Raw genomic sequence first — 57238 nt, forward strand, 5'->3', positions numbered from 1 at the left:
GCCATGGCCCGCCGCCGACGACACCACCGGCGCCGCCATGCCCGTCGTACCGCCGAACGGCGCCGCCGCCGTACCTCCCACCCCGGCAGCCCCGCAGAACCCGCAGGCCCCACAGAACCCGCAACCCCCGCAGCCCCACCCCGGCACCCCCCTCCCCCCGGAGGCCAACGGGAGCAACGCGGCCCTCGTGGCCAACGGACCCACCACTGCCACCGCAGCCCACCACCGTGCCGCCCAACCGCTCCCCGCCGAGGCCGCCTCCGCGCCCGTGGACCCGAACTCCACGCAGGGGCGGGCGATCAGTGTGCGGACGTTGGGGCAGGGTGTGCCGTTCAATCGGCAGGCGGTGCAGGTGCAGCAGGGCTCGGCGGTCGGGCCGCTGCCGTCGGCCACGCCGCCCCCGAACCAGCCGGGCGGTTCCGGCCGGCGCCGCAAGCTCGGTACCCGGCTCGACCCCGCCGCCGCGACGGCGCCCGAGCAGACGGCCCGTCCGCACCCGTCGGCCGAGCAGCCCGCCGTACCGCCGCAACCCCAGTCCCAGCCCTCGCTCGCCGGGCAGTCCCGGCTCGTAGGGGCGACCGAGGGCAACGGGCGGTCGTACGCCATAGGGGCGCCCGACGAGAACGCCGCCGAGGGGCCCGAGCCGCTGGACGGTCCCGGTGGGGCCGTCGAGATCGCGGACACCCCGCGGCCGCAGCCGATGGACGACGAGTTGCCGCCGGAGCCGCTGGACAACCCGCGGCGGCTGCTGGTGTGGCCCGCGCCCGACGTCACGACCCAGCAGGCGCTGAGCGACCGTGGGTACCGGCCGGTCATCGTGCACTCGCGCGAGGAGGTCGACGCGCAGATCGCGGCGTTCCCCGCCGCGCTGTTCGTCGACCCGCTGACCGGGCCGATCACCCGGACCGCGCTGCAGTCGCTGCGGCAGGCCGCCGTTGCCGCGGAGGTGCCGGTCCTGGTGACGGCCGGGCTCGGGCAGGCCTCGCGGGAGGCGGCGTACGGCGCCGATCCCGCCGTACTGCTCAAGGCGCTCGCGCCGCGTGACACCGAACAGCATCCGCCGCGCGTGCTGCTGATCGAGGAGCACGCGGAGATCGCGCTCGCGTTGACCGCGACGCTGGAGCGGCGCGGGATGCAGGTGGCGCGGGCCGCGAGCGACGCGGACGCGGTGACGCTGGCCGGACAGCTCAGGCCGAATCTCGTGGTGATGGACCTGATGCAGGTGCATCCGCGGCGGGCCGGAATCGTGGACTGGCTGCGCGCGAACGGGCAGCTCAACCGCACTCCGCTCGTCGTCTACACGGCCGCCGTCGACCAGGCGGACCTGCCGCGGCTGGCGTCGGGGGAGACGGTGCTCTTCCTTGCCGAGCGGTCCACCAGCAGCGAGGTGCAGGCGCGGATCGTGGATCTGCTGGCCCGGATCGGGACCAACTAGCAGCCCTCCCCGAAGACCCGCGTCACGCGTCACGCGTCACGCGTCACGCGTCGCTAGGGCGCGATCAGCCTGCGTGCCGCCTCCTTGATCGAGGCGCGCAGGCGGGCGCGGTCCGCGTCCTGCGGGCCCGTGAGGATGCGGCGCATCTGCGGGACGGCGGCGGACCAGTTGGCCAGGGCTGTCAGCAGGAAGAGCAGGTCGCGGGGCGGGAAGGCGTCGGTGATGACGCCCCGGGCCTGGCCGTCCTCGATGGCGGCGACCTTGCGGGTGTAGTGGTCCTGGCGCTCGGTCTCGTCGGGCAGTTCGGCGGTGCCGTACTCGATGCCCTCCCAGAAGAGGAGGCGCAGCAGTTCGGGGTGGGCGGCGTGGTAGTCGAGCAGTCGGTCGATCCAGCCCTCGATGTCGTCCGGGTCGACGGGGACGGCGGCGGCGAGGTCGACCATGCGCGTGCTGAGGACCTGCGTGAACAGTTCCGCCTTGTTGCCGAAGTAGGCGTAGATGAGCTGCTTGTTCGCCTTGGCCGCGGCGGCGATGCGGTCGATGCGGGCGCCCGCGATGCCGTGGTGGGCGAACTCGGCGACCGCCGCCTCGTAGATCCGGGCCTTGGTGGCTGCGGGGTCTCTGACTGCCATGGGGGCAGGGTACCGCCGGACACGACCCTTGCAACCAACTGGTTGGTTGACAGGGAATTCGGGTGCGGTCCACACTGTTGGACGTTCCAACCAACCAGTTAGTTGCTAGAGCTGGCTCCAAGAACTCCAAGTGCCAAGGACTCCAAGGAGTACGTCCCCGCCATGCCGACAGCAGTCACCGCCCAGCAGGCCCGCACCCCGACCCGGGAGCCCGGTGTCGCCGCCCGCTTCCTCCTCCCCCTGATCGCCCTCGCCACCGCCGTCACCGCCGCGAACATCTACCTCGCGGCCCCGCTGCTCCCCCTCATCGCCCGCGACTTCGGCTCGACCCCCTCCGCCGTGGCCTGGGTCGCCTCCGTCGCGCAGTTCGGCTACGCCGCCGGCCTCCTCGTCTTCGCCCCCCTCGGCGACAGCGTGAACCGGCGCCGCCTCGTCGCCGTCCTGTCCCTGGTCACCGCCGCGGCGCTGGTCACCGGCGCGACGGCCGCCGGGACCACCGCTCTCGCCGCCGCGGTCCTCGTCGCCTCCGCCGCGACCGTCGTCCCGCAACTCCTCGTCCCGCTGGTCGCCCAGCGCGCCCCCGCCGACCGGCGCGCCCGCCATGTCGCGGCCGTCATCGCGGGCCTGTTCACCGGCGTCGTCGCGGCCCGCGTCCTCGGCGGCCTCGCCGGGCAGGCCTTCGGCTGGCGGACGGTGTTCGTGGGCGCTGCGGTACTGACGGCCGCGCTGGGCCTGCTGACGGCCTACGCCCTGCCCGTCGAGCACCGCGCCCCGCGCACCGGCCCCCTGTTCTCGGGACTCGCCGCCCTGCCGTCCGTCGTCCGCCGCTCTCCCGACCTGTGGCGCGCGTGCGTCCGCCAAGCCGGGATGTACGGCGCCTGGAGCGCCCTGTGGACCTCGCTGGCACTCCTGCTGACGAGCGAGGACGCGGCGGGCTACGGCCTCTCGACCGCGACAGCCGGCCTCTTCGGCCTCTTCGGCCTGTCGGCGAGCGTGGTCGCGCCCCTGGCCGGCGGCCTCGTCGACCGCTTCGGTGCCACCAAGGTCGTGCGGTCCGCGTATCTCCTCGCCGCCGCGTCCGTACCGCTGTTCTGGCTGGGCGGGCACGTGATGGTGTCGTTGTTCGTGGCCGCGATCGCCGTTCACGCGGCCCTGGTGGCCTCCCACGTCGCCAACCAGACCCTCGCCCTCACCACCACCTCCACCCCGGCCACCGCCAACACCGCCTACGTCGTGGCCGGCTTCGCCGGCGGCGCCATCGCCTCGGCCCTGGCCGGCTCGGCGTTCACCCACTTCGGGTGGGGCGGGGTGTGCGCGGTGGCGGGTGTGTGGCTGGCGCTGGGATGGGCCACTACGGCCGCACGACGGTGATGAGGTCGGTGTCGACTCACGGCGGGCAGGCACCCTTGGGCAGCCTGCCCGCCGCATGACGGACCGGTACTGCGCCGGGGCTAGAGCTTGGTGACGTCCAGCTCGCCCTCCGCGTACTGCCTGCGCAGCACCTTCTTGTCGAACTTGCCGACGCTCGTCTTCGGCACCGTCTCGACGATCGACCAGCGTTCCGGAAGCTGCCACTTGGCGATGTGGCCCTCGTCGGCGAGGAAGGCGCGCAGCGTCTCGAAGTCGGCGGTGGAACCCTCCTTGAGGACGACCGTGGCCAGCGGGCGCTCGCCCCACTTGTCGTCGGGGACGGCGACGACGGCCGCCTCGGCGACGTCCGGGTGGGACATCAGCGCGTTCTCCAGCTCCACCGACGAGATCCACTCGCCGCCGGACTTGATGACGTCCTTGGCGCGGTCGGTGAGGGTGAGGAACCCGTCCGCGCTGATGGTGCCGACGTCACCGGTCTTGAGCCAGCCGTCCTCGCTGAACTTGTCGGCGGGGCGCAGCGGTTCGGCGTCGGAGCCGTTGTAGTAGGCGCCGGCGATCCAGGCCCCGCGCACCTCCAGCTCGCCGGCCGACTCGCCGTCCCAGGGCAGGCGTTCGCCACCGGGGCCGGTGAGGCGGGCCTCGACACCTGCCGGGAAACGGCCCTGGGTCAGGCGGTACGCGAACTCCTGCTCGGTGCCCACCACATGGGCCGGCGGGCGGGCGATCGTGCCGAGCGGGGACGTCTCCGTCATGCCCCAGGCGTGGCAGACCCGCATGCCCAGCTTGTCGAACGCCTCCATCAGCGAGGGCGGGCACGCGGAGCCGCCGATGGTGACCTGGGTGAGGGAGGAGACGTCACGCGGCTTGGCGGTCAGCTCGGCGAGCAGGCCCTGCCAGATGGTGGGCACGGCGGCCGCGTGCGTCGGCTTCTCGGACTCGATCATGTCGGCGAGCGGGGCCGGCTGGAGGAACCGGTCCGGCATCAGCATGTTCACGCCGGTCATGAAGGTCGCGTGCGGCAGCCCCCAGGCGTTGACGTGGAACTGCGGGACCACGACGAGCGAGGTGTCCTGGTCCGTCAGGCCCATCGACTGGGCCATGTTGACCTGCATGGAGTGCAGGTAGATCGAACGGTGGCTGTACACCACGCCCTTGGGGTCACCCGTCGTGCCGGAGGTGTAACACATCGCGGCAGCCTGGCGTTCGTCCAGCTCCGGCCAGTCGTACGTGGTCGGCTTCCCGGCGATGAGCTCCTCGTACTCGTGCACCTGGACGGCGTCGGCGCCCGCGAGCAGCGAACGGTCGCCCGGACCCGACACCACCACGTGCTCCACCGTCTTGAGGTGCGGAAGCAGCGGGGCGAGCAGCGGCAGCAGCGAACCGTTGGCGATCACGACCCGGTCGGCCGCGTGGTTCACGATCCACACCAGCTGCTCGGCGGGGAGACGGAGGTTGAGGGTGTGCAGGATTGCGCCCATGGAGGGGATCGCGAAGTAGGCCTCGACGTGCTCGGCGTTGTTCCAGGCAAGCGTCGCCACCCGCTCGTCGCCCGCGACTCCGAGGTCTTCCCGCAGTGCGTGTGCCAGCTGGGCCGCGCGGTCGCCGATCTCGGCGAAGGAGCGCCGGTGCGGCTCACCCTCACCGGTCCATGTGATCACCTGTGATGTGCCGTGGATCGTCGACCCGTGGGCCAGGATCCTCGAGATCAGCAGCGGTACGTCCTGCATCGTGCTCAGCACGGTGTCCTCCCGGGGCGACATTGCCTAGGCGGTGGTAAGGGCTGCGCAAAGTCTGCGCGCATACCGCGCGGTATGTCACTAGGAAAGCGTGATCGATCAGGTCACGTTGCGGTCGACGTGTGAAGACGGTACTGGTCCGGCACTACCGGGCCAGCACCAGCTCGGGGTCCTCGCGCAGCTTGCCCAGCGCCCGGGACACCGCCGACTTCACCGTACCCACGGACACCCCGAGCACCTCGGCCGTCTGCACCTCGCTGAGGTCCTCGTAGTACCTGAGGACGACCATCGCCCGCTGCCGGGCGGGCAGCTTCATGATCGCCCGCCACATCGCGTCGTGCAGCGCCTGGTGCTCGGCCGGGTCGTCACCGGCGGGCGCCGCCTCCGGCTCGGGCAGTTCCTCGCACGCGAACTCGTCGACCTTGCGCTTGCGCCACTGCGACGTCCGCGTGTTCAGCAGCGCCCGGCGCACATAGCCGTCCACGGCACGGTGGTCCTCGATCCGCTCCCAGGCGACATACGTCTTGGTCAGAGCGGTCTGCAGCAGATCCTCCGCGTCGCTCGGGTTCGCGGTCAGCGACCGGGCGGTACGCAGTAGCACCGGCTGGCGGGCCTTCACGTACGACGAGAACGAGGGGTACGGAAGGGTCTGCGTCGCCGGCGTGGCGGCCTTCGAAGCGCTGGTGCAGACGGGTGTGGTCATGGCTCCACGCTATGAGCGAGGGCGCCTTGCGCTCATCGGCCGCAGGTCCCGAAGACGAGTCCGCCTCAGGTTGTAGGGGTGGTGCTGGCTCCACCTCCTGAAGGTGGACGAGCGGGCTCGGCCTACTGCGGGTTTACCCCTGGGGGTGGGTGCACACCTCCCCGTGCCGGTTCATCCGTCGGCGGTAAGCACCAGACCCGACGTCGGCACCCCCGTCCCCGCCGTCACCAGGATCCGCTCGGCGCCCGGTATCTGGTTCACCGCCGTGCCCCGCAGCTGCCGCACTCCCTCCGCTATGCCGTTCATACCGTGCAGATACGCCTCCCCGAGCTGTCCGCCGTGGGTGTTGAGGGGCAACTCGGCCCGTCGCACGAAGTCCGCCGCTTCCCCCTTCGTACAGAACCCGAACTCCTCCAACTGCATCAGCACGAACGGTGTGAAGTGGTCGTACAGGATCCCCACGTCGATGTCGGCGGGGCCGCATCCGGAGGTCCGCCAGAGCTGGCGGGCCACCACACTCATCTCCGGCAGGCCGGTCAGGTCGTCGCGGTAGAAGCTGGTCATCTGTTCCTGCGCCCGGCCCGCGCCCTGGGCGGCCGCCGCGACGACGGCGGGCGGATGGGGCAGGTCGCGGGCCCGCTCCGCCGAGGTGACGACGAGCGCCTGGCCGCCGTCGGTCTCCTGGCAGCAGTCAAGCAGCCGCAGCGGTTCGACGATCCAGCGGGAGGCCGCGTGGTCGGCGAGGGTGATGGGCCGGCCGTGGAAGTACGCCGCCGGGTTGGTCGCCGCGTGCCCCCGGTCCACCACGGCCACGTGTCCGAAGGCCTCCGGGGTCAAGCCGTATGTGTGCAGATACCGCTGTGCCGCCATCGCCACCCATGACGCCGGGGTGAGCAGCCCGAAGGGAAGGGACCAGCCGAGCGCCACCCCCTCGGCCGACGGCTCCCGGTGCTGCACGCCCGAGCCGAATCTCCGCCCCGACCGCTCGTTGAAGGCGCGGTAGCAGACCACCACCTCGGCCACGCCCGCGGCGATGGCCAGTGCCGCCTGCTGGACGGTCGCGCAGGCGGCGCCGCCGCCGTAGTGGACGCGGGAGAAGAAGGACAGCTCGCCCATCCCGCAGGCCTGGGCCACGGTGATCTCCGGGCTGGTGTCCATCGTGAACGTGACCATCCCGTCCACGTCGGCCGGCCGCAGCCCGGCGTCGTCGAGTGCCGCCCGCACCGCCTCCGCCGCGAGGCGCAGTTCGCTGCGGCCCGAGTCCTTGGAGAACTCCGTCGCCCCGATGCCGACGATCGCCGCCCGTCCGCCGAGGGTGTCGCGGGTGCGTACGCTCATCCCGCCTCCCCCACCGGTACGGTGACCGTCACGCTGCCGGTCACGTGTCTGCCGATGGCGTTGGTCCCGACAACGCGGACGATCGCGGTGTCTTCGGTCACGTCCTCGATCGTGCCCGTCAACACCATCGTGTCACCCGGGTAGTTGGGGGCACCGAGTCTGATGGCCACCCTGCGGAGTGTGGCCCCTGGGCCGAAGTGGTCCGTGATGTACCTCCCCACCAGGCCGTTCGTCGTCAGGATGTTCATGAAGATGTCGGGCGAGCCCTTCTGCCGGGCCAGTTCGGCGTCGTGGTGGACGTCCTGGTAGTCGCGCGAGGCGATGGCTCCGGCGACGACGAGGGTGCGGGTGATCGGGATTCGAAGCGGCGGGAGTTCGTCACCGCGTTTCATGGATTCCATGAGTGCCATGGAATCCATGGGTGTCACGGGCTTCATGGGTGTCATCGGTGTCACGGGCTTCATGGGTGTCATCGGTGTCACGGGTTTCATGAAATCTCCTCCCGGACGCGGAAGACTGGCAGCACCAACTCCTCGTCGCACTGCTGGAATTCGAGCCGGACCGGCTGGCCGATCCGCACGTCGTCGTGCGGCACCCCGACCACGTTGCTGATCATTCGGACGCCCTCCGCCAGCTCTATGAGGGCGACCGCATACGGAGGATCGAAGGCGGGGAAGGGCGGGTGATGCAGGACGACGAACGAATAGACCGTCCCCTCGCCGCTCGCTTCGAGCGTGTCCCACTCCGGGCAGCCGCAACTGTTGCAGCCGGGCAGCCAGGGGTGGCGCAGGGTGCCACAGCCGGTGCAGCGCTGGATCAGCAGCCGGTGCCGCCGGACGCCCTCCCAGAAGCCGGAGTTGTCGCGGTTCACGACGGGACGAGGGCGCGGTGGTTTCTCCCGTCGGCTTGCCGGGGCGTACTTGAGGATGCGGAAGCGGTGGGTGCCGACGAGGTCCTCGCCCACTGTGACGTCCATACGGGTCGTCACGAAGTACCCGGTGCCGAGCTTGGTCGTCTTGCGCTCCGACACCGACTCGATCACCGCGTCGAAGGTGACCTCGTCGCCGGGCCGCAGCGCTCTCACGTACTCCTGCTCGCAGTCGGTGGCGACGACCGAGGTGCAGCCCGCCTCGTCGAGAAGGGCGAGGAGTTCGTCGTACGCCTCCGTCCTGCCGACGTGGCCGCTGTGGCCGGAGAGGCCGCCCATGGTCCACACCTGGAGCATGGTGGGCGGGGCGATGGCGTCCGGGCCCGCATACGCCGGGTTGGTGTCCCCCATCGCCTCGCACCAGTGCCGGATCATGGGCGCGTTGACAGGGTCCTTGCCGAGGCCGGCGACCGCGGAGGGCTTTCCCTCATAGGCCTTCAGCCGTTTCTCCAGGTCACGCGGGTCGCCTGGGTGGCCCGGGTGGTCCAGGTGGCCCACCGCGTGATCGCTCACCCCCTGCTCGCTGTGCACCATCGCCCCCTCGTCATCTCGTGCCGCAATGCGTTGACACTTCTGGTACACCGCAGCCGCCGGGTCGGTTCCCACTGATTTCACGAAGATTTCTGACTGTCCGTCAGGTAGAACTGAGTGTCAAGGGCCGTCGAGGGCCGTCAAGGGCTGTTGGGGCCGTCAAGGGGCGTCAAGGCCGGTGGTCCGCTGGTGAAAACGCCTGCGCGGCGATGCCGTGGCACCGCCGTGCAGACGCTTTTCATCCCCCCACAGAGCACCCCGTGCACGGAGGATCGGAGAGCCGTCGCCGACGCAGCGGCTCCCTCAGATCACCACCACAGCGGGGTGAAGTTGACGGACGTGTTGTTGCCCCCCTGGTTGACGGCGGTGAACGCGGAGGCGTTGACCTGGGCGGTGTTGCTCTGGTTCGAGGCTCCGAAGCCGATCGCCTGCTGCTGTGTGGTGGACGAGTTGCCGTGGTTGTCGAGCCCGGTGCCGCTGCCGTCGACGGTCGCCACGCCCGCGTTCGATCCGTCGTCCGCGAAGGCACCGTTGTCCGCCGTCGCGACGCCGGTGAAGAGCGCGGCAGCGAGCGGGAGGGCGGAGACGGCGGCGATGACGCGGGCGGTACGGATGCTTGCCAAGTTGTTCCTCCAGAACAGTGCACGTACCGGCTGCAGAGCCGGTCCTACGTGAAGTACGGCTTTCGCCAGGGCAGTTGGCCGACCGCCCCGGTGCTGGTGCACGACGTCGCGAGATCAGAGTTGCTCACCGAAACCCCGGCGAATCACCTCGGAAGCCGTGATTCGCCCTCAAGTGTGATGACATGTCAATAAACTCTGCTCGTTACGTTCCGCCCAAATACGGGAGAAGTGCATACACACCACCCAAGCCCGGCAAGAGGGGAAGCGTTCCCACACACTTCCAGCCAATCCGCCCCGCTCGGCTCGCCGAACCCGCACCCCCTTCCCTTTTTCGAACACACGTACGAACATAGACGTATGGCCACCACCGACCGGCAGGCCACGACGCTGGCCCTCGCACACGCCCTGTCAGCCGCCGAACGCGGACTGGCCGTCATCCCCCTGTCCCGGACGAAGCTCCCGGCCCTGCGCTCCCCCCACCGCGACGACCCCACGGTCCCGCTCTGCCACGGCGAGTGCGGCCGCCTCGGCCACGGGGTCTACGACGCCGCCACCGACCCGGCACGCATCCGCGAACTGTTCGCCGCCGCGCCCTGGGCGACCGGCTACGGCATCGCCTGCGGCCTCCCGCCCCACCATCTGATCGGCGTCGACCTCGACATCAAGTCCGACACCGACTCCTCGGCCGCCCTGCGCGAACTGGCCCTTCGCCACCTGTTCACGATCCCCGACACCGTCGTCGTCCTGACCCCCAGCGGCGGCCGCCACCTCTGGCTGAGCGGCCCGCCCGACGTCGTCGTCCCCAACTCGGCCGGCCGGCTCGCTCCCGGCATCGACATCCGGGGCGCCGGCGGCTACCTCGTGGGCCCCGGCTCTCGCACCGACCACGGCGCGTACGCCACCGCCCCCGGCACCGCCCACCTCGCGCCCGCGGCCTGCCCGCCCGCGCTGCTCCGCCTCCTGCTCCCGCCACCCCGCAGCCCTCACCCCACGCCCCCGTCGACCGGCGGGCACGGCCAGGGCCTCGTCCAGTTCGTGCTCGCCGCCCACGAGGGCCAGCGCAACACCCGCCTGTTCTGGGCCGCCTGCCGCGCCTACGAGGACGGCATCGGCCCCGCCCTCGTCGACCCGTTGGTCGACGCGGCCCTGAACACCGGCCTCGGCGAACGCGAGGCCCGCGCGACGATCGCGTCGGCGGCACGGATGACGGGGCACCAGCCGTAACGGACAGGGCGCACGCGTAGCCGGCGAAATCCTCAGGGCCAAGGGGGAACCATTTTCAGAACCGTCTTCAGGACCAAGGGAACCGGAATTCACGGGAGACCGGAATTCACGGAGACCAAAATGCACGGGAGCACGGGAGCACGATGCACGACCGCCCTAGAGTGCCGACCATGTCCCTGACCCGCGTGGTCCTCACCTCCGGCCGCTCCCTCGACCTCTCCGAGCTACAGCTGTCCTCGACGTACGGCGGGATGCTGGAGGGCTACCCGTGCAAACCGCTCAACGAGATGAGGATCAAGGGCCTCCTGCGGGCCGCCGAGCGCACCTTCCCCACCACACCCGTGCACCTCGTCCCGCCCCGCGCGAGTACCCCGACCAGTACGCCGGAGGCTTCGGCCCGGTGGAGGTCCTGCCCTCCGTGGCGTGCGTCGGCTCCTTCCGCTCCGCCGCCCTGCACCCGGACCACGACCCGATCCTGTACCGCTCCGCGCTCACGGTCGTCTGGTTCCAGCCCACCACACAGGTGCCGTCGGGCTGCGACGCGGAGACCACGCTGCGGGACATCGCGTGGGACGAGCTGGCGCGGGACTACGAGCTGTAGCCCCGGAAATCCCGTATCCCGCCGGGCTGCCGGTGTGCCAGTGTCGCCCGGTGACCGTTTCCCCATCCGACCTGCTGCGCCGCCAGTTCGACCTCACCTGGTCGCTGTTCGAATACCATCTCGACCGGCTCGAACCCGAGGACTTCCTGTGGGAACCGGTGCCCCACTGCTGGACGGTACGCAGGACTCCCGACGGCACCTGGCGGCCGGACTGGGCGGACACCGAGCCCGACCCGGTCCCCGTGCCGACCATCGCCTGGCTGAGCTGGCACATCGGCTGGTGGTGGGGCCTCACACTCGACCACGTGGAAGGCCGCCCGCCCCGCGCCCGAACCGACGTCACCTGGCCCGGCGCCGGAAGACCCACGGTCGAATGGCTCCGCGACCTCCGCACCGCCTGGCTGACCGCCCTGGCCCGCCTCACCGACACCGACCTGTCCGCCACAGCCCCCTTCCCCTGGCAGGACGACCCCGAGCACACGATCGCCGACATGCTCGCCTGGGCGAACGCCGAGCTGATGAAGAACGCGGCGGAGATCGGTCAGTTGCGGTTGTTGCGGGCGGCGTCGTAGGCAGCGGGTCACGCGCGAAGGGGCGCCCCGGACAGAAGCCGCGTGACGTGCAGCGACGGAGCAGCGTTGACCAGGAGATTCATCGCCAGCCCAACTCCTCCCAGACCGTCCTGGCCAAAGAATAGTCATTCGGCGGCACTCGGCCTGCCTGCGTGACAGACAGGCCTCACCCCCGTTACTTGATCACCGGACTGGGGTAGAGCCCGGGTACTTGCGACTCGGGGGGGCCGAGGTGGCCGACATCTTCGGTGTGGTTGCGTCGATCGGCGTGGTCGCGTCATTGCTGATCTCGGCATGGCAGACGCGGGAGCTGGCTCGACAATCAGCGATCAACAACGGCATCGCTGGTGCGGCCGCGATTCACCACGGGATGGAACGGCTGCACCACATTGAGAGCTTCATCGCAGCAGACCCCGAGCTGCACACCTATCTCTACGGCCGCGCTGATCTTCCCGCACAGGAGGATGTCCGTGTCCGTGTTCTCACTCTCACGCGCATGCTTGCCGACACGGTGAACTACGGCCTCCTGATCACTGCGCTCAATCCGGAAATGAAGAGCTACGACGGGTGGAAGGGGTTCGCCCTCGAATTGCGTGCTACTTCGCCTGTGCTGGTCCAAGTGGTGAACGAACACCCGGATTGGTGGCCGGGGCTCTCCGGATACTGGGCAGCCAACGCGGATGTCAGCGGCTGACTCATCCGAAGTGACATGGGCGAGGCGGGGTGAGACAGGCTGCAACGTCAGAGGGGGCGCCCCATAACCGGGGGCGCCCCCTCTGACCAGCACCTACGCTGACCTGCTGCGGTGGGTGTGGGATTTGAACCCACGGTGACATCGCTGCCACGACGGTTTTCAAGACCGTTCCCTTAGGCCGCTCGGGCAACCCACCCCGCGCCGCCGCCACCGGCAGCGCGGGACAAGAGTAACGGTTGGTGCGGGGCGGTGTGGGTCAGCTGTCGCCCGTGCGGGAGCCGAGGGTGAGTTCGACCGTGTGGGTCTTGCCGCCTCGTTCGTAGGTGATGGTGACCTTGTCGCCGGGCTGGTGGGTCCAGATCTCGCCGATGAGGGTGGGGCCGGAGTCGATCACTCGGTCGTCGAGCTTGGTGATGACGTCGCCGGCCTTGAGGCCGGCCTTGGCGGCGGGGCCGCCCGACTCGACCGGGTCGGAGCCGCTGGCGCCCTGTTCGGTGATCTGGGCGCCGCCGGTGCCGTCCTCCAGGGAGACGGACGCGCCGATCTTGGCGTAGACGGGCTTGCCGGTCTTGATCAGCTGCTGGGCGACGTACTTGGCCTGGTTGATCGGGATGGCGAAGCCGAGGCCGATCGAGCCGGACTGGCTGGTGCCGCCGAGGCCGCCGCTGCTGCTGGACTGGATCGCGGAGTTGATGCCGATGACGTTGCCCTGCGCGTCGAGGAGCGGGCCTCCGGAGTTGCCGGGGTTGATCGAGGCGTCGGTCTGCAGGGCGCTCATGTAGGACGCGTTGCTGCCGGTGCCGTCGCTGGAGGCGACCGGGCGGTTCTTCGCGCTGATGATGCCCGTCGTGACCGTGTTGGAGAGGCCGAAGGGGGCGCCGATCGCGATCGTCGAGTCGCCGACCGCGACCTTTTCCGAGTCGCCGAGGGTGAGGGGCTTGAGGTCGGAGGGGGCGTTCTTGAGCTTGATGACCGCCACGTCGTAGCCCTGGGCGTGGCCCACGACCTCCGCGTCGTACTTCTTGCCGCTCGGGAAGGTCGCCGTGAGCTTGCCGCCGTCGACCGCGTCGGCCACCACGTGGTTGTTGGTGACGATGTGGCCCTCGGTGTCGAAGACGAATCCGGTGCCGGTGCCGCCCTCGCCGCTGGTGGACTCGGCCTCGATGGTGACGGTGCTGGGCAGCGCCTTGGCGGCGACGCCGGCCACCGTGCCCGGGTCGCGCTTGACGGAGCCGCCGCTGTCGGAGGCGGAGACGGTGGTGGAGGAGCTGTTGTCGTCGTTCTTGGCCAGGGTGTAGCCGAGACCGCCGCCCAGGCCACCCGCGACCAGCGCGGCCACCAGGACGGCGGCGACGAGGCCACCGCGCCCGCTGCGGGGCTTCGGCGCGGGCTGCTGATAGGCGGCGCCCCAGCCTGCTCCCGCGCCGCCGGAGCCGTCGCCTGAGCCGCCGTCCGAGTACCCCGAGTACGGGGAGCCACTGGAACCGGCATCGGCGTACGACTGGGTGGCCGGGGGCGGCGGGGGCGGCCAGGCACCCTGCGGTGCGGGGCCTTCCTGAGGAGTGCCGCCGGGGCCGGTCGCGGCGTAGGCGGGGGCGTGGCCCGCGTGCACCAGCTGCTGCTCCTGGTCGCCGGAGGCGCTCGGCGACGTCGGCGGATGCGGAGTCGTCGGGGCGCCCGTGCCGGGAGCGGCGGGCTCCTGGGGCGCCGAAGCAGCGGGAGCATCCACCGGCACGGGGGGTGCGGACGGGGCGGGGGGTACCGCGGTGCCCTCGTTCTCGGTGCTCACAGCTTCTCTCCTCGGTCCACGGCTGTCGTTGTCGGTCGCACTCGGGTCACGCGCTTCACGCTTCGCGTTGGTCGACGGTCCGGCGCGATGCAGCTGTGCGTGTGTTTTTGTATGCCGTCAGCTTTTCCCACAGGCCGTCAGAGCACCATAAGCGGTGCCTGTGGGTCTGCGGCCATTCCTTATATAGGGCATGTAGGACATATGGGCCGCAATCCCAAGGCCTCCGTTCGCACGCGTACCCCCGTGCGGTGGCACCATGACGCCGTGACCCACGTACGACAGCACCGGATTCAGGTCGTCGCCCACCGCGGAGCCTCGGAGGAGGCCCCCGAGCACACGCTGGCCGCGTACCGGAAGGCGATCGAGGACGGCGCCGACGCCCTCGAATGCGATGTCCGGCTGACCGCGGACGGCCATCTCGTCTGCGTCCACGACCGTCGCGTCAACCGTACGTCCAACGGCCGCGGAGCGGTCTCCGCCCTGGAGCTCGCCGATCTCGCGGCCCTGGACTTCGGCTCCCGCAAGACCCGCGACTTCTGGCGCACGCGCGACGAGGAGCCCGACTGGGAGTTCCGCCCCGAGGACCGCGAGGACACCTCCGTGCTCACCCTGGAGCGGCTGCTGGAGCTCGTCGCCGACGCGGGGCGCCGGGTGGAGCTGGCGATCGAGACCAAACACCCGACGCGGTGGGCGGGGCAGGTCGAGGAGCGGCTGCTGGTGCTGCTGAAGCGGTTCGGCCTGGACGCTCCGGCGTCCGCGGCCGAGTCGCCGGTGCGGGTCATGAGCTTCTCGGCGCGCTCGCTGCACCGGGTGCGGGGCGCCTCGCCGATGCTGCCGACGGTCTACCTGATGCAGTTCGTCTCGCCCCGGCTGCGTGACGGCAGGCTGCCGGTGGGCGTGCGGATCGCGGGCCCGTCGATGCGGATCGTGCGCAATCACCCGGCGTACATCGAGCGTCTGAAGGGAGCCGGTCACCAGGTGCACGTGTGGACGGTGAACGAGCTCGAGGACGTCGACCTCTGTGCCGACCTGGGCGTCGACGCCATCATCACCAACCGTCCGCGCGCGGTGCTGGACCGGCTCGGCCGCTGACGCACACGCGCGTGACTCACGACTCTCGACCCGCGGGACGCATGACCCTCGACACCCGCGGGACGCACGACCTCGACCGCATGTGATGCACGACTCTTGACCCGGCGGCCCCACCGGCCCCATCCTCCGTTCCCGGCCACACCGTCGAAATCCAGCCAGACGGCTACGGGGAGTGCTCCGGCGCGTTCGGTCCGTGTTCGATCGTTGCGAATGCGTCTCCGGACGTGGATTGGCCGGTTTCCGGTACAGGCCAATGGGGCATCCACACCGTGGCGTGGGGCAAAGGAGGTCTCGGGGGTGGCGTTGGTGGTGGCACAGGAGGTGCCCACGTCGTCGAGCATGGCCGTACCCCATGGCCCTGCGGGCGTGGGCAAGGCACGACACCGTATGCGCACCCAGTTGCGCAGGGGCGGTGTGTCGGAAACGGTCATCGACGACGCCGTGCTGATTCTTTCCGAACTCTTGAGCAACGCGTGCAAGCACGGTCGGCCTCTGGGCGACGCCCTGCCCGGCGACGGCGACGTCCGGGCCGCATGGCGGGTGGACACGGGCGGCAGACTCACGGTCGAGGTGACGGACGGCGGCGGGCCCACCCGCCCGGCTCCGGCCACGCCCTCGGTCACCGCGCACGGCGGCCGCGGACTCAACATCATCACGGCGCTGGCCGACGACTGGGGCGTACGGGACGACACCCGCGGCGAGATCACGGTGTGGGTCGTCGTCCACGTCGATGTGCACGATCCGGACGCCGGACACCGACGGGACGACTTCGTCCCGCGTTCCCCCGCTCGCGACTTCGCCCGAGCAGGAGGGGCCGCCGAGCCCTCCAGAGCACCGTCGGTCTCGGCGATACCCGAGATGGCCGAGCTGAACTTCGCGGACGCCTTCGACGACCTGGACTGAAAACGACCTGGACTGAGACGACCTGGACCGAACGGCCGGTCCCGCAGGTCCGGCGCGTTGTCGCACAGGCCGGCGCCAGCCGGGCCGCCACGCCGGATTCGTCCGGCAACCGCACGGGCCGGCGGGTCCCGTTGTCCACAGGCACCGGTCGTTGAGTGCGCAAACGGCTAGGCTCGCGCCAGTACGAGACGAGCCGTAACCGGGAGACACCCACGATGGCCAAGAAGCGACCCCAGACGAAGGCCAAGCGGCCGCAGCTCAGCGACGGTGAGGTCCCGGTCGTCGGTGCCCGCGAGCCCTGCCCCTGTGGCAGCGGTCGCCGTTACAAGGCCTGCCACGGCCGGGCCGCCCAGCATGCCGTGACCGAACTGGTGCAGCGCCCCTTCGAGGGGCTGTCCGGCGAGTGCGACTGGGTGGCGCTGCGCGAGCTGGTGCCGGCCGCCACGGTCGGGCTGACCCTGAGGGGCGGCCTCCCCGAGGGCGTCCCGTCGGTCACGCTGGCCACGGTCCTGCCGATGGCCTGGCCGGCACTGCGCCGCGACGACGGCTCGGTCCTGCTCGGCCTGCAGAACGACACGGCGTCGGGCGACATCAGCCGCGACCTCGCCGACACCCTCCAGCGCGCGCTCACCGCGGCCCCGGGCACTCCGGTCCAGTCCCGCCGCGCCCCGGCGGACGGTCCGCGACTGCAGGAACTCCTCGACCCCGAAGGCGCGTTCGAGCCAGTTGTGCACCCGGGCTTCGAGTTCTGGGTCCCGGACGCGGAGAACGCCACGCCGGAGGTGACCGCCTCCCTGGAGCGGGCCAACGCCGCGGCCATCCCGACCGTGCGGCTGACCGGCGTGGACGCCGCCTACTGGTGCGAGACGCCGGACAAGAACCACCTGCGCTGGGTGATGCCGTACCCGGAGGAGCAGCTTCTGGACGCTCTCGCGCGGCTGCACGCGGCGGGCCGCTCGAGCCTCGGGGAGGGCACCCGTCTCGTGGGGTCCTTCCGTGCTCACGGGCTCACCGTGCCGGTCTGGGACCTGCCGAGCGCGGTCACCGCGGAGGACGTCGAGAAGCCGGCCGCCGAGTTCGCCGAGCGCCTTTCCGGCGCTCTGGCCACGGACGCACCGCTGACCGTGGACGAGCGCCGCGCGCGCGGCGGGCTGACCAACCGGCAGGTCACGCTGAGTTGACGTGGGACGTGGGGCGGGCCNGTCACCGCGGAGGACGTCGAGAAGCCGGCCGCCGAGTTCGCCGAGCGCCTTTCCGGCGCTCTGGCCACGGACGCACCGCTGACCGTGGACGAGCGCCGCGCGCGCGGCGGGCTGACCAACCGGCAGGTCACGCTGAGTTGACGTGGGACGTGCGGCTGACCGGTCGGTCAGCCGCACGGAGCCGCGCCGGAATCGGCGGCTCCGCTCACAACTCCCGTGCCTGACAAGCCAATCGGTGTCCGAATAGCCGAGCAAAAACAGAGATCGAATTTGCGAACAGCCGATCTCTTGTTACCGTTTCATTAGCCCGGTTGCTGGTGCATCCCCCGTCGCCAGCAACCGGGTCTTTTCATGCCCGCGTGCTCTTTACGCACCGGCGTCACGCGTCAACTGCCCGTAGTGGAACCGGAGTTGCTCCCGGACCGCAGCAGCAGTGGCCCGGTTCCAGCCCGCTCCGCGAACTCCGCTACCGCCGTGTAATCGTCCGGCTTACCCCGAGTGCGCTCCCGGGGTGTCTCACAGGTCTTCGGCTCGTCTCCCGCGCCCACCGCGCAGTGCATCCGCACGGTGCGTCCACCGGGCCCCATGAGGCTCAGTACGGAGTCCAGCGCGCCGCCGGTCGCATTGCGGTAGTAGGTCCGCGCCCACGTCTGCTCACCCTGCGTCAGCACACACGTCTGCGCCTCGATGCCGTCGGGGGAGGTGAGTTCGGGACCGCAGCGGGCGGCGGTGTCGAGACCGAGCCCGAGGGGCGGCGGGGAGCCGGCCTGCCGGGCGGAGGGGGCCTTGGCGTCGGCGGGTGGCGCGGAAGGACGTCCCGCGTCGGGTGCGGCAGGACGTACCGCGTCAGGTACGGAAGCGCCACGTACGGGCGAGCGCCCCTCGTCGCCCACCTGTCCCGCGGACGCCATGGCCAGCGGCAGCGCGACCGCGCATGCCACGACGCCCGCGAGGGCGAGCAGACGAAGGTTCATGAACCGGAACATAGCCAGTGGGGCAGGCGTCCGGTTCCGCCCGCGCCCGACACCCCTACAACTCGGGCGCGCTCACACCCGTACGAGTGAGGGCCTCGACCACCGCGTCCACCACGGCCTCCACGTCGGGCACCCACGGGGATGCCGAACCGGGCAGCGGCGCACGCTCCCAGCGGATCTCACCGTCGCCGGTCTCGGAGGGGGGCAGGGCCAGATAGCCACCCTCGCCGTGGAAGCGGAGGGAACCGGGGACGAAGTCCTTGGCGTACAGCAGTTCGCCCAACTGCTCCAGGGAGTAGGGCTTCACGAGCAGCGCCCACCGGGTGGGCGAGGCGACGACCGGGCCGAGGCGCATGCCCGTGCGGTCGAGCACCGCGAGTGCACGGGCGGCCGCGAGCGCCGGCAGGCTGACCGCGCAGGGCGCGTCGCCGCCGGTGGCCAGGACGATCGGCGCGGTGGGCCGGTTGCTCCACCACCAGCGCACCATGCGCTCGTCGGTGGTGGCCGCGAGGAGGCCGGGGTCGAAGGGGTGGGCACCGGGCACCGTGCACTCGGGGTCGGGGCAGCCGCAGCGGGCACGCCCCTGCGGGTCGGCCGCCACGCCCGGGAGTACGGGCCACTGCCATTTGGTCGCGAAGGTCAGGGCCGCGCTGATCAACTCAGGCCTTCCGTCGCTGCGCTGGGACAGGAGCCTGCGTCGCTTTCCGAGGATCTCGCGCATGAGCGCTCGTTCCTTTCCGTTGCACCGCTGGCAACACCGAGGACCACATCACACCATGTGTCGATCACTTCACTGTGCGTACCTGTTGGCGCATCACACCCCTGTCCGAGACAGGGGGAACCCCTATGGGCCGAACGTTGAGCTGCGTCCGCGGCAGCCTCGCCCACACTGCGGTCTATCAGAAGCGCGGGCCTGGCGTGGGGTGGCGAAGTCTGGCGTTTGCTGTCGCGCGTGGTTCTCTTCGCCTCCGCCGCGGGAGGATGGGGCTCGGTCGTCGGTGGCTAAGACGCCCGGGTCCGTCGCCAGGTTCCGGGTGATTCCGAACCACCCCTGGCCTTCTCCGAGTACGTACCCATCACGACCGCTGTGACGCTCTGTGGAGCAGGGCCAGTCGACCGCAATACGCCGTTACCCGAGTCAGTTTTAGGCCAACTTTGCCTTTTGGCAAGTGCTGCACTGATGACCCACGGACACCAGGAATCCCGGCAGGACAATGCTGGACATCCCCTCACGAGTGCGTGTACATGTGGAGACACTGCTAGCGGCGCAGAATCACATGGGGGTTTGCGATGCTTTTGAGCAATACGCACCGGCCGGAAAGCCGGACGCCATGAACGCCCCTCACCCTCCGAAAGTGGCTGGAATCGATTCAACGGTTCCCTCGCCAGCCCACACTGTCGCGCCCGCGCCTGCCGTCTCGGGTACCTCGGCAGTTCTCTCACCAAACGCGCCGGGCGCGCTGCTTCAGGACCGGCTCGCCGGCTGGGTCTCCGACCTCACGACCCTGCACGAACTCACCGAACGGCTGGCCCGCACCGACGCGCTGTCCGACGCCCTGCAGGAACTGCTGCAGGCGGGAGCCGCCCTGGTGGGCGCCCGCCGCGGACTCGTCGTGCTGGAACCGGGCGACGGACTCGGCCCCGACACCACCATCGGCCTGGGCCTCGCCCGCGCCGACCTCGGTCACATCGAGACCGTGCCGCGCAGCTCCCTGTCGTACGGCCGCATCCTCGACGGACTGCCCGGCGGTGACGGCGAGATCGCCCAGCCCGACCTCTTCGCGGAGGACGGACTCGACCCGCGGCACCGCGAAGTCGCCGCCCGCCTCGGTTACGCCGCGAGCTACGCGCTGCCCCTGACCGCGGACGCGTACCACGAGAGGGCCGGCCGGCTCGGCGCCGCCGTGTGGCTCTACGACGAGCCCGCGGAGCCCGCCGAGCGGCAGCGCCACCTGGTCGGCCTGTACGCGCGCTACGCCGGCGAGCACCTGGCCCGGCTCCTGGAGGTCGAGCGCACCCGCGCGTGCATGGCCACGATCGCTGAGGAACTGCTGCCGTCCCGGCTCCCCCGCGTCGCCGGGGTACGGCTCGCCGCCCGGCACCGCACCGGCCCGCACGGCGGCGGCGACTGGTACGACGCGCTGCCGCTGCCGGACGCCGCGCTCGGCCTCGCCGTGGGCTCGGTGACGGGTTCCGGGCCCAGCGCGATCGCCGCGATGGGACGGCTGAGAGCCTCCCTGCGGGCGTACGCCGTGATGGAGGGCGAGGACCCGGTCGCCGTCCTGTCCGACCTGGAGCTGCTGCTCAGGCTCACCGAGCCGGCCCGCTCCGCCACCGCCCTGTTCGCCTACTGCGAGCCCGCGCTGCGCAAGATCACGCTGGCCGGTGCCGGGCACTGCCCGCCGTTGCTGGTCGGCGAGCGGCGCACCGAGTTCGTGGAGACCTCCGTGTCCGCGCCGCTCGGGATGCTCACCTGCTGGGAAGCGCCGAGTGTGGAGCTCGAGGCAGAGGCGGGCGAGACGGTTCTGCTCTACACCGACGGGCTGCTGCACCGCACCGGCGACCCCACCGACCGCTCCTTCGCCCGGCTGCACGCGGCGGCGGCCGGCGTGCCCAGGGCACTGCGCCGCGACCCCGAGGCGATCGTCGACCACGTGCTGCGGACCGTGCTGCCGGACGGGCGGGACGAGGCGGACTCCGAGGAGGACGTGGTCCTGCTCGCCGCTCACTTCGAGTAGCCGGCGGTGAAGCTGTCGGTAACAGGTCCTCCGCCCCTGGGCCCCCTTCCGTACGACCGTACGATGGAGGGGGTCCAGTGCCGTATCGAGGAGGATGACCGTGGCCGACGAGCTCACCCCGGAGACCCCGGAGACCCCGGAGTCCGAAGAGCCGATCAAGCAGCGGAAGAACGGCCTGTACCCGGGCGTCTCCGACGAGCTGGCCGAGAACATGAAGTCCGGCTGGGCCGACACGGAGCTGCGTGACCTGGAGCCGATCGCCCAGGCCGCCGAGACCGCCGCCCGCCGAGCCGCCCTCTCCGCGCGCTTCCCCGGCGACCGCCTGGTGATCCCCGCGGGCAACCTGAAGACCCGCTCCAACGACACCGAGTACGCCTTCCGGGCCTCGGTCGAGTACGCCTACCTCACGGGCAACCAGACGGAGGACGGCGTCCTCGTCATGGAGCCCGTCGCCGGCGGCCACAAGGCGACGATCTACCTCCTGCCGCGCTCCGACCGCGAGAACGGCGAGTTCTGGCTCTCCGGCCACGGCGAGCTGTGGGTCGGCCGCCGCCACTCCCTCACCGAAGCCGAGAAGTTGTACGGCATCCCCGCCGCCGACGTGCGCGAGCTGGCCGACCGGCTGCGCGAGGCCACCGGTCCGGTGCGGGTCGTGCGCGGGTACGACGCCGGTATCGAGGCCGCGCTGACCGACAAGGTCACCGCCGAGCGCGACGCCGAGCTGCGGGTCTTCCTCTCCGAGGCGCGGCTGGTCAAGGACGAGTTCGAGATCGGCGAACTGCAGAAGGCGGTCGACTCGACCGTTCGCGGCTTCGAGGACGTCGTACGCGTTCTGGACAGGGCCGAAGCCACCTCCGAGCGGTACATCGAGGGCACGTTCTTCCTCCGCGCGCGCGTGGAGGGCAACGACATCGGCTACGGCACCATCGCCGCGGCCGGTCCGCACGCCTGCACGCTGCACTGGGTGCGTAACGACGGGCCGGTGCGCTCCGGTGACCTGCTGCTGCTCGACGCGGGCGTCGAGACGCACACGTACTACACCGCCGACGTCACGCGCACGCTGCCCGTCAACGGCCGGTTCAGCGAGATCCAGAAGCAGATCTACGACGCCGTGTACGACGCCCAGGAGGCCGGCATCGCGGCGGTGCAGCCCGGCGGGAAGTACCGGGACTTCCACGACGCGGCGCAGCGGGTGCTGACCGAGCGGCTCGTGGAGTGGGGGCTGGTCGAGGGGCCGGTCGAGCGGGTGCTGGAGCTGGGACTGCAGCGCCGGTGGACGCTGCACGGCACCGGGCACATGCTCGGCATGGACGTCCATGACTGCGCTGCCGCGCGCGTGGAGTCGTACGTCGACGGCACGCTGGAGCCGGGGATGGTGCTCACCGTCGAACCCGGTCTGTACTTCCAGGCCGATGACCTGACGGTACCCGAGGAGTACCGGGGGATCGGTGTGCGGATCGAGGACGACATCCTGGTGACGGAGAACGGCAACCGGAACCTGTCCGCCGGGCTGCCTCGCCGGTCGGATGAGGTCGAGGCGTGGATGGCGGCCCTCAAGGGAGCAGAGAGCTGATTTTCGGCTGCGGGTAGTTCGTGGCCGGTCGCGCAGCCCGCGCCCCTGGCGGCATCGGTGTGGACCTGCATCTGGAAGCCGACGCCACTGAAGGGCGTCGCGCCGGGCTGGAGCGTGCCCTGCGTGATGCCGTGCGGGACGGGCGGCTGGCGCCCGGGGCGCGGTTGCCTGCCACCCGGCGGCTCGCCGGTGAGCTGGGGGTCTCCCGGGGCACCGTGAAGGCGGCGTACGACCAGCTCGTCGCCGAGGGGTACCTGACCGCTCGGCAGGGGTCGGGTACCCGGGTGGCCCCGCTGCCCTCCGTCGACGCCGCACCGCCTCAGGCCGCCGCACGCACGCGTGTGCCGCGTTTCGATCTGCGGCCGGGGAGTCCGGACGTGGGGACGTTTCCGGCGGCGGCCTGGCTGCGGGCGCTGCGGCGCGCCATCGCGACGGCGCCTTCGCGGGCGTACGACTACGGCGATCCGCGCGGGCGGATCGAGCTGCGGACGGCGCTGTCGGGGTACCTGGGGCGGGCGCGCGGGGTGATCGCGCCGCCGGAGCGGATCGTGGTCACCTCGGGGTACGTGCAGGGGCTTTCGCTGCTCACGCGGGTGCTGGAGGGCGTCTCCATCGCCATGGAGGATCCCGGGCTGCCCTTCCACCGGGAGGTCGTGCGGCGGGGCGGCGGGCGGGTGGTGCCGGTGCGGGTGGACGAACGGGGCGTCCTGGTCCAGGACTTGGGAGACGCCTCGGCCGTCGTGGTCACGCCCGCGCACCAGTACCCGACCGGGGTGACCCTGCATCCGCAGCGGCGGCGCGCGCTGACCGACTGGGCACGCGCGCGTGGAGGACTGATCGTCGAGGACGACTACGACGGGGAGTTCCGCTACGACCGGCAGCCCGTCGGCGCGCTCCAGGGGATGGCTCCCGGACACGTGGCGTACCTGGGCACCGCCTCCAAGACGCTCGGGCCGGCGCTGCGGCTCGGGTGGATGGTGCTGCCGCCCGACCTGGTCGACGCGGTCGCCGACGCCAAACTGCACAGCGACCATCACACCGAGTCCATCGGGCAGTTGGCGCTGGCCGAGCTGATCGAGAGCCACGCCTACGACCGTCACGTGCGCGCGTGCCGGTTGCGGTACCGGCGGCGCCGGGACCAGCTCCTGGACCGGCTGGGGGCGCGTCGGCGGGTACGCGGGATCGCGGCCGGGCTGCACGCGCTGGTGGAGGTCGACGACGAGGCGGCGGCTCTGGCGCGCGCGGAGGCGGAGGGGCTCGCCGTGGGGCACCTCGGGGAGCACTGGCACACGCCGGGCGTCGAGGGGCGGACGCAGGGGCTGGTCGTGGGATACGGGACGCCTCGGGAGCGGGTGTATCCGGAGGCGCTCGGCGCGCTGGGGAACGTGCTGGACGCGGACTGAGGAAGTTTCTGGACGCGGACTGAGCCCGCCGCTCGGCAGCCTTTGATTGGGCCACTGAAAGGCCTGCCTATTGGGCCTGCTCAGGGGTCCACCGCGCTTCTAGTGTCGCCTGCATGACGAACTCGCTCGTCCCGCCCGCGGGGCCGCAACGCGTCCTGGCCCTGGCCCAGTTGACCAACTCAGTCGGTGACGGCGCCTACTACGTGACGTCGGCGCTCTACTTCACCCACGTCGTCGATCTCGCCCCCGCGCGCGTGGGGCTCGGGCTGACGGTCGCCTGGGCGGTCGGCTCGCTGGTGGGGGTGCCGCTCGGGCGGCTCGCGGACCGGCGCGGGGCCCGCGGTACGGCCGTGCTGCTGGCGCTGGCGACCGGGCTGGCGGTGGCGTCCTTCCTGGTCGTCCGGGACTTCGTGCCGTTCGTCGTGGCGGCCTGCGCCTACGCCTCCGCCCAGTCGGGACTCGCCGCCGCCCGGCAGGCGCTGCTCGCGGGGCTGGTGCCGGCCGGAGAGCGGACCGGGCTGCTCGCGCACCTCCAGTCGACGCTGAACGCCGGTCTGGCGGTGGGCGCGGGCGTGGGCGGGCTCGCGCTGCACGCCGGGACGCGGGCGGCGTACCTCGGGGTGTTCGCGTTGGACGCGGTGAGCTTCGTGGTGTGTGCGGGGCTGTTGCTGCGGTTGCCTTCGGTGGCGCCGGTCAACCAGGGCGGTGGCCGCCCGAGCGGCCTGGAAGGCGGACGGAAGCGCCGCGATCTCGGAGTGCTGCGTGACCGTCCGTACGCCCTCCTCACGCTCCTCAACACGGTGCTCCTGCTGCGCATGCCGTTGCTCAGCCTCGGGCTGCCGCTGTGGATCGCGGAGCGCACGGACGCTCCCACCTGGCTGGTCTCCGCGCTGTTCGTGCTCAACACCGGGGCGGTGATGGTGTTCCAGGTGCGGATGGCGCGCGGGGTCACCGGCGTCGCGTCGGCCACGCGCGCGGTGCGGCGGTCGGGGTGGGTGATGCTGGCGGCGTGCGCGGTCTTCGCGCTGTCGGCGGGCGCGCCGCCGTGGGTGGCGGTTGCCGCGCTGGTCGTCGGTGCCGTGTTGCAAGTGGGCGCCGAGATGGGGCAGTCGGCCGGTTCCTGGCAGCTGTCCTTCGAGCTGGCCCCGCCCGACCGCGTCGGCGAGTACCAGGGCTTCTTCGGGACCGGCGTGACCGTGGCCCGGACCCTGGGCCCGCTGGTGCTGACCTCGCTGCTGCTCGGGTGGGGGACGGCGGGGTGGCTGCTGCTCGGGGGAGCGACGCTCGTGGCGTCGTACGCGATGGGCCCGGCGACCCGCCGGGCCCATGCCTCCCGGCCGGACGTCAGGCCGTCCGCGCCGGTGAACTGACCCTCACCGGCAGCGAGTCCAGGAACAGCGCCCCCGCCAGCAGTCCCGCACTCCCCCTCGGACTCCACGCGCGCGCGTGCAGGTCGGCGTCGAGGGCGCACAGGGCTTCGCGGCCCGCCTCCGTCGCCGTGCCGCCCGCGTCCAGGACCCCGCGGGCGCCCGCCTGGACGTGCCGCAGGCCCACCGGGCCCGCGGTGTACAGGAGTTCGGTGTCCTGGAGGGTGGACATCACGGTGAGCAGGGCGTCGAGGCGGGCCTCGTCCTCGCCGGCGCCGGCCGAGCGGGCGGCGGCCAGGGCGTCCAACGCCCGCCGAACGTGCGGGAATCCGGCCCGGGCCTCGCCGCGCGCCCCGGCGGCGCCGTACTTCGCCGAGATCGACGAGCCGCGCGAGGGCCGTCGCGGGGCCCGGCGGTCGGGGTGCGCGGCGATCCGCTTGGCGGTCGCGGCCACCTCCTGCGCCCCGGCACGGGGGTCGAGGGCGGCCGCGGCGACCAGCAGGCCGAGCGCCCACAGGGCACCGCGGTGGCCACCGCCGGCGAGGCCCACCGAGTGCTCGGTGCAACGGCCGATCGCACCCAGTTCGGTACGGAGCCGGGGTGTGGGCTCGCCCGTGCGGCGGGCCGCGGCGGCCATCGCCGCGAGGCCGGGCGCGAGCGCCTTGGCGGACCAGCGCAGGGCGCGGTGGTCCACCCGGGTCCTGCGGGCGCCCAGGTCACGGGGGTCGGGCAGGCCGGGCTTGGGGGCGAGCGCCAGCTGCCCGGTCAGCGCGTCCACGGCGGCCTGGGCCAGCGCGTCGTCCTCGCGGCTGTTCACGCGTTACGAGGACGCCGTGGCCGACGGGGAGGCACCGTCGCCGGGCGGGGTGCCCGTCGGGGCGTCGTCCGGAGGCGTACCGCCACCGCCGCCGCCCGCGCCGGTGTTCTCGGCGTCGGGGTCGACACCGAGGGTGAGGGAGCCCTTGTAGCCCTTGGACGGGTCGCTCTTGTGCACGGCCTTGAGGGTGAGCAGGCCGCTGGACGCGCCGCCGCCGTCGTAGACCATGTCGTCGGCGAGCTCGGTGTAGGTGCCGGAGTGCTTCGCGTACGGCTCCAGCGTGAAGATCTCCTCGGCGATCTCGTCGGCGAAGAACAGCTGGCCGGTGTAGTTGACCTTGCCGCCCTCGTAGGTGCCGTCCTCCTTCTGGCCGCCCGTGTGCACCTTGAGGTGGATGTGGCAGGTGCGCGGGGTGTACCAGCCCGGGAAGATCGTCTCGAACTTGACGACCCCGTTGGCGTTGGCGATCTGGTAGCCGCGCAGGTAGGTGTCGTCGTCGGCGGTCGAGCCGTCCTCGCTCTCGGCGGGCGCGGAGCCGCCGGGGTTGGCGGTGGTGTAGCCGGAGTAGTAGCCCCAGGCGTCGCAGTGCCAGATCTCGACGGCCGCGCCGGGCACCGGGGTGCAGCCGTCGGTGGCGTCCACGACGGTGAGGCGCAGGGTCAGCGGGACACCGCTCTTGCCCTCGGTGATGTCCTTCCGCACCAGGGCGCCGTCCAGGTAGTACGGCCCCTCGGTGACGCTGGACATCAGGGTCATGCACGCGCTGCTGGTGGAGGTCGCCGAGGCGGTGGCGGTGGCCTCGGCGGTGCTCGTCGCGTCGTCGGCGAAGGCCGACTGGTACCCGGCCACGGCGAGAGTGCCGGCCGCGACCGTGCCACCGGTCACCACGAGGGCGCGGCGCCGGGTGATGGAGGTGTCTTTGTGGTTTCCCGTCATGTCCATGAACGTAGGAACGACGTCCGTCAGGAACCTGAGCCGACGCTGTGCGCAGGCTGAGAATGCGTGTCGCGCGTCTTCAGGCAGGTCCGGGCGGTTGGGGCCAATGCCCCACCGCGCCACTGCGCGCTAGACCGCCATCAGCGGTGCGTCCTTCTTCCACTTCAGGATCTTGTCGAAGCTCACCACCGCGCCCCGCCGGCCGGGCTTGTTGCCGATGTGGACGTGGTCGGCGAGTTCCTCGATGAGACACAGACCGCGGCCGTTCTCGTCCTCCACCGGCACCGGGCGGGCCGACGGGCGGGGCCGGGTGGCGGAGAAGCCGGGGCCCGAGTCGGCGACCTCGATACGGCACTTCTCGCCGTCGAGGTAGGCGGTGACGCGGTACGCCTGCGAGGGACCCTCGTGCCCGCCGTCCCCGCCGTGTTCCACGGCGTTCGCGCAGGCCTCGCTGAGCGCCAGGGAGAGGTCGTAGGAGATGTCGGGATCGACACCCGCCGTCTCCATGGTGCCGAGCAGCAGCCGCCGGGCGAGCGGAACGCTCGCGGCCTCGCGGCGCAGATGGAGTGACCACCAGATGCTCATGCTCCAGCCTCCAGGCCGCGGCTCGACATACCGTTACGTATTGCCGCGAGTGCACCGGTGTAAGCACACAGTTGACGTGATGCCGCCCATATGGGGGATGTGCCGACGACGGCCATCGGTGTATGTGGGGCGCCTTGTGGCAGAACGTGACCTTCCGGCCGTACACCGCGTACGTCATCTTGTGGACCTGCCGTATGGCGGTCATCAGGCCAGTGCGATGATGAGCCCGCCATGACTGCCCCCCACCCACGTACGGCGCGTGCCGGAGGCGACCTCCGGGTGCTGCGGGCCGCGGTGTTCGCCGCGGTCTGTGTCGTGCTGGCCGCGGCCGGACACGCCCTCGCCTCCTGCGCCACGGTTCCGCTGTGGACACTGGGCGCGGGTTTCCTGGGGGCCGTCCTGGTCGTGGCACCGCTCACCGGACGCGAGCGGTCGCTGCCGGGCATAGCCGCGCTGCTCGCGGTCGGACAGACCGTGCTGCACGTGCTGTTCGGGCTGGGGCAGCACGGGACGACGGCCGCCGCGGCGGCGGGTACGGCCACGACGGCCTCGTCGGTGTCCGACGCCTCCCTGGTCGAGCAGGCCGCACGGCTCGTCTGCGGGACCACCGCGGCGGCGATCAGCCCCGCGCAGGCCCACAAGATCCTCGTCGACGCCCGGCTCTACCCGGGCGCGGGCGCTCCTACGGCTACGACGACGCACCACCCTGCGGACGCCTTGTCCACCGCGGCGGGGTCCACCATGTCGCTGCTGCCGTCGCTGCCGATGCTGCTCGGCCACGTCCTCGCGGGCCTGGCCGCGGGATGGCTGTTGCGCCGGGGGGACATGGCCCTGTCGCGGCTCGTCGAGATGTCCGCACCGTCGGCGCAGTCGGTCGCCGAGGGGGCACTCGTCCGGTCCCTGCGCGGGGCGCTCGCGCTGGTACGCGCCCTGCGTGCCGGACTGCCGGGCGCGCCCGAGGCCGGTCCGCGCATCCCGCCCACCGCCCTGCTCGCGCCGCCCGCCCCCCGCACCACCGCACTCCAGCACACGCTGATCCGGCGGGGCCCTCCGGCCGCCGACGCGCTCTTCCTCGCCGCCTGACGCGACGCGCCCCGTGCTCCGCCTCCTTTTGAGGACCCCTCTTTGAGGGCTCCTTTCCGAGGGCTCCTTTTTGAGGACTCCTCTCCTGAGGACCGTGGGGAGGGCCGCCGTCGTGCGGCACGCGCGTGTACCCGTGCTTGCGAGCGTCCGCCCTTCGACGGGTGATCGCTGACGCACGCGCCCGCGTACCCCTCTTCATCACCGGAAACCCCGGAAAACCTCTCGGAGTGGAGTGCTCCCCATGAAGGCCTCTCGCCTCGCCGCCGTCGGCGCCGTCGCCGCCTCTGCCGTCGTCGTCCTGTCCTCGCCCGCGTTCGCGCACGTCAGCGTGCAGCCCGAGGGCACCGCCGCCAAGGGTGGTTACGCGGTCGTCGACTTCAAGGTCCCCAACGAGCGCGACGACGCCTCGACCACCAAGCTCGAGGTCAACTTCCCGACCGACCACCCGCTCGCCTCCGTGATGCCGGAGCCGATGGCCGGCTGGGACATCAAGGTCACCAGGTCCAAGCTCGACAAGCCCGTCGAACTGCACGGCAAGCAGATCACCGAGGCCGTCACCAAGGTCACGTGGACCGCCGACGGCAAGGGCATCGAGCCCGGCTACTTCGAGAAGTTCCCCGTCTCCGTCGGCGCACTGCCCGAGGACGCCGACGAGCTGGTCTTCAAGGCGATCCAGACGTATTCCAACAAGGAGGTCGTCCGCTGGATCGAGGAGCAGCAGGAGGGGGCGGAGGAGCCCGAGAACCCGGCGCCCGTGCTGGCGCTGTCCGCCGCCGCCGAGGACGGGCACGCGCACGGCTCCGCGGCCACCGACGACGCGACCGAGGAAGCCTCCGACGCCGAGGCCGCCGCCGCGGATACCGCGGCCTCCACCGACAGCAGCGACACGACCGCCCGCGTCCTGGGCGTGGTCGGCATCGTCATCGGCGTGGTCGGCGTGGCGTACGGCGTGCTCGCCGGGCGCCGGCGCACCGACGCCTGAGGTCCACCCGTCCGGCCCGGTACCGGGGTTCGCACGGCTCCTGTGCGACCCCGGTGCCGTCCGGCACCATCACATCTGGGACATTTTTCTATGCGCAAGAAGACGTTCGCCGCGGCCGCACTGCTCGCCGCCGCCAGCCTGACCCTCTCCGCGTGCGGCAGCGGTGACGACAGTGGCTCGCCGGTCTCCGTCGTCTCGGAGGAGGCGGGCGCGGACAAGGCCGCCACCGTCCTCGACCAGCCGTTCGAGAAGCCGGACCTGGTCCTCACCGACACCCGGGGCAAGTCGTACGACCTCCGCAAGGAGACCGCGGGCAGGCCGACCCTCATCTACTTCGGCTACACGCACTGCCCCGACATCTGCCCGCTGACGATGAACAACATCGCCGTCGCCAAGAAGTCACTGCCCAAGTCCGAACAGGACGAGCTGCGCGTCGTGTTCGTCACCACCGACCCGGACCGGGACACCCCCGCCGAGCTCGGCAAGTGGCTCAAGGGCATCGACACCCAGTTCGTCGGCCTGACCGGCGACTTCCCCACCATCCAGGCCGGCGCCCGCACCCTCGGCATCTCCATCGAGCCGACGCACAAGGACAAGAACGGCAAGGCCGTCTCCGTGCACGGCACCCAGGTCGTCGCCTTCTCCCCGAAGACCGACGCCGGATACGTGCTCTACGGCGAGGACGCCACGGTCGACGACTACACCAAGGACCTCCCCAAGCTCGTGAAGGGCGAGAAGCCGTGAGGCCCCTCACCGTGCCCGCCGCGATGCTGACCGGTGCCCTGGTCCTGGCCGGCTGCGGCTCGGACTCCGGCTCCGACACCGGGGGCGACGTCTCCGTGTCCGGCGCCTACATGCCGCAGCCGGTCTCCGCCGACATGGCGGCCGGCTATCTGACGATCGTCAACGACAGCGGTACGAAGGCCGAGCTGACCTCGGTGACCAGTGACATCGGCGAGGTCACCATGCACAGGACGGTCGGGGGCGCGATGGAGGAGATCACCCGGTTCTCCATCCCCGCCCATGGTCAACTCGCGTTCAAAAGCGGTGACAACCATCTGATGTTCGACAAGCTGAAGCACAAGCCCGAACAGGGCCAGACGGTCTCCGTCGAACTGCACTTCGCCAAGTCCGACCCGGTCGTCGTCGAGATGCCGGTCAAGTCGGCGACGTACATCCCGAAAACCGGACACTGACGGAGGGATCACCTTGACGCCGACCATCACTCCTCGCGTCCGGACCCTGGTGCTGCTGCTCCTGGCCGCGGCCGGGCTGCTCCTGGCCGGGGCGGCCCCGGCCTCCGCGCACGCCGCGCTGACCGGCAGCGACCCGCGGCAGGGTGTGGTGGTCGACAAGGCACCCACCCAGGTCTCCCTGACCTTCTCCGAGCAGGTCTCGACGTCCGCCGACTCGCTGCGCGTGCTCGACCCCAAGGGCAAGCCCGTCCAGCGCGGCAAGCCCTCCAACGTGAGCGGCACGACGTACGCCGTCCAGCTGCTCAGCGGCCTGCCCGACGGCACCTACACCGTCACCTACCAGGTCGTGTCCGCGGACAGCCATCCCGTCGCCGGTGCCTTCACCTTCTCCGTCGGCGCCCCCTCGTCGACCTCCGTCTCGGTGTCCGGTGAGACCGCGGGCGGCGGGGTCGTCGGCTGGCTGTACGGATTCGGGCGCTACCTGTCGTACGCCGGGTTCGTCGTCCTGGTCGGCGGGGCGGCCTTCGTCCTGGCCTGCTGGCAGCCCGGCTCCGGCGTACGGGCCGTACAGCGGCTCGTCGTCTCCGGCTGGCTCACGCTCACCGCGGCCACGCTCGCGCTGCTGCTTCTGCGCGGCTCCTACACCGGCTCCGGCAAGGTCGGCGACATCTTCGACCTCGACCTGCTCGGCCAGGTGCTCCAGACCAAGACGGGCGCGGCACTGGTGTCCCGGCTGCTGCTGCTCGCCGCGGCCGCGCTGTTCATCGCGGTGCTCTTCGGGGCGTACGACAAGCGCGAGGAGGACGAGAAGCGGGACCTGACCTTCGGGCTCGCCATCGGCGGGACCGTGGTCGCCGCCGGGATCGCCGCGAGCTGGGCGATGTCCGAGCACGCCTCGGTGGGACTCCAGTCCGGGATCGCGATGCCGGTCGACGTCGTCCACCTGCTGGCGGTCGCGGCCTGGCTCGGCGGCCTCACCGCCCTCCTCGTCGCGCTGTACCGGGCACCCGCGGACACGCCCGTCGACACGGCCGCCGTACGGCGTTTCTCGACCGTCGCCTTCGGCAGCGTCGTCGCCCTGGTCCTGACCGGGACCTACCAGTCCTGGCGCCAGCTCGGCTCCTGGTCGGCGTTCACCGACACCCGGTACGGACAGCTGCTGCTCGTCAAGATCGGGCTCGTGGCCCTCCTCGTCGGCGTCGCGTACATCTCGCGGCGGTGGACGGCACAGCTGGCGGACGCCGCGGTCCGGCGCAGCAGTCAGGCGCCCGAGAAGGAGCGGGTCACCGCCGGCGCCGGGGACACCAAGGGCGGCGCCGGGGCGGCCGAGGACGCCGGTGACTCCAAGCGTGCCGCGCAGCTCGCCCGGCAGCGGGCCGCGATGGACACGGCACGGCAGAAGCGGGAACGGGACGCCGACCCGCACCGGTTCGGGCTGCGCCGCTCGGTGCTCGCCGAGGCCGGTGTCGCCGTCGTCCTGCTTGCCGTCACCACCGTGCTGACACAGACCGAACCCGGGCGTACGGAGGAGGCGGCCAAGGCGGCCACGTCCTCCTCCTCGTCCACCTCCTCGTCCGGGGCGGTCACCCTGGACATGTCGTTCGACACCGGCGGCGAGGACGGCAAGGGCGTCATACGTATCGATCTCGACCCCGCGCGCGTGGGCGCCAACGAGATGCACGTCTATGTGGAGCGGCCCAACGGGCGTGCCTTCGACGTCCCGGAGGTGAAGGTCGCCTTCACCCTGAAGGCCAAAAACATCGGCCCCCTGCCCGTCGTCCCCGACCACATCACCACCGGGCACTGGGCGGCGAACGGAGTGCAGATCCCCATGGCGGGCGACTGGGAGGTCGCGGTGACCGTGCGGACCTCCGACATCGACCAGACGACCGTCTCCAAGAACACGCAGATCGGCTGAACGACACCATGCCTGACCAGTCCATCCCGGAGGCCCGCACTCCCGCTCTCGAAGGGGGCGCCTTCGAACAGGCCCCCTCCGGGGAAGGTCTTTCGCGGCGGAAGCTGCTGAGCACCGCCGGCGCCACCGGGCTCGTCCTCGGGGCGGCCGGCGGGGCCGTCGGATACACCGCGCGTCCGGCCGAGGCCACGCCGCTCACCTCCGTGGGCGCCGACCAGGTGATGTTTCACGGGAAACATCAGCCCGGCATCACCGAGGGTCTGCAGGCCCGCGGTCACCTCGTCGCCTTCGACCTGGCGGCGGGCGCCGGCCGCAAGGAGGCCGCCGCACTGTTGCGCCGCTGGTCGTGGACGGCACAGCGGCTGATGGCGGGCGAGGCGGCGGCCCAGGACGACACGGACGTCGCCCGGGACGCCGGCCCGTCCTCGCTGACGGTCACCTTCGGATTCGGGCACAGCTTCTTCGCCCGCACCGGCCTGGAGAAGCAGCGCCCGGCCTCCCTGGACCCACTGCCCGACTTCTCCTCGGACCACCTCGACAAGAAGCGCAGTGACGGCGACCTGTGGGTGCAGATCGGCGCCAACGACGCGCTGGTCGCCTTCCACGCCCTGCGCGCCATCCAGAAGGAAGCGGGCAGCGCGGCCCGCGTCCGCTGGCAGATGAACGGCTTCAACCGCTCGCCGGGCGCCACGTCCCATCCCATGACGGCCCGCAACCTGATGGGCCAGATCGACGGCACCCGCAACCCGAAGCCGGCCGAGTCCGACTTCGACCGGCGGATCTTCGTGCCTTCCTCCGGCTCGAACGACCCGTCGTGGATGGGGAACGGCTCCTACGCCGTCGTACGGCGCATCCGCATGCTCCTCGACGACTGGGAGAGGCTCCCGGTCACGGCCCAGGAGGACGTCATCGGGCGCCGCAAGTCGGACGGGGCGGCGCTGTCCGGAGGCACCGAGACGACCGACATGGACCTGGAGAAGACCGACGCCAAGGGCAACCTGGTCGTCCCGATCAACGCCCATGCCCGCATCACGCGGCCCGACCAGAACGGGGGCGCGGCGATGCTCCGGCGCCCGTTCTCGTACCACGACGGCTTCGACGGCGACGGGGTCCCCGACGCCGGCCTCCTCTTCGTCTGCTGGCAGGCCGACCCCCTGCGCGGCTTCGTCCCCGTACAGCGCAAGCTCGACCGGGGCGACGCCCTGTCCCGGTTCATCCGTCACGAGGCGAGCGGCCTGTTCGCGGTGCCGGGCGGGGCTGCGGAGGGGGAGTACGTGGGGCAGGGCCTGCTGGAGGGATGACCTTGCTCGCCCTGCGGAGTGGCTGTCCTGAGATGCATGCGCTGTGCTCCGCAAGGCCCATTAGGGTGAGGTCATGCCAGCGAGCTATGCGTATCTCGGCCCTGAGGGCACCTTCACCGAAGTCGCCCTGCGGCAGCTTCCCGAGGCGGCCACCCGGCAGTTGATCCCGTACGTGTCCGTGCAGTCCGCGCTCGACGCGGTGCGCCTCGGTGAGGCCGAGGCCGCGTTCGTGCCGATCGAGAACTCGGTCGAGGGCGGCATCACGACCACGCTCGACGAGCTGGTCGCCGGTGCGCCGCTGATGATCTACCGCGAGGTGCTGCTGTCGATCACCTTCGCGCTGCTGGTCCGGCCGGGCACCGAGCTGTCGGACATCAAGACGGTCTCCGCGCATCCGGCCGCCCAGCCGCAGGTGCGCAACTGGCTCAAGAAGAACCTCCCCGACGTCCACTGGGAGTCGGCCGCCTCCAACGCGGACGCCGCCCGCCTGGTCCAGGAGGGCCAGTACGACGCCGCCTTCGCGGGCGAGTTCGCGGCCGCCCGGTACGGCCTTGAGGCGCTGGAGACCGGGATCCACGACGCGGAGAACGCCCAGACCCGGTTCGTGCTGGTCGGCCGGCCCGCCCGGCCCGCGGCGCGCACCGGCGCGGACAAGACGTCCGTCGTGCTGTGGCAGCGCGACGACCACCCCGGCGGCCTGCGCGACCTGCTCGGCGAGTTCGCCACGCGGGGCATCAACCTGATGCTGCTGCAGTCCCGGCCCACCGGTGCGGGCATCGGCAACTACTGCTTCTGCATCGACGCCGAGGGCCACATCTCCGACCGCCGGGTCGCCGAGGCGCTGACGGGGCTCAAGCGGATCTGCCTCCAGGTGCGCTTCCTCGGCTCGTACCCGCGCGCGGACGTGGACGTGGCGGACGTACGCGCTCCGTTCCCGGGGACCTCGGACGACGAGTTCGTGTCGGCGGCGGACTGGGTGGCGCGATGCCAGGACGGACGTTTCTAGGACGTTTCCGACCGCTCCTACCTGCATATTTTAGTTATCCACAGGAGTTATCCACAGGCAGGCTTCTCGACCTGGGGACAAGTCGACATCCAAGCGCCACTCAGTCGACAAATCGCCCTACGGCGCCCAAGTTCGTCCACAGTCCCGTAGGTCACTCTTCGTCCACCCGTTTCCCTTGGTCCATCCTTTGGGGCGACGCATATCCACCCGAAAGTGGGTGTGACGCCGGTTTGGGACGGGAATTCCTCTCCCCCACGCCCGACTCGGAATGATCCATTCCGGCATCCACAGATCTTTCGCACAGCCTGTGGATAACTTTTCGGCGCTGTGGATTTCTGTGGACGGAGGCCGACCAAGTCCCGTTCCCCGCAAGGAAGTCGGGTCAACCCGGCGCCCGTCGCATGCCCCGTCCCGGGGAGTGGGACACTTTTTATTGACACGATCGGCAATTGCCTCATAACGGAACGTAAGCCGCGATTCGGGGTGGCCCGGAATAGTGAGTCGTGAGGCGTCACCCCGCACCGGTAGCCTTGGCCACGTGATTGACCTTCGCCTGCTCCGTGAGGACCCCGACCGTGTGCGTGCGTCGCAGCGCGCCCGTGGAGAGGACGTCGCGCTCGTCGACGCTCTCCTGTCTGCCGACGAGCGGCGCAGGTCGTCCGGCGTCCGCTTCGACGAGCTGCGTGCCGAGCAGAAGGCCCTCGGCAAGCTCATCCCCAAGGCCTCCGGGGACGAGAAGGCCGAGCTGCTGAAGAAGGCGAGCCAGCTCGCCGCCGACGTCAAGGCCGCCGACGCCGAACGCGACGCGGCCGACACCGAGACCCAGGAACTCGCCCTCCAGCTCAGCAACCTCGTGCACCCCGAGGTGCCCGTGGGCGGCGAGGAGGACTTCGTCACGCTGGAGACGCACGGCACGATCCGCGACTTCGGCGCCGAGGGCTTCGAGCCCAAGGACCACCTGGAGCTCGGCACGACCCTCGGCGCGATCGACGTCGAGCGGGGCGCCAAGGTCTCCGGCTCGCGCTTCTACTTCCTCACCGGTATCGGCGCGCTGCTGGAGCTCGCCCTGGTGAACGCGGCGATCGCGCAGGCCACGGCGGCCGGCTTCACGCCGATGCTGACGCCCGCGCTGGTCCGCCCCCAGTCGATGGCCGGCACCGGCTTCCTCGGCCAGGCGGCCCAGGACGTCTACCACCTCGACAAGGACGACCTCTACCTGGTCGGCACGTCCGAGGTCGCGCTCGCGGCGTACCACATGGACGAGATCATCGACGCCGACCGTCTCCCGCTGCGCTACGCGGGCTTCTCGCCCTGCTTCCGCCGCGAGGCCGGCTCGCACGGCAAGGACACCCGCGGCATCTTCCGCGTCCACCAGTTCGACAAGGTCGAGATGTTCTCGTACGTCGACCCGGCGGACTCACAGGCCGAGCACCAGCGTCTGCTGGAGTGGGAGAAGCAGTGGCTGACGTCGCTGGAACTGCCGTTCCGGGTCATCGACGTCGCCTCCGCCGACCTCGGCTCCTCGGCCGCCCGCAAGTTCGACTGCGAGGCGTGGATCCCGACGCAGGGCAAGTACCGCGAGCTGACCTCGACCTCGGACTGCACCGAGTACCAGTCCCGCCGCCTGTCGATCCGCGTCCGTGACGGCAAGCGGGTCAAGCCGCTGGCGACGCTGAACGGCACGCTGTGCGCCGTACCGCGCACGATCGTGGCGATCCTGGAGAACCACCAGCAGGCCGACGGCTCCGTCCGGGTCCCCGAGGTGCTCCGCCCGTACCTGGGCGGCCGGGAGATCCTGGAGCCGGTCGCCAAGTGAGTACCTCCGCCGCACCGGGGTTTCCCTACCGCCTGATCGCGACCGACCTCGACGGAACGCTTCTGGGTTCCGACGAGTCGGTCTCGCAGCGCACCCGTGAGGCGCTCGCCGCGGCCACCGCGGCGGGCGCCGCCCACATCGTCGTGACGGGCCGCTCGGCCCCGTGGACGCGGCACATCCTCGACGACCTCGGCTACGACGGCCTCGCCGTCTGCGCCCAGGGTGCCCAGGTGTACGACGCCGGTGAGCACCGCCTGCTGACCTCGGTGACGCTGGACCGGCAGCTGGCCGGGGTGGCACTCGCCAAGATCGAGGCGGAGGTCGGCCCGCTGTACCTCGCGGCGAGCCGGGACGGCCTGGAGGGCGAGGTGCTGGTCGGCCCCGGTTACGCGGTCACCGGCAAGCTCCCCTCGACACCCTTCACGGACGCGGCCGACCTGTGGACCGCCCCGCTGAACAAGATCTACATACAGCACCCCACGCTGACGGACGACCAGTTGGCCGAGGCCTCCCGCCAGGCCGCCGGCGGCTTCGTCAGTGTCGCGATGGCCGGCGCGGGCATCGTCGAGCTCCTCCCCCTCGGCCTCTCCAAGGCGACGGGACTGTCCCTGGCGGCCCGCCGCCTGGGCATGAAGGCCGCCGACACGATCGCTTTCGGCGACATGCCCAACGACATCCCGATGTTCGCCTGGTCCTCCTACGGCGTGGCGATGGGCAACGCCCACGAGGAGCTGAAGGCCGTGGCGAACGAGGTGACCTCCTCGAACGAGGAGGACGGGATCGCGGTCGTGCTGGAGCGGTTGCTGGGCTGAGCGCGGGTGTTCCTGCGAGGCAGGGACACCTCGCGTTCCTGCGGAGGATGCACGGATCGAACGTGCGCGGGGTTGCCCCCGACCACGACTCGCGTTTGATTGAACACAGCGCGAGCCGGTGCCTTACCACTCGGCCAATCCTCCGGGTGGGCGGCCTCACGTGAGCGCAGTGCGCCACGTGCTCGAAGCGGCCGCCCCGGGCAGCTCCCCGTATGAGGCGGAATCGACGGAGGTGCAACTACTCCGGAGTCCGCCGCGGGCTGCCCTGCGGGGAGCTCGACGGACTGTCGTGCATGGACATCGCCGAACTCCTCCCCAGTACGTGGCGCCGGTTCCATCCGGCGTCCTGGACACCAACCACTGTGCCCGTACGCCGTGTTCGGTGCCACCGATTAACCGGCGGCTCCGGACTCCCTCAGCGCCGCCGCCACCTGCGCCGACGCTTGCTGAAGAACCATCCCGCGGGCGGCTCGTCGGAACGCCACGGCTGTGGTTCGGGTTTCTCCTTGCGCCAGCGCTCGGCGAGCATCCGGGCTCGTGCGGACGGCTCGGCGGTCTCGGCGGACCGTATGAAGTCCTCGTCCAGGACGAGGTCGTCCCAAGCGTCGTTCCCGGATTGTCCGCGACTGTCGTCCTGTGACGCCTCGTCCGCCATCCCCGTCCTCCCAGCCGTGCGCCCGCTTTTGCCCAGTGTGCCCGGACTGAGGTGAAGCCCCCGTCAATAAGCTGGGCCTCTACTCCTACTCCTCGCCCGCGAGCGTCAGCGAGCGCAGTTTCTGCCCCGCGTACCAGGTCGCCGACACGGTGACGGCGACCAGCAGGACCGTCGCCGTCGTCAGCCCGACGTCGGAGGTCACCAGGTCCCCGCCGGCGACCTTCTGGGCCACGGCCAGCGACCACTGCTGGACGCTGAGCGTGCGCGCCCCGGCCACCAGGGAGCCGAACAGGGCCTCCCAGACGAGCGCGTAGACGAGACCGAACACGACCGCGTGCCGGGACACCGTGCCGAGCAGCAGGAAGAGTGCCGCGTACGCGATGGAGGCGACCAGCGCGGCCACCGTGTAGGCGACGGCGATCTGCTGGCCGTTGCCGTTCAGGATGAGGCCCGCGATCAGGGTGGGTACCGCGGAGAACACCATCGTCACGGCGATCGCGACGATCAGCTTGGTGAAGATGATCGTCGGCCGTTTGATCGGCTTGGACAGCAGGTAGACCACGGAGCCGTCGTCGATCTCCGGGCCGATCGCGCCCGTGCCGGCGATGACGCCGATGATCGGCACCATGGTGGCGAGCGCGAGCCCGCCCAGCAGGTCGGACGCCGTCTGGTCGTCGGCGCCTGCCAGGCCGCGCACCACGACGGAGATCGCGATCAGCAGCAGGGGCAGCGCGCCCAGGATGAGGGCCCGACGCCGGCCGAGCAGGGCGCGATAGGTGAGTCGGGCGACTGTGGGGTCGTACATCTTGGCCTCCTACGCCGCGACGAGATACGAGAAGACGGACTCGAGGGACTCGTCGGACGGCGAGACCGTGAGCAGGCGGATGCCGTGGTCCCTGGCCACTTTCGGCAACAGGGCCGTGAAGCGGCCGAAGTCGACGGCCTGGATGCGCAACGCGCCCTCCGCGAGGTCGACTTCGATTCCGGACGTGGACGGGTCGGCGATCAGCGCGGCCGCGAGGGCACGGTCGTCGCTGGAACGCACCAGGTAGCGGTGCGGGCGGTCGGTCATCAGGCGGCGGATCTTGCGGAAGTCACCGCTGGCCGCGTGCCGTCCGGCGACCACCACCTCGATGTGCCGGGCGAGTTGTTCGACCTCTTCGAGGATGTGCGACGAGAACAGCACGGTGCGGCCCTCGTCGCCCATGCGCCTGAGCAGGTCCATGAGCTGCATGCGCTGGCGCGGGTCCATGCCGTTGAAGGGCTCGTCCAGCAGGAGCAGCGAGGGGTCGTGGACGAGCGCGCTGGCCATCTTCACGCGCTGGCGCATGCCCTTGGAGTACGTCGAGATCTTGCGGTCCTGCGCGTACTCCATCTCGACCGTGGCCAGCGACCTCTGGGCCGCCTTGGCGCCCAGGCCGTGCAACTCGGCGTTGGCGACGACGAATTCGCGCCCGGTGAGGAAGTCGTACATCGCCTCGCGCTCGGGGACGATGCCGATGTGCTTGTAGATGTTCTCGTTGCGCCACACCTGCTGGCCGTCGAGGGTGACGGTGCCGGTGGAGGGGGCCAGGAAGCCGCCCATCATGTTGATGAGGGTGGACTTGCCGGCGCCGTTGGGACCGAGCAGGCCGGTGACGCCGGGGCCGATGGTCATGGTGATGTCGTTGACGGCGACCACGTTGCCGAACCAGCGCGAGACGTGGTCGATGTTGAGCGTGGTCACAGTCCGGCCTTTCGGTAGCGGCGCATCATGAGGCCGTAGCAGGCGGCGATCAGGCCGAGGGTGACGAGGACGTAGACCACGCCCTCCCCGTTCGTCGGGCCGACCCCTCCGGGGAACGCCGAGCTCGCGCCCAGGAACGCGGACTGCACTCCGTCGATGAGCGTGACGGGCGAGAACAGGCCGATCCAGGCGATGGATCCGGTGCTGTCCTGCGCTTGGGCGATGGCCTGGAGCGTGGAGACCGCGCCGTAGGAGATGGTCAGGACGGCGATCACGGCGGCGATACCGAAGCCACGGCGTGGAGTGACCGACGCGATGACGAGGCCGAGGCCGGCGAAGAGCAGCGAGAGCAGTGCCACGGAGACCAGCCCCTGTGCGAATCCCTTGGTCTGGTCGGTGAAGTCGAGCTTGGCCAGCAGGGCGCCCACGTAGAGCACCAGCAGCGGGGCGGCGGTGAGGATGAACAGCGCCGATGCCAGGGACGCGAACTTGGCGCGTACGTAGTCGGCGGTCTCGATGGGCCGCGAGAAGTACAGCGGTACGGTCTTGAAGCGCAGGTCGCGGGAGACGGACTGCGGTGCCTGCGAGGCGACGTACAGGCTGATGACGGCCTGCATGACGATCGCGTAGCGCGTGTAGTCGAGCGGCAGGTCCTTGGCCTTGGTGGCGACCGCGACGGCGACCATGATGGCCGCGGGCACGCACATCACCACGAACAGCAGCATGGGCAGCACTTTGGACTTGACCGAGCGGCCGAGGCCGTAGGCGCCGCGCAGGGACTGCGAGTAGAGGGAGCGGGTCGCGTAGGAGCGGCCCAGGCGCGGGCCGTCGTAGGAGCGGTAGCCGATGTTGTGAATGCGGGTCTGGTCACCCGAGGGTGCCACCGGTGTCCGCATGGGCTGCTCAACCGCCATGGCCGACCGCCTCCTTCCGCTGCTCGTCCTCGTTCGTGAAGACCTCGGAGATGTGGTGCCGGCGCTGCTCCATGCGCACCAGGCCGAGGCCGAGGTCGGCGACCACGTCGCGGACCAGGTCGTACGTCTCCTCGCCCTGCGCGGTGAGCAGCAGCACGTGGCCGGCGCCCGGCAGGCCCGCGCCGCTGTCGAGGATGTCCATCCCGCGCGCCTGGAGCGCGTCGCGCACCACGCGGGTGCCGTCCGGGTGCTCGTCGGTGTCGGTGACCTCGATCGCGAGGGTGGTCGTGATCTGGGTGAAGTCGGTGGTGGAGCTGGAGCGCAGGAGTTTGCCGCCGTCGACGACGACCACGTGGTCGCAGGTGCGCTCCAGCTCGCCCAGCAGGTGGGAGGTGACCAGGACGGAGATGCCGAAGTCGGTGTAGATGCGGCGGATCAGGCCGAGCATCTCGTCGCGGCCGACCGGGTCGAGGCCGTTGGTCGGCTCGTCCAGCAGGACCAGTTGCGGGTCGTGCACGAGGGCCTGCGCGAGTTTCACGCGCTGCTTCATGCCGGTGGAGTAGCCGCCGATGGGCCGGTAACGCTCCTCGTACAGCCCGACGTGCCGCAGGGTGTCCGCGGTGCGCTCGCGCGCGGCGGTGGGCGGCAGACCGGACATGCGCGCCATGTGCACGACGAACTCGGTGGCCGAGACGTCGGGCGGCAGGCAGTCGTGCTCCGGCATGTAGCCGACCCGCTCGCGGATGGCGGCTCCCTTGGTGGCGACATCGAGTCCGAGCACTTCGGCGCGGCCCTCGGTGGCGGGGGACAGACCCAGCAGGATCTTGATCAGTGTGGACTTGCCGGCTCCGTTGGCTCCGACGAGTCCGGTCACACCGGGCCCGACGTCCACGGAGAGCCGGTCAAGCGCGGTCACCCGGGGGAACCGCTTGCTCAGGCTTTCGGTCGCGATCACAGTCACGTCTTAGAAGGTAGTGACCTTGACCACGCCGGTCATCACTCCGCAGGGCCGTCTTGGTATCAGACTCCAGGCGTACGGGTCCCTAAGGGTCCCCCTCAGGTCGAACAACGCGGGTTCGGTCATCCACATCCGCGAGGTTGTCCACAGCCCGGCGCCCTCCTATTGACGCAGCCTCTAACGACTGTCACATTCGCCAGTGTCAAGTTACGGGCACGTACCGCGGTCGACGAAGACGGGTGGGCGTTGGCATGACGACGGCAGCTGGTGAACTCGGCGCGGAACTGCGCGGGTTCAGGAAGGTGCAGCGCCTCGCCTACGAGTGCGCGGAGGCGGTCGCGGCGCGGCTGAAACCCGGCGTCACCGAGCGCGAGGCGGCCCGGATGCAGCGCACGTGGCTGCGCGAGCGGGGTGTGCGCGACTGGTTCCACCTGCCCTTCGCCTGGTTCGGTGACCGCACCGCGTTCGTGGACTTCCGCGTGCCGCTGCAGTTCTTCCCGACCAACCGCCGGCTGGAGCCGGGGATGCCGTTCATCCTGGACATGGCTCCCGTGTACGAGGGCTGCGCCGCGGACATCGGCTACTCGGGCTCTTTGGGCAGCAACCTCGTGCAGAGCCGGCTGATGGACGACCTGGAGGTACACCGCGAGCTGATCCTCCGCGAGGTGCGCGAGCGGCGTCCGCTGCGGGAGATCTACGAGGACGTGGACCGCCTCATGACCCGCCAGGGCTACGCCAACCGGCATCGCGCCTATCCCTTCGGCGTGATCGCGCACAGGGTGGGCCGCGTGAAGGAGCGCCGCTGGTCGCCTCGCGTCTTCGGGTTCGGCACCCAGTCCCTGAAGGGCCTGGCGGCCGACGCGCTGCACGGCCACCGGGAGGGCTGGTCCCCGCTGTGGTCGCCCCACCGCTTCTCCGACCATCCGCCGCGGCCGGGACTGTGGGCGGTCGAACCGCACCTGGGCTTCCGGGGTACGGGTGCGAAGTTCGAGGAGATCCTGGTCGTCACCGACTCCAGGGACCCCGAGGAGAGCGCCTTCTGGCTGGACGACGATCTGCCGCACGTGCGGCGCTGGGCGGAGGACAAGTGACGTTGCCGACGGGTGTGCGGGAGCGCCGGGTGCGGACCGGCGGCGTCGAGCTGTGCGTCGCCGAACTGGGGGACCCCTCGGGGCCGACGGTCGTCCTGGTGCACGGTTATCCGGACAGCAAGGAGGTGTGGTCGGCGGTCGCGTCCCGATTGGCCGAGCGCTTCCACGTGGTGCTGTACGACGTCCGTGGCCACGGCCGCTCCAGCGCACCGCGGCCGCTGCGCGGCGGGTTCACGCTGGAGAAGCTGACGGACGACTTCCTGGCCGTCGCCGACGCGGTCAGCCCGTACAAGCCCGTGCACCTGGTGGGGCACGACTGGGGCTCCGTACAGGCCTGGGAGTTCACCACCGTGAAACGCACCGAGGGCCGCATCGCCTCCTTCACGTCCATGTCCGGACCGTCCCTCGACCACTTCGGCCACTGGATCAACAAGCGCGTCAAGCGCCCCACCCCGCGCCGGATCGGCCAGCTGCTCGGCCAGGGCGCCAAGTCCTGGTACGTGTACCTGCTGCAGACGCCGGTGCTGCCCGAGCTGGCCTGGCGCGGCCCCCTGGGAAAACACTGGCCGAGGATCCTGGAGCGTCTCGAGAAGGTCCCCGGCGAGGGCTACCCGACCTCCTCGCTGCCGACCGACGCGGCGCACGGAGCCTGGCTGTACCGGGACAACGTAAGGGCCCGGTTGCGCCGTCCTCGTACGGACGCGTACGCGCACGCGCCCGTGCAGCTGATCACGCCCCTGGGGGACAGATTCCTCTCGGAGAAGCTCTGCGACGAGCTGGAGCTGTGGGCTCCGCAGCTGACCCGGCGCACGATCCCCGCCGGGCACTGGGTCCCCCGCTCCCGGCCCGACCAGCTAGCGGCCTGGATCTCGCAGTTCGTGACGTCCGTGGAGGGCGGGAGGCCGGACGCCGTGGCGGCGAAGGGCCCGCACGCCGACCGGTTCGGCGGGCAGCTCGTGCTGGTCACCGGGGCGGGCAGCGGCATCGGGCGGGCCACGGCGTTCGCGTTCGCCGAGGCCGGGGCGCGTGTGGTGGCCGTCGACCGGGATGCCGAGGCCGCCGTGCGCACGGCCGAGCTGTCCCGTCTGGTCGGCGCGCCCGCGGCCTGGGCGGAGACGGTCGACGTTTCCGACGAGCAGGCGATGGAGAAGCTCGCCGAGAAGGTCGCCGCCGAGTACGGCGTGGTGGACGTCCTGGTGAACAACGCCGGCATCGGCCTGTCCGGCTCCTTCTTCGACACCACCCCGCAGGACTGGAAGAAGGTCCTCGACGTCAATCTGTGGGGCGTGATCCACGGCTGCCGGATCTTCGGCAAGCAGATGGCCGACCGCGGGCAGGGCGGCCACATCGTCAACACCGCGTCGGCGGCGGCGTACCAGCCTTCCAAGGCGCTGCCCGCCTACAGCACGTCCAAGGCGGCCGTGCTCATGCTGAGCCAATGCCTGCGGGCGGAGCTGGCGGGCCGGGGCATCGGCGTGACCGCGATCTGCCCCGGCTTCGTCAACACCAACATCACCTCGACCGCGCACTTCGCCGGGGTCGACGCCGCCGAGGAGAAGCGGCGCCAGAAGCGGACCGCCCGCCTGTACGGCCTGCGGAACTACCCGCCGGAGAAGGTCGCCGACGCCATCCTGCGGGCGGTGGTGCGGAACGAGGCGGTGGTCCCGGTGACGCCCGAGGCACGTGCCGCCCACCTCCTGTCCCGCTTCATGCCCAGGGCACTGCGGGCGATCGCACGTCTGGAGCCACGCCTGTGAGCGCGCGGATCGCCCCCCGCAAGGTCGCCTTCGACTGGTCGCGCACACCGCTGCACTGGATCCCCGGCGAGCCGACCGCGACCCATGTGATCAATGTGCTGCACCTGTTGCTGCCGGCGGGGGAGCGGTGGTTCGTCCGCGTCTTCAAGGAAGGCCTGCCCCTGGTCAGGGACCCCGAGCTGCGGGCCGAGGTCAAGGGCTTCATGGGCCAGGAGGCCACGCACAGCGTCCAGTACGCGCACGTGCTGGACCATCTGACCGCGCAGCGGCTCCACACCGCCGAGTTCACCGGACACGTCGACTTCCTCTTCGAACGGCTGCTCGGCGAGCGTCCGCCGCTCGGCGTGCCGATACCCGAGCGGGAGTGGCTGCGCTTCCGGCTGGCGGTCGTCGCGGCGATCGAGCAGTTCCCGGCGGTCCTCGGCGACTGGGTCCTGGCCGCCGAGGGCCTGGACCGTGCCCACGCCGACGAGGTCATGCTCGACCTGTTGCGCCGGCACGGCGCCGAGGAGGTCGAACACCGCGCGGTCGCCTTCGACATGTACCAGCACAGCGGCGGCACCGGTACGCCCCGGTACGCCCGCCGCATCGCCGGCATGGTCGTCACGGCACCGGCGATGCTGTACCTGTGGGTATGGGGCTCGGCATACCTGATACGCCACGACCCGCAGCTCGCGGGCCGTCTGCGCTACTCCCTCGCGGAGCACGAGAAGGCCGTACGCAAGGGTCTGCTGCCCGCGTGGCGGGAGCTGGGCGCGGCGATACCCCGCTACTTCCGGCGGTCGTACCACCCTTCGCAGGAAGGGTCGTTGAGTCGTGCGGCGGAGTATTTGAGGAGGTCACCGGCGGCGAGGGCGGCCTCGTGACGGACGGCGCCGGAGGTTCCGGCCGCAGGGCCGAGGATCGCGCGCACCAGGCCGAGGTGCCCGCCTACCGGATCGAGGACCTGGCGCACCTCAGCGGTGCCACGGTCCGCACCATCCGCGCCTACCAGGACCGCGGGCTGCTCCCCCGCCCCGAGCGCCGCGGCCGTGCCAACGTCTACGCCGATGCCCATCTCGTCCGGTTGCGCCGGATCGCCGACCTCCTCGACCGCGGCTACAGCCTGGCCTCCATCAAGGAGCTCCTGGAGGCGTGGGACGCGGGCCGCGGTCTGGGGGGAGTGCTGGGACTGGTCGCCGAGGTGGACGGTCCGTGGACCCACGAGGAGGCGGTACGGATCTCGCGGGCCGAGCTGGACGAGCGGTTCGGCGGTGTCCCCGACGACACGGCGGTCGCCGAGGCCGTGCAGCTGGGCGTGCTGGAGCCGGTGCCCGGCGACGACGACTCCTTCCTGGTGCCGAGCCCCCAAGAGCTCGCGGTGGCCGCCGAGTTGCACGCGGCGGGCGTTCCGCTGTCCGCGATCTCAGGTCATCTAAGGGAGTTGAGGGTCCGGATCGAGCACATCGCGGCGCGTTTCCTGGAGTTCACGACCGAGCATGTCTTTGCCCGCTACCTGGACGGGTCCCACCGTCCGACCGAGGCGGACGCGGCAGAAGCGGCCTCTCTCGTACGACGGCTGCGACCGCTCGCACAGCAGACGGTGGACGCTGAACTCGCGCGCGCGATGCGCTCGTTGGCGGTCCGGCATCTGCGGGAGCACCTCGGCGCGAACGACGTGGCGCCACCGGCTTCGCGGACGTGTGACGTGGCGATCCCGGTGGAGACAACGCGGGCTGTCGAGAGGCTGGTTGGCGTTGAGCGGGCAGCCGAGTTCATCGCGCTGGCCGCCGAACGGGAGGTGCGCTCCAGGTCCTTGGACCGGCTCGCCGCAAGTCACCTGGCGTCAGACGACCTTGACGAAACACCTTGATATGAAGGGTGGTTGTCCACAGAATCGCCAATTCCCCTGTGGATAACCGGACTTGGTTGTGGATCAAACATTCGGAGCAAAATCATTCGCGTGATTCAGGTCTCGCCCGGCACGCTGGCGGGGTGGACGAGAGACGCACCGTGAAGGTGTCCAAGTATTTGTCGAAGCACCTGCGCCACCAGCCTGAGCGGATCGGGTTGGTTCTCGACGACGCCGGCTGGGTGGAGATCGACACGCTGATCGCGGCGGCGGCCGCGCACGGCTTCCTATTCACCCGCGAGGAACTCGACCATGTGGTCGCCGCCAACGACAAACGGCGCTTCGCGATCGACGGCACCCGGATCCGCGCCAGCCAGGGCCACAGTGTGGACGTGGACCTCGGGCTGCCCCCGGCGACCCCGCCGGCGTACCTCTACCACGGGACCGTGGCCGGCTCCCTGGACGCGATCCGCGCCGAGGGCCTGCGGCCCATGAGCCGGCATGACGTGCACCTCTCGCCCGACCGGGAGACCGCGACCCGCGTCGGCGCCCGCCGCGGGCGTCCCGTCGTGCTGTCGGTGGACGCGGGAGCCATGCACCACGACGGCCACGTTTTCCACGTCAGCGCGAACGGGGTCTGGCTGACGAAGGCGGTCCCGCCACGGTATCTGCGGTTCCCAGAGGCGCATTGAGCTGCCGCTGATCAAAATCAGCCCATGACTGAGCGGCCGCGCGCGATGACCGTCGGTGACGGTTTCACGTGAAACACAGTCGTCCGCATACGCTCGGACCCATGAGTCTGCGCCTGAGCACCGTGATCCTCCCGTACCGCCGCTGGCACGAAGGCAGCCGTTCGGCATGGACGCGCGCCGAGCAGCTCGGCTTCCACACCGGGTACACGTACGACCACCTTTCCTGGCGGAGCTTCCGTGACGGACCCTGGTTCGGTGCCGTACCGACGCTGACCGCCGCCGCGGCCGTCACCGACGAACTGCGCCTGGGCACGCTGGTGACCTCGCCGAACTTCCGGCACCCGGTGACCCTCGCCAAGGAGCTGATCTCCCTCGACGACATCTCCGGCGGGCGGGTGACGCTCGGTATCGGCGCGGGCGGCACCGGCTTCGACGCCACCGCGCTCGGGCAGGAGCCGTGGACCCCGCGTGAGCGGGCCGACCGCTTCGCCGAGTTCGTGCAGCTGCTGGACCGGTTGCTGAGCGAGGACGGCCCCAGCGGAGTGTCGTACGAGGGCGACTACTACTCGGCGCACGAGGCGCGCAACATCCCCGGCTGTGTACAGCGCCCCCGGCTGCCCTTCGCGGTGGCGGCCACCGGGCCGCGCGGAATGAGGCTCGCCGCCCGCTACGGGCAGGCATGGGTGACCACCGGCGACCCCAAGTTGTACGAGAACGGAACTCCCGAACAGTCGGTTCAGGCCATTCGCGGACAGGTCGAGAAGCTGGCCGACGCCTGCGCCGAGATCGGCCGTGATGTCGGCTCGCTCGACAAGATCCTGCTCACCGGCTCGACCCCGGACCGTGGCCGGCCGCTCCAGTCCCTGAACGCCTTCGTGGACTTTGCCGGACGGCACCAGGAGCTGGGCTTCACCGAGATCGTGATCCACTGGCCCATCCCCGACTCGGTCTTCGAGGCGGACCAGAAGGTCTTCGAGCAGATCGCCATGGAGGCGCCGGGGCAGCTGCGCTGACCTGGAAGACCAGCCGTGTGTTCCTCATCTGGGCGGACTGCCGCACGGGCGTGCGGGCATGTACGGGAGAATGGCCGGGTGACCTCAGCGACTCGACAGCCCGAGACCCCGGCCGCCGCCCTCCCGGCCCGGCTGATCGCCACCGACCTCGACGGCACCCTGCTGCGCGACGACAAGTCGGTGTCCCCGCGCACGGTCGCGGCCCTCGCCGCCGCCGAGGAGGCGGGCATCGAGGTCTTCTTCGTCACCGGCCGCCCCGCCCGCTGGATGGACGTCGTCAGTGATCACGTCCACGGGCACGGGCTGGCGATCTGCGGCAACGGTGCCGCGGTGGTCGATCTGCACGGCGGCCCCGGTGCCCACCGGTTCGTGAAGGTCCGCGAGCTGGCGCGGGACAACGCCCTGGACGCCGTACGGCTGCTGCGTGACGTGGCGCCGGGCACGGTGTACGCGGTCGAGCAGACCTACGGCTTCTTCCAGGAGCCGGACTATCCGAAGCTGCACATGGAGGTCCCGGACACGCTCGCACCGGCCGAGGACCTGCTGGCGCCGGACGCCCCGGGAGCCGGCGAGCCGGTCCTGAAGATCCTCGCCTACCACCCCGACATCGACCCGGACGCCTTCCTCACGCTCGCCCGCCTCGCGATCGGCGACCGGGCCAACGTCACCCGCTCCAGTCCCAGCGCCCTGCTGGAGATCAGCGGCCCCGGCGTCTCCAAGGCCAGCACACTCGCCCTGTGCTGCGCCGAGCGCGGTATCTCGCACGAGCAGGTCGTCGCCTTCGGGGACATGCCCAACGACGTCGAGATGCTGACCTGGGCGGGACGGTCGTACGCGATGGGAAACGCACACCCGGACGTGCTCGCGGCGGCCTCGGGGCAGACGGTCGCCAACAACGAGGACGGGGTGGCCGTCGTGATCGAGCGACTGCTGGCGGAGCGGGCCGGCTGAGACCCGCTCGAACGGCCGGAGGTCAACGGCTAGCCGAGGCTCACTCCTCGGGCTGACAGCCACGGCCCCGGATCCACCGCCGAACCCGTCTCCGGAGTGACCCGCACCTCGAAGTGCAGGTGCGGGCCGGTGGAATTGCCGCTTGTGCCCGACTGCCCGACCCACTGCCCGGGACCCACCTGTTCGCCCTGGTCGACGGCGACGGCGGCGAGGTGGGCGTACTGCGTGTAGTAGCCGTCCGCGTGCTGGACCACGACCTCGATGCCGAACGGGCCCCCGCACGACACCTTCACCACCCGCCCCGCGCCGACCGCCCGCACCGGCGTGCCGATCGGCACCGCGAAGTCCTGCCCGGTGTGCCGGTTCGCCCACCGCGCACCGCCGCTGCCGAACCCCGCGGACAGCTCGTACGTCTCCACCGGCACCACCCATGTGCTCGTGACACCCGTGTGCGGCTGGTCCAGTCGGACGGCGCCACGGCACGAACCGGCCGCGACGGAGGCGTCGGCCCGGCCCTGCAACTGCCATCGTGCCTGTTCGAGCTTCGTCTCGATGTCCTTCTTCAGATCGGCGAGTTCGGTGTTCCGCCGGTCCAGCCGCTGCCAGGCCGCCGCTGCCTTCGCCTCGTCCTCGACGAGCCGATCCTCGGCCCGGTGGCTCTTGTCGATCGCGTTGTTGAGGACGAGATCCGCCTGCCAGACGGCCCGCTGACCGTGCATCAGGTCTTCCGGATCGTCCGCCAGGAGCATCTGCGCGGTGATCGGAAGACCCCCGCCGGTGCGGTACTGGGCGCGCGCGATCCGCCCCAGGTCCTCGTGCAGGACGGCGATCCCCTGCCGTTCCCGGTCCAGCAGCGCCTCGAAGCGCTGGGCCTGCGCCCGTTGTACCTCGGCTTCCAGCCGGCCCGCCTCGTACTGCTGTGTCGCCACGGCCGCGTCCTCGTACAGCCGGACCACCTGTGCGCTGATCCCGGCGTCGGCGGCGCTGTGCGTGTCCTCGCCGTCGTCGGCGTCGGCGGTGCCCGTCGGGCAGGCCGCGAGCACGGCGAACGCGCACAGCAACGCCGGCACGAGCAGCGGATGACGGCGGGGGAAGCGCATACCAGCGATCCTGGCCCTCCCCGCGGCCCAAGACCCAGTTCACGTCGTACGACCGGGGGACGGATTGCCGCAGATGGGTTAGTGAGCCGGTTTTGAGTTCTCCCGTCGCCACTTGAGTCGTGTTCTGTTTCGGATCGTGGCTTGGGCGGTGACGGGGCAGGTCGTTTGGGGTCTGCGGTGGGAATGGGCGACAGCAGGCTTGCGCCGCTGGTGTTATCGGATGCCGAGCGGCGGGCGTGGCAGGGATGGGCCGGCGCCGGACGACCGCGCAGGGCCTGGCCCTGCGGGCACGGATCGTGCTGGCTAGCGCGGACGGCGGCAGCAATATCGCGGTGGCCGCGCGGCTCGGCGTCAACCGGGGCACCGTGGCCAAGTGGCGGGCGAGATTTTTGCGCAACAGGCTGGACGGGCTCAGCGACGAGCCGCGCCCCGGGGTGCCGCGCACCATCACCGACGCCCAGGTGGAGGAGGTGGTGGTGCGCACGCTGGAGGAGGCCCCCGAGGGGGCGACGCGCTGGTCGAAGCGGGAGTTGGCCAGGGTCGTGGGGATCTCCCCGGCGAGCGTGCCGCGGATCTGGCACGCCTTTGGCCTGTAGCCCTGGAGGACCGAGACCTTCAAGATCTCCCCGGACCCGCTGCTGATCGACAAAATCCGCGATGTCGTCGGCCTCTACCTGGCCCCCGCCGGCCAACGCCGCGGTGTTCGCGGTGGACGACAAGCCCCAGATCCCGGCCCCTGGAACGGACCGCACCGGTCCCGCCCATGCTGCCCGGAGTGCCCGAGCGACGCAGTTTCGACTACGTCCGGCACGGCACCGTCGATCTGTTCGCCGCCCTGAACACCGCGACGGGCAAGGTGATCTCGAAGCTGTCCGCGCAGCACCGTGCCGTGGACTTCCGTGACTTCCTCGATGACATCGACGGCCAGACCGAGCCCGTCCTGGCAGTCCACGTGATCTGCGACAACCTCCGCCTACACGGCACCGGTGGTGCACAAGTGGCTGCTCGCGCACTCCCGCTTCCACCTCCACCTACTCTTCGTGGATCAATCAGGTCGAGCGAGGGTTCGCCGAGCTGGCACGACGCTGCCTCGAACGCGGGGTGTTCTGCTCCCTCGACGACCTCAAGGCCGCACTCGAGGACTGGATCAAGGTCTGGAACGACCAGGCCAGGCCCTTCAAGTGGACCAAGACCGCCGACCAGATCCTCGACCGCGTCTGCCGCTACTCATCACACACCTCCGGACCGGCTCACTTGTACGACGTCACCGCGGCGGAGAAGGGTGTCGTGTGTACTGACCGACTACCGCACCCCCACCAGCAGATCCGCCTGCTCCTCCCGTTCCACCATCGTCCGCAACGGACCCTGCGCCGCGGCCAGTTCGGCAAACGAACCCCGCTGCACCACACGCCCCGCGTCCAGGACGACCACTTCGTCCACCGCTTCCAGACCCGCCAGCCGGTGGGTGATGAGCAGCGTCGTACGGCCCTCGGTGGCGGCCAGCAGATCGGCGGTGAGCGCATCCGCCGTCGGCAGGTCCAGATGCTCGGCGGGCTCGTCGAGCACGAGGACCGGGAAGTCGGCCAGCAACGCACGGGCCAGCGCGAGCCGCTGCCGCTGCCCACCGGACAGCCGCGCCCCGTGTTCGCCGACCAGCGTGTCCAGGCCGTCGGGCAGGCCGTCGGCCCAGTCGAGCAGCCGGGCGCGGTGCAGCACGTCCCGCAACTCGTCCTCGGTGGCGTCCTTCTTGGCCAGCAGGAGGTTCTCACGTACGGAGCTGTCGAAGAGGTGCGCGTCCTGCGCGCACAACCCGACGAGCCGCCGTACGTCGTCGCCGTCCAGCGCGTGCGCGTCCACGCCTCCCAGCGTGTAGGAGCCGGCGTCCGCGTCCAGGAAACGCAGCAGCACCTGCGCGAGCGTCGACTTGCCGGACCCGGACGGTCCGACCACCGCGATCCGACGGCCCTCCGCCAGGGTCAGGTCGACTCCGTCGAGCGCGTCCCGCTCCTGCCCGGCGTGACGGGCGACAAGTCCCTTGACCGCGACGGGGAAGGGCGATGCGGGCGCCTGCCGGGACCGCTCCGGTTCCCGTACGGGATCGGGCGTGTCCAGCACCTCGTACACGCGCTCCGCGCTCCTGCGCACCCGCTGCCGGTACTGCACGGCGAGCGGCAGGCCGAGTACGGCCTCGAAAGCGGCCAGCGGAGTGAGCACGACGACGGCCATGGTCACGCCGCCCAGCCTGCCGTCGGCGACCGCCTGGGCGCCCACGAGAGCGGTGGCCGCGACGGTCAGGCCGGAGAGCAGCGCGGTGAGTCCGTCGCCGAGCGCGGTGGCGGTGGCGGCGCGTGAGGCGATCCGGGTGAGCGTCCCGTCGGCGCGCCGCGCCTCGGCGGTACGGCCGGGCAGGGCGCCGGCGACGGTCAGCTCGGCGGTCCCGGTGAGCAGATCGGTCACCCGCGTGGCCAGCACGCCTCGGGCGGGGGCCAGCCTGTGTTCGGCCCGCCGGGCCACGGCGCCGGTGACCAGCGGGACACCCGCCCCGGCCGTCAGCAGTCCGACGGCGAGCACGGCGCCGGCCTCGGGCAGCAGCCAGGTCGTGAAGCCGACGGACGCGGCGGACACGGCCACGGCGGCACCGGCGGGCAGCAGCCAGCGGAGCCAGTAGTCCTGCAGGGCGTCCACGTCGGCGACGAGCCGCGACAGCAGGTCACCCCGGCGGAGTTGCCGAAGTCCCGCGGGCGCCAGCCGCTCAAGGCGCCGGTAGACCGCGACCCGGGTGTCGGCCAGCATTCGCAGCACGGCGTCGTGCGACACGAGCCGCTCGGCGTACCGGAAGACGGCCCGCCCGATCCCGAAAGCCCGCGTCGCCGTCACGGCCACCATCAGATAGAGCACGGGCGGTTGCTGCGAGGCCCGCGAGATGAGCCACCCGGAGGTGGCCATGAGCCCGACGGCGCTGCCGAGCGCGAGGCTCCCGAGCAGCAGAGCGAGCACGAGCCTTCCGCGCCGGGCTCCGGACAGGGAGCGGACGCGGGCAAGGACACCGCGGGCGTCCGCCACCGGCATTGTCGTCTCTGGTGCTTCGGGAGTGAGAGCCGGTTCGGCCGCGGTCGTCGGGGCCGGAGTCGTCCCGGGCTCAACCTCCCTGTGGGCGGGGGACACCGGCTCGGCCAGCCGCACCACCCGGTCCGCCACCGACAGCAGCGCGGGCCGGTGCACCACGAGCAGCACCGTCCGGCCCACCGCCAGCCGCCGCACCGCCTCCACGACCTCGGCCTCGGTGGCCCCGTCGAGCGCCGCCGTCGGCTCGTCGAGCAGCAGCACGGGCCGGTCGGCGAGGAACGCCCGGGCCAGCGCGAGCCGCTGACGCTGCCCGGCGGACAGCCCGGCACCGTCCTCACCGAGCACGGTGTCGGCGCCCTGGGGAAGCGCGTCCACGAAGTCCAGCGCGCCGGCGTCCGTCAACGCCCGCCGTACGGCGGTGTCGTCGGCGTCGGGCCGGGCGAGACGTACGTTCTCCGCGATCGTCCCGGCGAACAGGTGCGGCCGCTGCGGGACCCACGCGATCCGCGCCCGCCACTGCTCCAGGTCGGCTTCGGCGAGATCGACTCCCCCGGCCAGGACCCGCCCCTCACTGGGCCGGACAAAGCCCAGCAGCGTGTTCAGCAGGGTGGACTTGCCCGCCCCGCTCGGCCCGACGAGAGCGACCGTCTCCCCGGCCTCGACAGCGAAGGACACGTCCGACACCGCGTCCCCGGACCGCCCGGGGTAGCGGACCGTGACTCCCTCGAAGGACACGCCCCCCGTCGGCACGGTGGTGGAACCCGATGTCGGCACCGGAGTCTCCAGTACCGAGAAGATCTCCTCGGCGGCCGCGAGCCCCTCCGCCGCCGCGTGGTACTGCGCCCCCACCTGGCGCAGCGGCAGATACGCCTCAGGCGCCAGGACGAGGATGACCAGGCCGATGTACAGATCCATGTCGCCGTGGACGAGCCGCATGCCGATCGTCACGGCGACGAGTGCCACCGAGAGCGTGGAGAGCAGCTCCAGCGCGAAGGAGGAGATGAAGGCGATGCGCAGCGTCCGCATGGTCGCCTGCCGGTACTCACCGGTGATCCGCCGGATCGAGTCGGCCTGCGCTTTGGCCCGCCCGAACACCTTCAGGGTCGGCAGACCGGCGACCACGTCCAGGAAGTGCCCGGAGAGCCGGGACAGGAGCTGCCACTGACGGTCCATCCGGGACTGGGTGGCCCAGCCGATCAGCATCATGAAGACCGGGATGAGGGGCAGGGTGCCGACGATGATGGCGGCCGACACCCAGTCCTCGGTGACGATCCGCGCCAGTACCGCCACCGGTACGACGACCGCGAGCCCCAGTTGCGGGAGATACCGCGAGAAGTAGTCGTCGAGGGCGTCCACGCCGCGCGTGGCGAGGGCGACGAGCGAGCCGGTCCGCTGCCCGCTCAGCCACCCGGGGCCCAGGGCAACGGAACGCTCCAGCAACCGCCCGCGCAGTTCCGACTTCACCGCGGCGCTGGCACGGTGGGCCGCGAGTTCGGTCAGCCAGGCGACCATGGCTCGCCCGACCGCGACGGCAGCCAACAGCGCCAGGGGAGTGGCGAGTTCGGCCACCGTCATACCGTGCTGGAACGCGCCCACCACCACTTCGGCGATGAGCATCGCCTGGGCGATGACGAGCACGGCACCGACGGCACCCAGACCGACGACGGCCACCAGGAAGAGACGGGTGGCCCGGGCGTACCGGAGGAGTCGCGGATCAATCGGTTTCACGTGAAACATGCCCTTCGGTCCAAGGCGGCGGGTTTCACGTGAAACATCGTGAAACCCGCTGCCGTGTCGGACTCAGTGAACGGCGTCGGCGGCCAGGTGCTGCGTGCCGATCCGCTTGCGGAACACCCAGTAGGTCCAGCTCTGGTAGAGCAGGACGATGGGTGTGGCGATGCCCGCACACCAGGTCATGATCTTCAGGGTGTAGGGACTCGACGAGGCGTTGGTGACCGTGAGGTTCCACTCGGCGTTGAGCGAGGACGGCATGACGTTCGGGAAGAGCGTCAGGAAGAGCATGGCCACGGCGGCGACGATGGTGACGCCGGACAGCGCGAACGACCATCCCTCACGTCCGGCCTGGTTCGCTGCCAGCGCCGCGACCAGTGCGGCGACCGCCACGACGAGCGCGACCAGGCTCTTGCCGTCACCGCTGTCGACCTGCGTCCACGCGAGGAAGACCAGAGCCAGCACGGCGGCGACGAGTCCCACCCCCAGCGCCAGCTTCCGCGCCCGCTCCCGGATCTCCCCGACGGTCTTGAGGGCCGTGAACACGGTTCCGTGGAAGGTGAACAGTGTCAGCGTCACCAGGCCGCCGAGCAGTGCGTAGGGGTTGAACAGGTCCCAGAAGGTGCCGACGTAGTTGAAGCTCTGGTCGATCTTCACGCCGTGCACGATGTTGCCGAAGGCCACACCCCACAGGAACGCCGGGATCAGCGAGGTCCAGAAGATGGCGTGCTCCCAGTTGCGCTGCCAGTTCTCCTCGGGCCGCTTCACCCGGTACTCGAAGGCGACGCCCCGGACGATCAGACAGACCAGGATCATCAGCAGCGGCAGGTAGAACCCGGAGAAGAGCGTGGCGTACCACTCGGGGAAGGCGGCGAAGGTCGCGCCGCCGGCCGTGAGCAGCCACACCTCGTTGCCGTCCCAGACCGGGCCGATGGTGTTGATCAGTACCCGCCGCTCGGGCCGGTCGCGGGCAAGCAGCCTGGTGAGGATGCCGACTCCGAAGTCGAATCCCTCCAGGAAGAAGTACCCGGTCCACAGGACGGCGATGAGGACGAACCAGACGTCGTGAAGTTCCATGACTGTGCAGCTCCCTCGGCCTAGTAGGAGAAGGCCATCGGCTTGTCGGCGTCCCGGGAGTCGCCGCCGATCTTCGTGGGCGGGTTGAGGTCGGCCTCGGTGAGTTCGGGCGGGCCGGCCTTCACGTACTTCGCGAGCAGCCTGACCTCGATGACGGCCAGGACGGCGTACAGCGCGGTGAAGGTCACCATCGAGATGATGATCTCGGTCTGGGAGACGCCCGGGGAGACCGCGTCCCGGGTCTGCATCACGCCGTAGACGACCCAGGGCTGGCGGCCCATCTCGGTGAAGATCCAGCCCCACGAGTTGGCGATCAGCGGGAACGCCATCGTCCAGACCGCAGCCAGCCAGTACAGCCGGGTGAGCCTCGACCCGAGCGGCTTCTTCAGCAGCACCAGGTGCGGTACCTCGTCCTCCCCGGTCCGCAGGGCGGTCGGCAGCAGGAACCTCTTCCGGGTGAGCCACAGCCCCAGCAGGCCGAGGGAGAAGGACGCCATACCGAAGCCGATCATCCAGCGGAAGCCCCAGTAGGCGACGGGGACGATGGGCTTGTAGTCACCGGGCCCGAACTTCTGCTGCTCGGCCTTGTTGGTGTCGTTGATGCCGGGCACGTACGAATCGAAGTCGCTGTGGGCGAGGAAGGACAGCAGACCGGGTATCTCCAGGGCCACCTTGTTGTGCCCCTCGTCGACGTCCCCGTACGCGAACACGGAGAAGGGCGCCGGCTTCTCGCCGTCCCACAGCGCCTCGGCGGCGGCCATCTTCATCGGCTGCTGCTCGTACATGACCTTGCCG

At 70.9% G+C, this 57238-nt stretch carries 50 protein-coding genes, 2 tRNA genes and 3 pseudogenes (1 of these 55 only partly in view); 31 read left to right on the top strand and 24 right to left on the bottom strand.

All coding sequences use genetic code 11. The annotated features are described in order from the left end of the window. On the top strand, nt 1-1435 hold a 1435-nt coding region (locus ACWBNA_RS16180), incomplete at its 5' end, for a response regulator (RefSeq protein WP_482705029.1). Between the two features lie 53 nt (nt 1436-1488). On the opposite strand, the gene ACWBNA_RS16185 is transcribed toward ACWBNA_RS16180, so the two are convergent. Continuing rightward, the gene (locus ACWBNA_RS16185) at nt 1489-2067 is read right to left on the bottom strand and encodes a TetR/AcrR family transcriptional regulator (RefSeq protein ID WP_482705030.1); all 579 of its coding nucleotides are present in this window, start codon (nt 2065-2067) and stop codon (nt 1489-1491) included. A gap of 162 nt (nt 2068-2229) precedes the next feature. Here ACWBNA_RS16185 and ACWBNA_RS16190 point away from each other — a divergent pair, with 162 nt between their 5' ends. Then, a complete protein-coding gene (locus ACWBNA_RS16190) occupies nt 2230-3438 on the top strand; it encodes an MFS transporter (protein ID WP_482705031.1) in 1209 nt (402 codons plus the stop codon). Between the two features lie 80 nt (nt 3439-3518). Here the strand turns inward: ACWBNA_RS16190 and ACWBNA_RS16195 are convergent, their stop codons facing one another. The 6 genes from ACWBNA_RS16195 to ACWBNA_RS16220 all read right to left on the bottom strand — a co-directional run bounded on the left by ACWBNA_RS16195 (nt 3519) and on the right by ACWBNA_RS16220 (nt 9297). Further along, nucleotides 3519-5198 (bottom strand): long-chain fatty acid--CoA ligase, encoded by a 1680-nt coding sequence (locus ACWBNA_RS16195; RefSeq protein WP_482705032.1) that lies wholly within the window; start codon nt 5196-5198, stop codon nt 3519-3521. Between the two features lie 121 nt (nt 5199-5319). Beyond that, on the bottom strand, nt 5320-5877 hold the full coding sequence (locus ACWBNA_RS16200; RefSeq protein ID WP_482705033.1) for a SigE family RNA polymerase sigma factor: 558 nt from the start codon (nt 5875-5877) through the stop codon (nt 5320-5322). A gap of 171 nt (nt 5878-6048) precedes the next feature. Continuing rightward, nucleotides 6049-7215, bottom strand: coding sequence for a lipid-transfer protein (locus ACWBNA_RS16205; RefSeq protein ID WP_482705034.1), 1167 nt, complete (start codon nt 7213-7215; stop codon nt 6049-6051). Then, nucleotides 7212-7607 (bottom strand): MaoC family dehydratase, encoded by a 396-nt coding sequence (locus tag ACWBNA_RS16210; RefSeq protein WP_482705151.1) that lies wholly within the window; start codon nt 7605-7607, stop codon nt 7212-7214. Before ACWBNA_RS16210 ends, ACWBNA_RS16205 begins: the two co-directional genes overlap by 4 nt. Nucleotides 7608-7702: 95 nt before the next feature. Beyond that, the gene (locus ACWBNA_RS16215; RefSeq protein WP_482705035.1) at nt 7703-8677 is read right to left on the bottom strand and encodes a bifunctional MaoC family dehydratase N-terminal/OB-fold nucleic acid binding domain-containing protein; all 975 of its coding nucleotides are present in this window, start codon (nt 8675-8677) and stop codon (nt 7703-7705) included. 305 nt (nt 8678-8982) lie between these two features. Beyond that, a complete protein-coding gene (locus tag ACWBNA_RS16220) occupies nt 8983-9297 on the bottom strand; it encodes a hypothetical protein (RefSeq protein ID WP_482705036.1) in 315 nt (104 codons plus the stop codon). A gap of 357 nt (nt 9298-9654) precedes the next feature. On the opposite strand from ACWBNA_RS16220, the gene ACWBNA_RS16225 reads away from it, so the two are divergent. The 4 genes and pseudogenes from ACWBNA_RS16225 to ACWBNA_RS16240 all read left to right on the top strand — a co-directional run bounded on the left by ACWBNA_RS16225 (nt 9655) and on the right by ACWBNA_RS16240 (nt 12388). Further along, complete coding sequence (locus ACWBNA_RS16225; protein ID WP_482705037.1) at nt 9655-10521, top strand: bifunctional DNA primase/polymerase; 867 nt, start codon at nt 9655-9657, stop codon at nt 10519-10521. 170 nt (nt 10522-10691) lie between these two features. After that, a pseudogene (locus tag ACWBNA_RS16230) lies at nt 10692-11122 on the top strand (hypothetical protein). Between the two features lie 50 nt (nt 11123-11172). Next, nucleotides 11173-11694: a DinB family protein gene (locus ACWBNA_RS16235; RefSeq protein ID WP_482705038.1), complete on the top strand. Its 522-nt coding sequence runs from the start codon at nt 11173-11175 to the stop codon at nt 11692-11694. Between the two features lie 232 nt (nt 11695-11926). Further along, nucleotides 11927-12388, top strand: coding sequence for a hypothetical protein (locus ACWBNA_RS16240; RefSeq protein WP_482705039.1), 462 nt, complete (start codon nt 11927-11929; stop codon nt 12386-12388). A gap of 109 nt (nt 12389-12497) precedes the next feature. On the opposite strand, the gene ACWBNA_RS16245 is transcribed toward ACWBNA_RS16240, so the two are convergent. Then, a tRNA-Ser gene (locus ACWBNA_RS16245) sits at nt 12498-12584 on the bottom strand. Between the two features lie 60 nt (nt 12585-12644). After that, nucleotides 12645-14177, bottom strand: coding sequence for a S1C family serine protease (locus ACWBNA_RS16250; RefSeq protein WP_482705040.1), 1533 nt, complete (start codon nt 14175-14177; stop codon nt 12645-12647). A 264-nt stretch (nt 14178-14441) separates the two neighbouring features. On the opposite strand from ACWBNA_RS16250, the gene ACWBNA_RS16255 reads away from it, so the two are divergent. From ACWBNA_RS16255 to ACWBNA_RS16270, 4 genes and pseudogenes are all read left to right on the top strand, one after another. Next, the gene (locus tag ACWBNA_RS16255) at nt 14442-15269 is read left to right on the top strand and encodes a glycerophosphodiester phosphodiesterase (protein ID WP_482705041.1); all 828 of its coding nucleotides are present in this window, start codon (nt 14442-14444) and stop codon (nt 15267-15269) included. 210 nt (nt 15270-15479) lie between these two features. After that, nucleotides 15480-16172 (top strand): ATP-binding protein, encoded by a 693-nt coding sequence (locus ACWBNA_RS16260; RefSeq protein WP_482705043.1) that lies wholly within the window; start codon nt 15480-15482, stop codon nt 16170-16172. A gap of 215 nt (nt 16173-16387) precedes the next feature. Continuing rightward, nucleotides 16388-17353, top strand: a complete 966-nt coding sequence (locus tag ACWBNA_RS16265) for a DUF5926 family protein (protein WP_482705044.1) — start codon at nt 16388-16390, stop codon at nt 17351-17353. Nucleotides 17354-17374: 21 nt separating this feature from the next. After that, a pseudogene (locus ACWBNA_RS16270) lies at nt 17375-17515 on the top strand (DUF5926 family protein); the annotation flags it as partial. 245 nt (nt 17516-17760) lie between these two features. Here the strand turns inward: ACWBNA_RS16270 and ACWBNA_RS16275 are convergent. After that, nucleotides 17761-18348 (bottom strand): hypothetical protein, encoded by a 588-nt coding sequence (locus tag ACWBNA_RS16275; RefSeq protein ID WP_482705045.1) that lies wholly within the window; start codon nt 18346-18348, stop codon nt 17761-17763. A gap of 55 nt (nt 18349-18403) precedes the next feature. Next, on the bottom strand, nt 18404-19069 hold the full coding sequence (locus ACWBNA_RS16280; RefSeq protein ID WP_482705046.1) for a bifunctional DNA primase/polymerase: 666 nt from the start codon (nt 19067-19069) through the stop codon (nt 18404-18406). Nucleotides 19070-19562: 493 nt separating this feature from the next. Here ACWBNA_RS16280 and ACWBNA_RS16285 point away from each other — a divergent pair, with 493 nt between their 5' ends. From ACWBNA_RS16285 to ACWBNA_RS16300, 4 genes are all read left to right on the top strand, one after another. Further along, nucleotides 19563-21086 carry a PP2C family protein-serine/threonine phosphatase gene (locus ACWBNA_RS16285; RefSeq protein WP_482705047.1) on the top strand — a complete coding sequence of 508 codons (1524 nt, stop codon included), beginning with the start codon at nt 19563-19565 and terminating at the stop codon, nt 21084-21086. A gap of 94 nt (nt 21087-21180) precedes the next feature. Continuing rightward, complete coding sequence (locus ACWBNA_RS16290; protein ID WP_482705048.1) at nt 21181-22659, top strand: aminopeptidase P family protein; 1479 nt, start codon at nt 21181-21183, stop codon at nt 22657-22659. 20 nt (nt 22660-22679) lie between these two features. Further along, on the top strand, nt 22680-24062 hold the full coding sequence (gene pdxR, locus ACWBNA_RS16295; protein ID WP_482705049.1) for a MocR-like pyridoxine biosynthesis transcription factor PdxR: 1383 nt from the start codon (nt 22680-22682) through the stop codon (nt 24060-24062). Nucleotides 24063-24175: 113 nt separating this feature from the next. Next, complete coding sequence (locus tag ACWBNA_RS16300) at nt 24176-25432, top strand: MFS transporter (protein ID WP_482705050.1); 1257 nt, start codon at nt 24176-24178, stop codon at nt 25430-25432. Here the strand turns inward: ACWBNA_RS16300 and ACWBNA_RS16305 are convergent. The 3 genes from ACWBNA_RS16305 to ACWBNA_RS16315 all read right to left on the bottom strand — a co-directional run bounded on the left by ACWBNA_RS16305 (nt 25407) and on the right by ACWBNA_RS16315 (nt 27767). Next, nucleotides 25407-26246: a triphosphoribosyl-dephospho-CoA synthase gene (locus tag ACWBNA_RS16305; RefSeq protein WP_482705051.1), complete on the bottom strand. Its 840-nt coding sequence runs from the start codon at nt 26244-26246 to the stop codon at nt 25407-25409. The two genes, ACWBNA_RS16300 and ACWBNA_RS16305, sit on opposite strands and share 26 nt — an antisense overlap. Nucleotides 26247-26249: 3 nt before the next feature. Then, nucleotides 26250-27182 carry an intradiol ring-cleavage dioxygenase gene (locus tag ACWBNA_RS16310; protein WP_482705052.1) on the bottom strand — a complete coding sequence of 311 codons (933 nt, stop codon included), beginning with the start codon at nt 27180-27182 and terminating at the stop codon, nt 26250-26252. A 129-nt stretch (nt 27183-27311) separates the two neighbouring features. Then, nucleotides 27312-27767 carry an ATP-binding protein gene (locus tag ACWBNA_RS16315; protein ID WP_482705053.1) on the bottom strand — a complete coding sequence of 152 codons (456 nt, stop codon included), beginning with the start codon at nt 27765-27767 and terminating at the stop codon, nt 27312-27314. Between the two features lie 231 nt (nt 27768-27998). On the opposite strand from ACWBNA_RS16315, the gene ACWBNA_RS16320 reads away from it, so the two are divergent. The 9 genes from ACWBNA_RS16320 to ACWBNA_RS16360 all read left to right on the top strand — a co-directional run bounded on the left by ACWBNA_RS16320 (nt 27999) and on the right by ACWBNA_RS16360 (nt 37881). Continuing rightward, nucleotides 27999-28850 (top strand): hypothetical protein, encoded by an 852-nt coding sequence (locus ACWBNA_RS16320; protein WP_482705054.1) that lies wholly within the window; start codon nt 27999-28001, stop codon nt 28848-28850. Between the two features lie 241 nt (nt 28851-29091). Next, nucleotides 29092-29832 (top strand): YcnI family copper-binding membrane protein, encoded by a 741-nt coding sequence (locus ACWBNA_RS16325; protein WP_482705055.1) that lies wholly within the window; start codon nt 29092-29094, stop codon nt 29830-29832. 90 nt (nt 29833-29922) lie between these two features. Next, nucleotides 29923-30576, top strand: coding sequence for an SCO family protein (locus tag ACWBNA_RS16330; protein WP_482705056.1), 654 nt, complete (start codon nt 29923-29925; stop codon nt 30574-30576). Continuing rightward, on the top strand, nt 30573-31028 hold the full coding sequence (locus ACWBNA_RS16335; protein WP_482705057.1) for a copper chaperone PCu(A)C: 456 nt from the start codon (nt 30573-30575) through the stop codon (nt 31026-31028). The genes ACWBNA_RS16330 and ACWBNA_RS16335 overlap by 4 nt, the downstream gene beginning before the upstream one ends. A gap of 13 nt (nt 31029-31041) precedes the next feature. Next, nucleotides 31042-32946 carry a copper resistance CopC/CopD family protein gene (locus tag ACWBNA_RS16340; protein WP_482705058.1) on the top strand — a complete coding sequence of 635 codons (1905 nt, stop codon included), beginning with the start codon at nt 31042-31044 and terminating at the stop codon, nt 32944-32946. An 8-nt stretch (nt 32947-32954) separates the two neighbouring features. Continuing rightward, a complete protein-coding gene (gene efeB, locus ACWBNA_RS16345) occupies nt 32955-34247 on the top strand; it encodes an iron uptake transporter deferrochelatase/peroxidase subunit (protein ID WP_482705059.1) in 1293 nt (430 codons plus the stop codon). 73 nt (nt 34248-34320) lie between these two features. Further along, entirely contained in the window at nt 34321-35253 is a 933-nt protein-coding gene (pheA, locus tag ACWBNA_RS16350) for a prephenate dehydratase (RefSeq protein WP_482705060.1), read from the top strand. A gap of 538 nt (nt 35254-35791) precedes the next feature. Then, entirely contained in the window at nt 35792-37069 is a 1278-nt protein-coding gene (serS, locus tag ACWBNA_RS16355) for a serine--tRNA ligase (protein WP_482705061.1), read from the top strand. Beyond that, on the top strand, nt 37066-37881 hold the full coding sequence (locus tag ACWBNA_RS16360; RefSeq protein ID WP_482705062.1) for an HAD family hydrolase: 816 nt from the start codon (nt 37066-37068) through the stop codon (nt 37879-37881). The genes serS and ACWBNA_RS16360 overlap by 4 nt, the downstream gene beginning before the upstream one ends. 41 nt (nt 37882-37922) lie before the next feature. Here the strand turns inward: ACWBNA_RS16360 and ACWBNA_RS16365 are convergent. From ACWBNA_RS16365 to ACWBNA_RS16390, 6 genes are all read right to left on the bottom strand, one after another. Then, nucleotides 37923-38025: transfer RNA gene (locus ACWBNA_RS16365), tRNA-OTHER, on the bottom strand. Nucleotides 38026-38296: 271 nt separating this feature from the next. Beyond that, entirely contained in the window at nt 38297-38536 is a 240-nt protein-coding gene (locus tag ACWBNA_RS16370; RefSeq protein ID WP_482705063.1) for an SGM_3592 family protein, read from the bottom strand. Nucleotides 38537-38621: 85 nt separating this feature from the next. Continuing rightward, on the bottom strand, nt 38622-39341 hold the full coding sequence (locus ACWBNA_RS16375; protein WP_482705064.1) for an ABC transporter permease subunit: 720 nt from the start codon (nt 39339-39341) through the stop codon (nt 38622-38624). A 9-nt stretch (nt 39342-39350) separates the two neighbouring features. Next, nucleotides 39351-40262: an ABC transporter ATP-binding protein gene (locus ACWBNA_RS16380; protein ID WP_482705065.1), complete on the bottom strand. Its 912-nt coding sequence runs from the start codon at nt 40260-40262 to the stop codon at nt 39351-39353. Continuing rightward, nucleotides 40259-41176 carry an ABC transporter permease gene (locus ACWBNA_RS16385; RefSeq protein ID WP_482705066.1) on the bottom strand — a complete coding sequence of 306 codons (918 nt, stop codon included), beginning with the start codon at nt 41174-41176 and terminating at the stop codon, nt 40259-40261. Before ACWBNA_RS16385 ends, ACWBNA_RS16380 begins: the two co-directional genes overlap by 4 nt. Next, a complete protein-coding gene (locus ACWBNA_RS16390) occupies nt 41166-42131 on the bottom strand; it encodes an ABC transporter ATP-binding protein (protein ID WP_482705152.1) in 966 nt (321 codons plus the stop codon). Before ACWBNA_RS16390 ends, ACWBNA_RS16385 begins: the two co-directional genes overlap by 11 nt. Before the next feature lie 254 nt (nt 42132-42385). On the opposite strand from ACWBNA_RS16390, the gene ACWBNA_RS16395 reads away from it, so the two are divergent. From ACWBNA_RS16395 to ACWBNA_RS16425, 7 genes are all read left to right on the top strand, one after another. Next, nucleotides 42386-43225, top strand: coding sequence for a M24 family metallopeptidase (locus tag ACWBNA_RS16395; RefSeq protein WP_482705067.1), 840 nt, complete (start codon nt 42386-42388; stop codon nt 43223-43225). Then, the gene (locus ACWBNA_RS16400) at nt 43222-44982 is read left to right on the top strand and encodes an SDR family oxidoreductase (protein WP_482705068.1); all 1761 of its coding nucleotides are present in this window, start codon (nt 43222-43224) and stop codon (nt 44980-44982) included. The genes ACWBNA_RS16395 and ACWBNA_RS16400 overlap by 4 nt, the downstream gene beginning before the upstream one ends. Continuing rightward, nucleotides 44979-45848, top strand: coding sequence for a metal-dependent hydrolase (locus tag ACWBNA_RS16405; RefSeq protein ID WP_482705069.1), 870 nt, complete (start codon nt 44979-44981; stop codon nt 45846-45848). Before ACWBNA_RS16400 ends, ACWBNA_RS16405 begins: the two co-directional genes overlap by 4 nt. Nucleotides 45849-45904: 56 nt before the next feature. Further along, on the top strand, nt 45905-46834 hold the full coding sequence (locus ACWBNA_RS16410) for a MerR family transcriptional regulator (protein WP_482705153.1): 930 nt from the start codon (nt 45905-45907) through the stop codon (nt 46832-46834). Between the two features lie 122 nt (nt 46835-46956). Further along, nucleotides 46957-47505 carry an RNA 2'-phosphotransferase gene (locus tag ACWBNA_RS16415; protein ID WP_482705070.1) on the top strand — a complete coding sequence of 183 codons (549 nt, stop codon included), beginning with the start codon at nt 46957-46959 and terminating at the stop codon, nt 47503-47505. 101 nt (nt 47506-47606) lie between these two features. After that, on the top strand, nt 47607-48518 hold the full coding sequence (locus ACWBNA_RS16420; RefSeq protein WP_482705071.1) for an LLM class flavin-dependent oxidoreductase: 912 nt from the start codon (nt 47607-47609) through the stop codon (nt 48516-48518). A gap of 78 nt (nt 48519-48596) precedes the next feature. Next, nucleotides 48597-49469, top strand: coding sequence for a Cof-type HAD-IIB family hydrolase (locus ACWBNA_RS16425; RefSeq protein WP_482705072.1), 873 nt, complete (start codon nt 48597-48599; stop codon nt 49467-49469). Between the two features lie 29 nt (nt 49470-49498). Here the strand turns inward: ACWBNA_RS16425 and ACWBNA_RS16430 are convergent, their stop codons facing one another. Beyond that, nucleotides 49499-50569: a M23 family metallopeptidase gene (locus tag ACWBNA_RS16430; RefSeq protein WP_482705073.1), complete on the bottom strand. Its 1071-nt coding sequence runs from the start codon at nt 50567-50569 to the stop codon at nt 49499-49501. Between the two features lie 183 nt (nt 50570-50752). Between ACWBNA_RS16430 and ACWBNA_RS16435 the strand changes: the two are divergent. Further along, a pseudogene (locus ACWBNA_RS16435) lies at nt 50753-51823 on the top strand (IS630 family transposase); the annotation flags it as partial. A gap of 48 nt (nt 51824-51871) precedes the next feature. On the opposite strand, the gene cydD reads toward ACWBNA_RS16435, so the two are convergent. From cydD to ACWBNA_RS16450, 3 genes are all read right to left on the bottom strand, one after another. Continuing rightward, on the bottom strand, nt 51872-55372 hold the full coding sequence (gene cydD / locus ACWBNA_RS16440) for a thiol reductant ABC exporter subunit CydD (protein ID WP_482705074.1): 3501 nt from the start codon (nt 55370-55372) through the stop codon (nt 51872-51874). A gap of 63 nt (nt 55373-55435) precedes the next feature. Continuing rightward, nucleotides 55436-56443: a cytochrome d ubiquinol oxidase subunit II gene (cydB, locus tag ACWBNA_RS16445; protein WP_482705075.1), complete on the bottom strand. Its 1008-nt coding sequence runs from the start codon at nt 56441-56443 to the stop codon at nt 55436-55438. Between the two features lie 20 nt (nt 56444-56463). Continuing rightward, on the bottom strand, nt 56464-57238 hold the 3' portion of the coding sequence (locus ACWBNA_RS16450) for a cytochrome ubiquinol oxidase subunit I (RefSeq protein WP_482705076.1). The gene runs 731 nt beyond the window's last position; 775 of the gene's 1506 nt are visible here — the last part of the coding sequence; its start codon lies off the right edge, out of view; it ends in the stop codon at nt 56464-56466.

It is taken from the genome of Streptomyces sp. Q2, assembly GCF_056820935.1.

What these genes read in the sequence shown, in the direction of transcription:
- ACWBNA_RS16185 (WP_482705030.1), bottom strand. Translation starts at nt 2,067, where the DNA reads ATGGCAGTCAGAGACCCCGCAGCCACCAAGGCCCGGATCTACGAGGCG.
- ACWBNA_RS16190 (WP_482705031.1), top strand. Translation starts at nt 2,230, where the DNA reads ATGCCGACAGCAGTCACCGCCCAGCAGGCCCGCACCCCGACCCGGGAG.
- ACWBNA_RS16195 (WP_482705032.1), bottom strand. Translation starts at nt 5,198, where the DNA reads ATGTCGCCCCGGGAGGACACCGTGCTGAGCACGATGCAGGACGTACCG.
- ACWBNA_RS16200 (WP_482705033.1), bottom strand. Translation starts at nt 5,877, where the DNA reads ATGACCACACCCGTCTGCACCAGCGCTTCGAAGGCCGCCACGCCGGCG.
- ACWBNA_RS16205 (WP_482705034.1), bottom strand. Translation starts at nt 7,215, where the DNA reads ATGAGCGTACGCACCCGCGACACCCTCGGCGGACGGGCGGCGATCGTC.
- ACWBNA_RS16210 (WP_482705151.1), bottom strand. Translation starts at nt 7,607, where the DNA reads ATGAAACGCGGTGACGAACTCCCGCCGCTTCGAATCCCGATCACCCGC.
- ACWBNA_RS16215 (WP_482705035.1), bottom strand. Translation starts at nt 8,677, where the DNA reads ATGGTGCACAGCGAGCAGGGGGTGAGCGATCACGCGGTGGGCCACCTG.
- ACWBNA_RS16225 (WP_482705037.1), top strand. Translation starts at nt 9,655, where the DNA reads ATGGCCACCACCGACCGGCAGGCCACGACGCTGGCCCTCGCACACGCC.
- ACWBNA_RS16260 (WP_482705043.1), top strand. Translation starts at nt 15,480, where the DNA reads ATGCGTCTCCGGACGTGGATTGGCCGGTTTCCGGTACAGGCCAATGGG.
- ACWBNA_RS16265 (WP_482705044.1), top strand. Translation starts at nt 16,388, where the DNA reads ATGGCCAAGAAGCGACCCCAGACGAAGGCCAAGCGGCCGCAGCTCAGC.
- ACWBNA_RS16275 (WP_482705045.1), bottom strand. Translation starts at nt 18,348, where the DNA reads ATGAACCTTCGTCTGCTCGCCCTCGCGGGCGTCGTGGCATGCGCGGTC.
- ACWBNA_RS16280 (WP_482705046.1), bottom strand. Translation starts at nt 19,069, where the DNA reads ATGCGCGAGATCCTCGGAAAGCGACGCAGGCTCCTGTCCCAGCGCAGC.
- ACWBNA_RS16285 (WP_482705047.1), top strand. Translation starts at nt 19,563, where the DNA reads ATGCTGGACATCCCCTCACGAGTGCGTGTACATGTGGAGACACTGCTA.
- ACWBNA_RS16290 (WP_482705048.1), top strand. Translation starts at nt 21,181, where the DNA reads ATGACCGTGGCCGACGAGCTCACCCCGGAGACCCCGGAGACCCCGGAG.
- ACWBNA_RS16300 (WP_482705050.1), top strand. Translation starts at nt 24,176, where the DNA reads ATGACGAACTCGCTCGTCCCGCCCGCGGGGCCGCAACGCGTCCTGGCC.
- ACWBNA_RS16310 (WP_482705052.1), bottom strand. Translation starts at nt 27,182, where the DNA reads ATGACGGGAAACCACAAAGACACCTCCATCACCCGGCGCCGCGCCCTC.
- ACWBNA_RS16315 (WP_482705053.1), bottom strand. Translation starts at nt 27,767, where the DNA reads ATGAGCATCTGGTGGTCACTCCATCTGCGCCGCGAGGCCGCGAGCGTT.
- ACWBNA_RS16320 (WP_482705054.1), top strand. Translation starts at nt 27,999, where the DNA reads ATGACTGCCCCCCACCCACGTACGGCGCGTGCCGGAGGCGACCTCCGG.
- ACWBNA_RS16325 (WP_482705055.1), top strand. Translation starts at nt 29,092, where the DNA reads ATGAAGGCCTCTCGCCTCGCCGCCGTCGGCGCCGTCGCCGCCTCTGCC.
- ACWBNA_RS16330 (WP_482705056.1), top strand. Translation starts at nt 29,923, where the DNA reads ATGCGCAAGAAGACGTTCGCCGCGGCCGCACTGCTCGCCGCCGCCAGC.
- efeB (WP_482705059.1), top strand. Translation starts at nt 32,955, where the DNA reads ATGCCTGACCAGTCCATCCCGGAGGCCCGCACTCCCGCTCTCGAAGGG.
- pheA (WP_482705060.1), top strand. Translation starts at nt 34,321, where the DNA reads ATGCCAGCGAGCTATGCGTATCTCGGCCCTGAGGGCACCTTCACCGAA.
- ACWBNA_RS16370 (WP_482705063.1), bottom strand. Translation starts at nt 38,536, where the DNA reads ATGGCGGACGAGGCGTCACAGGACGACAGTCGCGGACAATCCGGGAAC.
- ACWBNA_RS16375 (WP_482705064.1), bottom strand. Translation starts at nt 39,341, where the DNA reads ATGTACGACCCCACAGTCGCCCGACTCACCTATCGCGCCCTGCTCGGC.
- ACWBNA_RS16385 (WP_482705066.1), bottom strand. Translation starts at nt 41,176, where the DNA reads ATGGCGGTTGAGCAGCCCATGCGGACACCGGTGGCACCCTCGGGTGAC.
- ACWBNA_RS16395 (WP_482705067.1), top strand. Translation starts at nt 42,386, where the DNA reads ATGACGACGGCAGCTGGTGAACTCGGCGCGGAACTGCGCGGGTTCAGG.
- ACWBNA_RS16420 (WP_482705071.1), top strand. Translation starts at nt 47,607, where the DNA reads ATGAGTCTGCGCCTGAGCACCGTGATCCTCCCGTACCGCCGCTGGCAC.
- ACWBNA_RS16430 (WP_482705073.1), bottom strand. Translation starts at nt 50,569, where the DNA reads ATGCGCTTCCCCCGCCGTCATCCGCTGCTCGTGCCGGCGTTGCTGTGC.
- cydD (WP_482705074.1), bottom strand. Translation starts at nt 55,372, where the DNA reads ATGTTTCACGTGAAACCGATTGATCCGCGACTCCTCCGGTACGCCCGG.
- cydB (WP_482705075.1), bottom strand. Translation starts at nt 56,443, where the DNA reads ATGGAACTTCACGACGTCTGGTTCGTCCTCATCGCCGTCCTGTGGACC.